Annotated in this window: 48 protein-coding genes (2 of these 48 running past the window's edge); 6 read left to right on the top strand and 42 right to left on the bottom strand. The window is 39.9% G+C overall.

Translation table 11 applies throughout. The features are described from left to right. From MWU56_RS01200 to MWU56_RS01150, 11 genes are all read right to left on the bottom strand, one after another. A protein-coding gene (locus tag MWU56_RS01200; RefSeq protein ID WP_247041410.1) for a 2-hydroxyacid dehydrogenase crosses the window boundary here: on the bottom strand, positions 1–427 show its start. Its footprint begins 581 nt before the window's first position; only the first 427 of its 1,008 coding nucleotides appear in the window; its start codon is at positions 425–427; the stop codon falls past the left edge of the window. A 21-nt stretch (positions 428–448) separates the two neighbouring features. Next, positions 449–892 carry a hypothetical protein gene (locus MWU56_RS01195; RefSeq protein ID WP_247041408.1) on the bottom strand — a complete coding sequence of 148 codons (444 nt, stop codon included), beginning with the start codon at positions 890–892 and terminating at the stop codon, positions 449–451. A 51-nt stretch (positions 893–943) separates the two neighbouring features. Further along, positions 944–1,384 carry an Hsp20/alpha crystallin family protein gene (locus MWU56_RS01190; protein ID WP_247041405.1) on the bottom strand — a complete coding sequence of 147 codons (441 nt, stop codon included), beginning with the start codon at positions 1,382–1,384 and terminating at the stop codon, positions 944–946. A gap of 77 nt (positions 1,385–1,461) precedes the next feature. After that, entirely contained in the window at positions 1,462–1,866 is a 405-nt protein-coding gene (locus MWU56_RS01185) for a hypothetical protein (protein ID WP_247041403.1), read from the bottom strand. Positions 1,867–1,953: 87 nt separating this feature from the next. After that, positions 1,954–2,382, bottom strand: coding sequence for a hypothetical protein (locus MWU56_RS01180; protein ID WP_247041401.1), 429 nt, complete (start codon positions 2,380–2,382; stop codon positions 1,954–1,956). A gap of 13 nt (positions 2,383–2,395) precedes the next feature. Then, positions 2,396–3,247, bottom strand: a complete 852-nt coding sequence (locus tag MWU56_RS01175) for a universal stress protein (RefSeq protein WP_247041399.1) — start codon at positions 3,245–3,247, stop codon at positions 2,396–2,398. 55 nt (positions 3,248–3,302) lie between these two features. Then, positions 3,303–4,121 carry a universal stress protein gene (locus tag MWU56_RS01170; protein WP_247041397.1) on the bottom strand — a complete coding sequence of 273 codons (819 nt, stop codon included), beginning with the start codon at positions 4,119–4,121 and terminating at the stop codon, positions 3,303–3,305. A gap of 9 nt (positions 4,122–4,130) precedes the next feature. Further along, on the bottom strand, positions 4,131–4,973 hold the full coding sequence (locus tag MWU56_RS01165) for a universal stress protein (protein WP_247041396.1): 843 nt from the start codon (positions 4,971–4,973) through the stop codon (positions 4,131–4,133). Positions 4,974–5,123: 150 nt separating this feature from the next. Continuing rightward, positions 5,124–5,957 (bottom strand): universal stress protein, encoded by an 834-nt coding sequence (locus tag MWU56_RS01160; RefSeq protein ID WP_247041394.1) that lies wholly within the window; start codon positions 5,955–5,957, stop codon positions 5,124–5,126. A gap of 87 nt (positions 5,958–6,044) precedes the next feature. Further along, a complete protein-coding gene (locus MWU56_RS01155; RefSeq protein ID WP_247041386.1) occupies positions 6,045–7,094 on the bottom strand; it encodes a response regulator in 1,050 nt (349 codons plus the stop codon). Beyond that, complete coding sequence (locus MWU56_RS01150) at positions 7,072–8,601, bottom strand: PAS domain-containing sensor histidine kinase (RefSeq protein ID WP_247041384.1); 1,530 nt, start codon at positions 8,599–8,601, stop codon at positions 7,072–7,074. Before MWU56_RS01150 ends, MWU56_RS01155 begins: the two co-directional genes overlap by 23 nt. 84 nt (positions 8,602–8,685) lie before the next feature. Between MWU56_RS01150 and MWU56_RS01145 the strand changes: the two genes are divergently transcribed. Continuing rightward, positions 8,686–9,093: a hypothetical protein gene (locus tag MWU56_RS01145; RefSeq protein WP_247041380.1), complete on the top strand. Its 408-nt coding sequence runs from the start codon at positions 8,686–8,688 to the stop codon at positions 9,091–9,093. On the opposite strand, the gene MWU56_RS01140 is transcribed toward MWU56_RS01145, so the two are convergent. The 3 genes from MWU56_RS01140 to MWU56_RS01130 form a co-directional block, all read right to left on the bottom strand. After that, positions 9,094–9,915: a universal stress protein gene (locus MWU56_RS01140; protein ID WP_247041378.1), complete on the bottom strand. Its 822-nt coding sequence runs from the start codon at positions 9,913–9,915 to the stop codon at positions 9,094–9,096. A 160-nt stretch (positions 9,916–10,075) separates the two neighbouring features. Beyond that, a complete protein-coding gene (locus MWU56_RS01135; RefSeq protein WP_247041376.1) occupies positions 10,076–10,366 on the bottom strand; it encodes a chaperone modulator CbpM in 291 nt (96 codons plus the stop codon). Between the two features lie 6 nt (positions 10,367–10,372). Beyond that, a complete protein-coding gene (locus MWU56_RS01130; protein ID WP_247041374.1) occupies positions 10,373–11,281 on the bottom strand; it encodes a DnaJ C-terminal domain-containing protein in 909 nt (302 codons plus the stop codon). 200 nt (positions 11,282–11,481) lie between these two features. On the opposite strand from MWU56_RS01130, the gene upp reads away from it, so the two are divergent. Beyond that, entirely contained in the window at positions 11,482–12,135 is a 654-nt protein-coding gene (gene upp, locus MWU56_RS01125) for a uracil phosphoribosyltransferase (RefSeq protein ID WP_247041372.1), read from the top strand. A 10-nt stretch (positions 12,136–12,145) separates the two neighbouring features. On the opposite strand, the gene MWU56_RS01120 is transcribed toward upp, so the two are convergent. The 13 genes from MWU56_RS01120 to MWU56_RS01060 form a co-directional block, all read right to left on the bottom strand. Then, positions 12,146–13,516: an MBL fold metallo-hydrolase RNA specificity domain-containing protein gene (locus tag MWU56_RS01120; RefSeq protein WP_247043671.1), complete on the bottom strand. Its 1,371-nt coding sequence runs from the start codon at positions 13,514–13,516 to the stop codon at positions 12,146–12,148. A gap of 7 nt (positions 13,517–13,523) precedes the next feature. Next, a complete protein-coding gene (locus MWU56_RS01115; protein ID WP_247041370.1) occupies positions 13,524–14,366 on the bottom strand; it encodes an ATP cone domain-containing protein in 843 nt (280 codons plus the stop codon). Positions 14,367–14,490: 124 nt separating this feature from the next. Continuing rightward, positions 14,491–15,924 carry an SLC13 family permease gene (locus MWU56_RS01110; RefSeq protein WP_247041368.1) on the bottom strand — a complete coding sequence of 478 codons (1,434 nt, stop codon included), beginning with the start codon at positions 15,922–15,924 and terminating at the stop codon, positions 14,491–14,493. An 85-nt stretch (positions 15,925–16,009) separates the two neighbouring features. Beyond that, the gene (locus MWU56_RS01105; RefSeq protein WP_247041362.1) at positions 16,010–18,664 is read right to left on the bottom strand and encodes a hypothetical protein; all 2,655 of its coding nucleotides are present in this window, start codon (positions 18,662–18,664) and stop codon (positions 16,010–16,012) included. Positions 18,665–18,685: 21 nt separating this feature from the next. Then, the gene (locus MWU56_RS01100; protein WP_247041361.1) at positions 18,686–19,531 is read right to left on the bottom strand and encodes an ROK family protein; all 846 of its coding nucleotides are present in this window, start codon (positions 19,529–19,531) and stop codon (positions 18,686–18,688) included. Beyond that, a complete protein-coding gene (locus MWU56_RS01095; protein ID WP_247041360.1) occupies positions 19,531–20,787 on the bottom strand; it encodes an MFS transporter in 1,257 nt (418 codons plus the stop codon). The genes MWU56_RS01100 and MWU56_RS01095 overlap by 1 nt, the downstream gene beginning before the upstream one ends. 57 nt (positions 20,788–20,844) lie before the next feature. After that, positions 20,845–21,732, bottom strand: coding sequence for a PIG-L deacetylase family protein (locus tag MWU56_RS01090; protein WP_247041358.1), 888 nt, complete (start codon positions 21,730–21,732; stop codon positions 20,845–20,847). Between the two features lie 192 nt (positions 21,733–21,924). Further along, positions 21,925–23,304: a RagB/SusD family nutrient uptake outer membrane protein gene (locus MWU56_RS01085; protein ID WP_247041356.1), complete on the bottom strand. Its 1,380-nt coding sequence runs from the start codon at positions 23,302–23,304 to the stop codon at positions 21,925–21,927. Between the two features lie 17 nt (positions 23,305–23,321). Continuing rightward, the gene (locus tag MWU56_RS01080; protein ID WP_247041355.1) at positions 23,322–26,846 is read right to left on the bottom strand and encodes a TonB-dependent receptor; all 3,525 of its coding nucleotides are present in this window, start codon (positions 26,844–26,846) and stop codon (positions 23,322–23,324) included. 61 nt (positions 26,847–26,907) lie between these two features. Then, positions 26,908–28,086 (bottom strand): FecR family protein, encoded by a 1,179-nt coding sequence (locus MWU56_RS01075; RefSeq protein WP_247041354.1) that lies wholly within the window; start codon positions 28,084–28,086, stop codon positions 26,908–26,910. 146 nt (positions 28,087–28,232) lie between these two features. After that, on the bottom strand, positions 28,233–28,787 hold the full coding sequence (locus tag MWU56_RS01070) for an RNA polymerase sigma factor (RefSeq protein ID WP_247041353.1): 555 nt from the start codon (positions 28,785–28,787) through the stop codon (positions 28,233–28,235). 388 nt (positions 28,788–29,175) lie between these two features. Next, positions 29,176–31,716: an ABC transporter permease gene (locus MWU56_RS01065; protein WP_247041352.1), complete on the bottom strand. Its 2,541-nt coding sequence runs from the start codon at positions 31,714–31,716 to the stop codon at positions 29,176–29,178. Between the two features lie 2 nt (positions 31,717–31,718). Continuing rightward, positions 31,719–32,396, bottom strand: coding sequence for an ABC transporter ATP-binding protein (locus tag MWU56_RS01060; RefSeq protein ID WP_247041350.1), 678 nt, complete (start codon positions 32,394–32,396; stop codon positions 31,719–31,721). A 43-nt stretch (positions 32,397–32,439) separates the two neighbouring features. Between MWU56_RS01060 and MWU56_RS01055 the strand changes: the two genes are divergently transcribed. The 3 genes from MWU56_RS01055 to MWU56_RS01045 all read left to right on the top strand — a co-directional run bounded on the left by MWU56_RS01055 (position 32,440) and on the right by MWU56_RS01045 (position 33,891). Continuing rightward, entirely contained in the window at positions 32,440–33,141 is a 702-nt protein-coding gene (locus MWU56_RS01055; RefSeq protein ID WP_247041348.1) for an arylesterase, read from the top strand. A 247-nt stretch (positions 33,142–33,388) separates the two neighbouring features. Beyond that, positions 33,389–33,577, top strand: coding sequence for a hypothetical protein (locus tag MWU56_RS01050; RefSeq protein WP_247041346.1), 189 nt, complete (start codon positions 33,389–33,391; stop codon positions 33,575–33,577). A 32-nt stretch (positions 33,578–33,609) separates the two neighbouring features. Continuing rightward, on the top strand, positions 33,610–33,891 hold the full coding sequence (locus MWU56_RS01045) for a hypothetical protein (protein WP_247041345.1): 282 nt from the start codon (positions 33,610–33,612) through the stop codon (positions 33,889–33,891). A gap of 273 nt (positions 33,892–34,164) precedes the next feature. Here the strand turns inward: MWU56_RS01045 and MWU56_RS01040 are convergent, their stop codons facing one another. From MWU56_RS01040 to MWU56_RS00995, 10 genes are all read right to left on the bottom strand, one after another. Continuing rightward, on the bottom strand, positions 34,165–35,409 hold the full coding sequence (locus tag MWU56_RS01040) for an MFS transporter (protein WP_247041344.1): 1,245 nt from the start codon (positions 35,407–35,409) through the stop codon (positions 34,165–34,167). A gap of 188 nt (positions 35,410–35,597) precedes the next feature. Next, positions 35,598–37,922, bottom strand: a complete 2,325-nt coding sequence (locus tag MWU56_RS01035; protein ID WP_247041343.1) for a carbohydrate binding family 9 domain-containing protein — start codon at positions 37,920–37,922, stop codon at positions 35,598–35,600. After that, positions 37,919–40,354 (bottom strand): phosphoenolpyruvate synthase, encoded by a 2,436-nt coding sequence (ppsA, locus tag MWU56_RS01030; RefSeq protein ID WP_247041342.1) that lies wholly within the window; start codon positions 40,352–40,354, stop codon positions 37,919–37,921. The genes MWU56_RS01035 and ppsA overlap by 4 nt, the downstream gene beginning before the upstream one ends. 132 nt (positions 40,355–40,486) lie before the next feature. Continuing rightward, positions 40,487–41,641, bottom strand: a complete 1,155-nt coding sequence (locus MWU56_RS01025; RefSeq protein WP_247041341.1) for an alpha-hydroxy-acid oxidizing protein — start codon at positions 41,639–41,641, stop codon at positions 40,487–40,489. Positions 41,642–41,651: 10 nt separating this feature from the next. Next, positions 41,652–42,506, bottom strand: a complete 855-nt coding sequence (locus MWU56_RS01020; RefSeq protein WP_247041340.1) for a fumarylacetoacetate hydrolase family protein — start codon at positions 42,504–42,506, stop codon at positions 41,652–41,654. A gap of 49 nt (positions 42,507–42,555) precedes the next feature. Continuing rightward, complete coding sequence (locus MWU56_RS01015) at positions 42,556–43,329, bottom strand: SDR family NAD(P)-dependent oxidoreductase (protein ID WP_247041339.1); 774 nt, start codon at positions 43,327–43,329, stop codon at positions 42,556–42,558. A gap of 53 nt (positions 43,330–43,382) precedes the next feature. Continuing rightward, positions 43,383–45,128 (bottom strand): c-type cytochrome, encoded by a 1,746-nt coding sequence (locus tag MWU56_RS01010; RefSeq protein ID WP_247041338.1) that lies wholly within the window; start codon positions 45,126–45,128, stop codon positions 43,383–43,385. A 545-nt stretch (positions 45,129–45,673) separates the two neighbouring features. Next, positions 45,674–47,248, bottom strand: a complete 1,575-nt coding sequence (locus tag MWU56_RS01005; protein ID WP_247041337.1) for a RagB/SusD family nutrient uptake outer membrane protein — start codon at positions 47,246–47,248, stop codon at positions 45,674–45,676. Between the two features lie 12 nt (positions 47,249–47,260). Further along, entirely contained in the window at positions 47,261–50,638 is a 3,378-nt protein-coding gene (locus MWU56_RS01000) for a TonB-dependent receptor (RefSeq protein WP_247041336.1), read from the bottom strand. Positions 50,639–50,817: 179 nt separating this feature from the next. Then, entirely contained in the window at positions 50,818–51,948 is a 1,131-nt protein-coding gene (locus tag MWU56_RS00995) for a FecR family protein (RefSeq protein ID WP_247041335.1), read from the bottom strand. A gap of 165 nt (positions 51,949–52,113) precedes the next feature. Between MWU56_RS00995 and MWU56_RS00990 the strand changes: the two genes are divergently transcribed. Continuing rightward, positions 52,114–52,671, top strand: a complete 558-nt coding sequence (locus MWU56_RS00990) for an RNA polymerase sigma factor (protein ID WP_247041334.1) — start codon at positions 52,114–52,116, stop codon at positions 52,669–52,671. Positions 52,672–52,928: 257 nt separating this feature from the next. On the opposite strand, the gene budA is transcribed toward MWU56_RS00990, so the two are convergent. The 5 genes from budA to MWU56_RS00965 all read right to left on the bottom strand — a co-directional run. Beyond that, positions 52,929–53,762, bottom strand: coding sequence for an acetolactate decarboxylase (budA, locus tag MWU56_RS00985; protein WP_247041332.1), 834 nt, complete (start codon positions 53,760–53,762; stop codon positions 52,929–52,931). A 148-nt stretch (positions 53,763–53,910) separates the two neighbouring features. Then, on the bottom strand, positions 53,911–55,077 hold the full coding sequence (locus MWU56_RS00980; protein WP_247041329.1) for a PKD domain-containing protein: 1,167 nt from the start codon (positions 55,075–55,077) through the stop codon (positions 53,911–53,913). 163 nt (positions 55,078–55,240) lie between these two features. After that, complete coding sequence (locus tag MWU56_RS00975; RefSeq protein ID WP_247041327.1) at positions 55,241–56,176, bottom strand: SMP-30/gluconolactonase/LRE family protein; 936 nt, start codon at positions 56,174–56,176, stop codon at positions 55,241–55,243. Between the two features lie 184 nt (positions 56,177–56,360). After that, positions 56,361–57,503 carry a lactonase family protein gene (locus MWU56_RS00970; protein ID WP_247041325.1) on the bottom strand — a complete coding sequence of 381 codons (1,143 nt, stop codon included), beginning with the start codon at positions 57,501–57,503 and terminating at the stop codon, positions 56,361–56,363. A gap of 160 nt (positions 57,504–57,663) precedes the next feature. Next, a protein-coding gene (locus MWU56_RS00965) for a ThuA domain-containing protein (protein WP_247041323.1) crosses the window boundary here: on the bottom strand, positions 57,664–57,671 show its final stretch. The gene runs 772 nt beyond the window's last position; the window shows 8 of its 780 coding nt (coding positions 773–780); its start codon lies beyond the right edge, outside the window; it ends in the stop codon at positions 57,664–57,666.

Below are 57,671 nucleotides of genomic sequence, written 5' to 3'. Positions count from 1 at the left end.
CTTTCATATCAAAGCCCACCAAATCATCCAATAAAAAATTATATTGGTTGACTTGGGTGTTGGCTTTAATCAATTTACGGTTTAGGGCCAAAATTAACTCCACTGTATGTTCTGCAATAGCGTTGGGAGAGTATTCGGGCGCATAGGCCACTTTTAGGCCAATACGCTTGGCCGACTTAACACTTACGTTGTTGTAACCGGTAGATCTAAGGGTTATATATTTTACGCCTAATTCCCAGAGTATCTCCAATACAACTAAGGACGCATCGTCATTTGAAAAAATAGAAATAGCATCGTATCCAGCGGCCATTACGGCTGTTGTAGCATTAAGGGTATCCGGCACAAATTTTATATTATGTTTGTTGCCGTTCATTTTTTTTAAGTTTCTTATCTCAAAATCCTTGGCACTATATACGAGTACTTTCATATTTTTTATTTCTCAATAATCTTAGTTCAATAATCTCTTCTGCTTTTTGCGTTTTATCACATTGGATACGATATTAAATATCATGGTTTTGGCTTCCTTATACTTTACAAAGTAGTCGGATACTTCCATGGCCAAATCGTTGTGTGTGTCCAAATATGCTGCTTCCATTTTATCTTGGTTAACATCATCCAGCATTATTTGTAGCTGATTCTCGTGCAATTGGACTTTTTTCGAAAGGTTTACCAAGTCTTTTTCTGAATTGTTCAACGATTCCACCACAGGTTGAACGGTTTTGAACATATCAGAATCTATAATATCCAATGTATAGTCCTTGACCATATTGTTGAGAAACTTTTGTTCATCTTTGGCGAATTGTAGTTCTGAGAACCATTGTTTGGATTCTTCGTGCAACTCATCTGCACTGAACCACTCTCTAAATTTTCTTTTGTTTGCTTTTGTTTCCATTGCTAAACTACTTTTAGCGGCAGATGAGCAAACATCTGCCGCAAATTTCAATTATAATACCTTGATAACTTTTTTTAGGTCTTTCTTAGCTTCTTCCATTTTCAGAACATTTAACTTAAGAATACCGTTTTCATAAACTGCCTTGACCTCTTTTGATTGGTCCACAGTAGCAGGCAACTGCAAGGTTCGTGTAAATGCGTTGTAGTTGAATTCCCTTCGTGTGAAATTTTCATCTTCTTTGGTTTCTTTGTTACTTTTTTTGGCAGAAACCTCCAAGACATCATCTTTTATAGTGATTTCGAAATCTTTTTTCTCAAACCCGGGTGCGGCAAATTCAATTTCAAAATCATCTTTGTGTTCTTTAACGTTCATAGAAGGGTGGGTTTTTTCTAAATTGAAAAAATCTTCATCAACAAACGCTTCTCGATTGAAAAAATCAATCAGGTTCTCATTCCAAGGAAATCGTTTTCCATCTAATTTTACGAGTGACATAACTACTAAATTTATTAATTAATGAATATGATTCAACTGAACATAGACTGTATTAATTAATAATAAACACAGCCGAGTCAGTACAATGGCTTCTTCATTTTTAGCACAGAGCCTGCGTAATTGTAGACATCCTTTTTAAGGCCTATGTAAGTCTGTATATAGTCTGTAATATTATTCTTGAGGCCTTGGTGCTTTTCGTAGTAATGATTATCGCAATCATCTTGTACGCATTCAAAAATTCCTGCAAGCCCATTTTCATGGGTTTTAATGGATTGCAATAATGCTGTTCTATTCCTTTTTGAAGCATCAAAGTGTTGTTTGAATACTTCCAAGCGTTCAAACAAATGAGGTGTTCTTGGCTCAAAAACATAAGAGTTCAACAACCTTTGGATAAAGATCATTTCATCCCCTATAAACTGCAAATAGGATTTCCAATTTTGCAGATTATCATGCATTACCTCTATTTGTTTTTCCCTTACCATCACTAGGCTTCTTTGTTCCGAATTGTAAACGAATGTAAGGTTTGGTCGGCTGTAAAAAAATGACCTAAATCACTTTGTCCATCTTTATTACGTGGCATCAGGATAACGGTCGTCTATTCCAAAGGACTGTTTTGCCAATGCCTTAAACTGATTTTGCGTCATACTGTCTACTGTCTTGGTCGTTAATACTTTGGCTGCCAATCCAGGATGGTTCTCTTCTAGGGTTTTTACAAACTTTTCTGGTGTTTCGGCCGGCCCAAAAATGGCTATTTGGTCCGCATTGGAAATTTTATCGGCAATCTTTTCAAAATAATTCTTTAATTGGTGTTTTTCCCTTTCAAGATACTTACTGTCATGGACCACTTCTTGCGGACCCCATTTGGTTTTTGACCTCGACCCACCTTTGGGATTAAAAAAATCCAGTTCCGAAGAAATGTTGAAAATACTCTCTTTTCCGTTTTCCAGTACTACTCCATTAGCCTCCTGTTTATCCAGCCAAATTCCCACTTGTATCATAATGCTTCTTTTTTTAGTTATCGTTCATTTCCAAAATTGGTACTTGGGGATCAAATCCAATCTTTTTTACAAAAGGATTGGTAAGGACACTTTCTAAAAACAAGTGTTTTCTATTTAAAAAAGCGACCATATCACAGTCATTGTTCCCTATAAAATTGTTGATTCCCATACTTATCTTGTCCGATTGCAAAAAATGCATCTCATAATCTGTCCCTTGTAATATTTCTTGCAACAATTCTTTATTTTCCTTTTCTTTTCTTCCCAGTTGTTCTTCTTTGTCCTTATCAATATGAACTACATTGATCTTTGCATCGTGTATTTTGGATAACTCTATCAAATCGCCAATTTCTTTCTTTTTAAAGGGCGTTTTATAGTCTGTGGGAAATACTATTTCCCTTAATGTTTCAAACCTATAATTGTTGGGCACTGCAATAACCGGGCATTCTTTTATCTGCTCCATTATATTTACAGTATTGGAGCCAAATATCCGTGCCGTGGAGCCAGTTATTCCTTTGGTTCCCATTACAATCATATCAATATCCTTCTTATCTATTACAACCTCAACAGCTTGAATAAAATTATTGAGGGTTGTAATGGTGTGGAATTTATGCTTGTCGTTTTGTGAGTATAGTTCCAACATTTTCATCAACCGTTGCATCTCTTCTTCGGATTCTTTTTTCGCGGCTTCATAATAGGGTTCTTCGGTTTCGGGAACCCTCATACTATCCAGAGTATATCCTGAGATGTGAAAGGCATTGAGTACATAAAACTCACATCGAACGTTCTTGTACAGTTCCATTGCATATCTAATTGCGTTCAATGCATTTTTTGAATAGTCCGTTGGCAATAAAACTCTCTTATCCATGGTTATTTTCTGTTATGTAAAATCTACAGTGTTTCAACATGTTGTACTATGATATTCATAAATTATGGGTATGGGGTAAAATCAAAAATGGCACCTTTAGTTTAGTATTCAATTCTTTTATTATTCCCTTACCAATAAATTCTAAGAAAAAGTGATGTGGATAATAAACCATGACAAGTATGTCTATGCTCCAGAGATCTACAAATTCTAAAATGGTGTTCACTTTGCCGTCAAATATGGGCAACTCCACTTCTTTGGAACTGTTATCGGAAATTGCCTCAAGAAAATTGGCCTTGTTTTGTTGCACGGAAACCTCATCCTTGTTTTCATCTATGTTCATTGGCACGATAACGCTATCCATTAAACTACTGAAGAACTTGATTGTTTTGATATTATCCTCTCCAATAGGATTGGAATAATTTGAAGTGAATGCAATTTTATCCACACGTTTAAAATCGATTTCCAATGGAACAACCAATACCGGACAGTTAGTTATTTCCCTTACCAACTGCATCGCATTGTTGCCGAACAATATATTTTTAACCTCTTCTTTCGCCTTATTTCCTATAACGGTGAGGTCTACGTTGTTCTCTTTAGCATAGTGCGACACTCCTTTGGACATATCCGAGCATAAAGAAATCTTTTTAAAAGTGTGAGCTTTGTTCTCTCCTGTATCTCTTATTAACCTATGAACCAAAGCATCCAACCCTTGGGCTGACTCCAGTTTGGCCAAATTTATATCCGTATTGGTGGTGGTACTGCATACATTCACAATATGGAACGCGCATTGTTTGTTCTTAAACAACCTTGCTGCATAGTATAATGCATTGTAGGAGTTATTCGAAAAATCGGTAGGTACTAAAATCTGTAACATGTTATTTACTTATTTGTTATATGGAAGGACCAAAAAAGGAACTTTGGCGTGAAGACCAATGTTTTTGATTATGGGCTCCACAAAAAGTCGCTCAATAAACGAATGTTTGTTCTTTACCATGGCCAATAGTTCCACTGGGTTCTCTTTTTGAAATCCATTGATGGCACTAATCAACTCTTGGTCGGGCAAGTCGTAAAACTGGTAATTTTGCTCCAGTAACATTCCTTCCAAATCGGTTTTTTGAGCAGCCTGTTCACTATCAAGCCCATCGGAAGAGGTAACATGCATAATATGGAGTTTGGAACGCCATAGTTTGCAATATTCTAGTAAAAAGTCAACATTGGCTTTTTTATAATCCACTTCGTAATCCGTTGGAAACAAAACATTGAATGGTGGCTTGTATTCATAATCCGAGGGAACCGCCAGAACCGGTATTCCCGTTTTTTGTATCACATGTATGGTGTTGGAGCCAAAAAGGATTTCCTTTGCACCTGTTGCTCCTTGGGTCCCCATAACCACCAAATCGATGTTTTCCTTTTGGGAAATAGAAGCAATCTCATCCTCTAAAGAATTGAACGCAGCATGTATAACAAAGTCATGTGTTGGCACATTGAACTTTGTCTTAATTTTAGTTCGAATTTTATCCAAAGCTTCCTCTGCCTTATACTTTTCGGTGTCCGGCAAACCCAATTGTCCTGGACTACCCAAAGCATAGTCTGCTCTATAAACTGGTGGGGTATAGGCATGTACCAAATAAAATATACAGGTAGATTTTTCGAATAATTTTACTGCATAAGAAATGGCACTAAAGGCATTTTCGGAGAAATCTGTTGGCAATACAACTTTAATCATGGCTTAATTATTTAACATGCATATTAATAACAAAGCTATTTACTAGATTGGTCCTATACTATGATTTACATCACCTATCCTAAAAATTGAAAGAAAACGAACCTTGCTCCATCAATTCTTAAATTGAAATTAAACTTTTTTATAAAAAGGTTATTCGTGAATTACGTAGAAGGGTATCTTGGTATGAAAGCTAAGTTGCTCCACAATCGAATCGAACAGTATCTGTTGAATAAAATTCAGGTTTTTGGCTACCATAATCATCATGTCAATTTCTCTGCTCTCCACAAAACATTGAATTGCCGATTTTACTTTTTGGTTTGTTATCGTGTGAAAACTATGCGTCTCTGGAAATGTTTCTTCCATAAAATCCAAAAGGTGTTCCTTATTCTTCTCTTGTTCTTCGTTTAGGACATCACCAACTTTTAAAGCGTTCATAATCCTAAAATGTGCTTTGCCCAGACGTATCATTTCTTCCATGGGACGCAAAATCTCTAAAGAGTAAAAAATATTAAAGTCCGTGGGAAAAGCAATTTCCCGAGGCTTGGACAATTCAGCTTGGGCAGGTACTACAAGTGTGTTACATTGTACCTTGGTTATGACATCTCCTGCATTACTACCGAGTACTTTTTCCTTAATTCCCGAGGCTCCTTTGGTTCCCATAACAATAAGGTCGATATTTTTTTCCTCCAAATGCTTTTTAATGGTGGGAATAAAAAAACCATACTCATGCAAAGCAAAAAAAGAGTGGTTCGTCTCGGCATTGCTTCTTCTAATATTTTTTACGAGATCGGTTAATTTTGTCTTTGTGCTTACAATGGACTCACTGTCTAGTTGAAAGGTACTCTCGTCTTTTTGTGTGTCCAATAAGGTCCCTACATACAGCAAATAAAAGTTACATTCCTTAAAGGCAAATAGTGTTTGAGCGTACTTTAAGGCCTGTATCGAATTTTCGGAAAAATCTGTTGGGAGCAGAATATTCTTCATTTGTCATAAATTAATGGCACAAGTTTGTCATTCGTTTAAAAAAACGGAATGATATATATCATTTGTGTCATTTATGACCCATTATTTTTAATTGACAAGCTCCAATTCCTCCCTATTGAGTACTCGGATATTTCTGTTTTCAATGGCAATAAGGCCTTCGTTTTTAAAGTCGGAAAGAGTTCTTATTAGGCTTTCAGTGGCAATTCCGGCCACCCCTGCCAAATCACTCCGTGCAATTTTTAAGGGTCCCTGCTTGTCCCTGTTAATTGCTTTGCAGAACATTACAAGTGTTTGTGCAGTTTTTTTTCGTACCGAGCTATAGGCCATTTGAAGCAATTGTTTTTTTAGGTTTGCCAAATCACCGGTAATGACATCCATTAGCTCCAACGAAACCCTTTTGTTATCCTCTAAAATCGCTTTCACCTTTTCTTTGGATATTCCAGCCAACTCCACATTTTCAATCGCTATTGCATATTCTTGATGTTGTAAATGCTCTGTCAAGGAAGTGAACCCCAAAAAATCATCTTCTGAGTATATAGTTGTGATCAATTCTTTTCCTTGCTCGTCCAAAGCACAGCTTTTTATAACTCCTTTAAGAACAAGGTAAACCATATTGGAATGATCACCTATTGAATAAATGGTTTCATCTTTTTTAAAGGAAAGCAATTGCCCATGATCGTCAAAAAAGTTCTTAAGTTCGTTAAGGGATTTAATTTCGTTACCGTGCTGTTTATTATTTGGTTGTTCAGCAAGAATAGCCTTCATTTGCTCGGCTTTTTCCAAACGACATTCAATGGCCGACAATAGTTCTTCTTCTTCAAAGGGCTTTGTCAAATAGTCATCGGCACCTAGGTTCATTCCCCTTCTAACATCTTGTCTTTCTGTTTTAGCGGAGACAAATATAAATGGTATATCCCTAGTGGTCTCTTTTGATGATAGTTCTTCCAACACGCCATACCCATCCATTTCAGGCATCATTATATCACAGAGTACCAAATCCGGGTGCTCTTCTCTTGCTATTTCCACTGCCACTTTTCCGTTGGATGCTGTAGTCACATTATAACCGGACAATTCTAACAGTTCGGCTACATTTTCGCGCAACGAGGTATCATCCTCAACCAGTAAAATTTTTTTCATTTTGCTTTTTGTTTATTGGTATGTGCAATGTGAAGGTGGAACCACTCCCATATTTACTTTTAAAAGTAATATTGGCGTCTAGATTGTGCATATGTTGCCTTACAGTATTCAACCCTATTCCTGTACCTTGAACCGTAAGTACATTGCTGGCCCTGAAATATCTGTCAAAAACAAACGGTTGATCCTCGGAGGGTATTCCAAAACCTTCGTCTACAACCTGGATATTAAGTTGTTCTCGTTCTTGAGACACCTTCAATTCGATATCGGTATCCTCGGGGGAGTATTTTATGGCATTGTGCACAAGATTCGACAAAGCCAACCCTAATATTTTTTCATCAAACTCAACCACAACCCCATCAATGTTATTGGGGTAACGAATGCGCTGTCCTTCTTTTAAGAGCGTATTGGAATCATACACCACTTCATTTATCAATTTACTAAGAGGAAATGTTGTAATTGTGTAGCTTACCTTTCCCAACTCCAACCGTTCTATGGATAAAAAATCGGTAAGTATGTTGTCCAAATGCTTCACCTTGGATTTAATTGTCACGATATGTTTATCCCGCTTTTCTTGCTGGTCCGACTCGGTGTATTTGCCCAAGAGCGAGGTGGACGTGAGTATACTGGTCAAGGGAGTTTTGAACTCGTGGGAAACCAGTGAAAGAAACTTTGTTTTTAGTTCATTAAGCTTTTTCTCTGCCTTTAAGGCCTCCTGTAATTGTTGGGTACGTTCCGCTACCGTGTCCTCCAACTGTTTTGTATAATTTTTCCTTTCCGTAATGTCCAAAACAATGGCCACACAAACTTGTCGTTTCCCAATAAATGAAAGCTGTAAATGAACCTCGACAGGATATGTGGTTCCATCTTTGCGTTTGTGGAGAGATTCAAAAATTACTTTTTGTTTCCGTTTGGACAACAAGGGGGAAAGCAATCGCTTCATGGTTTCCAATCCAACGTCTGGTTTAATGTCCAATACGGACATCTTGTTCAGCTCTTCCATGGTGTACCCCAAATTGAGTTGGGCTCCACGGTTTACATTAATAAAAACAAAAGAGGATGTATCGAATACAAAAATTTCGTTCAGCGATTCGTCAAAAATCTGAAACCAATAATCTATGGTCTGTTCGGCTTTCTTTCTTTCGGTTATATCCATTACGAGTGCCAGCACGTACTTTTTCCGATGTAGTTCAAATGGGCTGAGACTTATCTCAAGGGGAAACTCCTCGCCATCCTTTCGCAGGCCTACCAAATCTAAACCTTGCCCCATCTGACGTGCCTTCCCTTTGGACATAAAGTGAGCGACCTTCGTCTCGTGATTGCTCCTGGCGTGCTTGGGAATCAAGATATCCAACGACTTGCCAGGAAGTTCCCCAGCTTCGTAAGCAAACATTATATTGGCAGCATTGTTACTGGCAGTAATCTGCCTTTGCTCATCAACAATAATAATACCCTCGGAGATAACCTCCGATAACATGCCCAGTACGTTACTTTTCTCTAATAGTTCCAAAACGATAATAAATTTACTGATTTAGATCATGTTGAAAAATTATTTACTTGAGTATATTTATTTTTAATCATAAAATTTAATAAAATGCTGGAATCCAAGAAAAAACTCAGAAATGAACTTTATCAAAATTTGGGGAAATTATTCTACGCTGTAGCCATGGCGGACCACAGTATACATATAAAGGAGATGGAAAAACTTAATGAGGTTGTACGCAATCATTGGTTAGATGTAGATAAGGTTGAAGACGAATATGGGAACGATGCCGCTTTTCAGATAATTTCTGTGTTTGATTGGCTCTTGGAGTACGAAAAAGACAATGATGCAATTTATGAAGAATTCGAGAAATTCTACTACAATCATAAAACACTGTTCACCACAGCAATCAAAAATTTGACTATGAGCACATCCAGAGCCATAGCTGCTTCATTTTACGGCAACAATAAATCGGAACTTATTTTACTGGGGCGCTTGCAATTGCTCTTCATCAAATAATTAGAGCTTAATGGTCATAACAGGGAGTTTAGCGTGATTGGTTACATTTTCGGCCAAACTTCCAACAACAAAATGAGCCAGACCCTTTCTACCGTGTGTTGGAATTACCAATAAATCCGCATCTTTCTCATAACAATAGTTAAAGATTCCACGTTCTACACTATGGTAATTGTAAAATTTAACATTGATTTTCTTGCCCAGTTCTTTTTGAAAGTTTTCCATTCTTTTTTTTACATCATCATAACCCATAAAATGTGCGCCGGAAGTATTTATGTAGGCAACTTCCAATGTAGCTGAGAATAATTTTGCAAACGCTTCGGCCTTCTCATATACCGGGATACTCGCTTTGTCTAAATCCGAGGCCAATACCATTGTTTTTATCGTAAAGTCTTTATGTGGTTTTTTTATCACAATAACGGGCAGATTAGATGTGCGCACCACCTTTTCGGTATTGGAGCCCACAAACAGTTCCGTTATACCACTGGTACCATGGGAGCCCATCACAACTAGATCACAATTCTGTTCTTGGGCTACGTTGTTCACCTCGCTAAAGTCTTTATAATTTTGAATAACGGCTTCCACCGAAACCTCTTTGAGGTACTCCTTCTCGATGGTTTCTTTAATTTTTTCTTTGGTCAGATTTAAATAATATTTGGCCTCTGCCTCCTCTGCAATTTCGGAATTGGCCAAAACTGAATCGGATATACCAATCATATGAAGCAAAACTATACTGGCATTATGTTTCTTTGCTATGTTCGCGGCAACTTCCAGAGCATATTCCGAATGTTTTGAAAAATCGACAGGAACCAATATTTTTTTCATGACTTACTTTGTTAAGATAAAGTGGTTCTCTTCCTTAAGACGAGATAAATGTTTTAAAAACATCTATTTCTTAAACCATATCTATTTGTTACATTTTCTTAAAATTACAGTTTGGGACAATCAATTCCCATGATTTTGGTCATGTTATCCATTGGCTACATCATTCCAAGGTGTTCAATTTTCTTTTTAATGACGCTACTTCTTGCTGCAGACTTTCCACTTGTCCCAAAAGGTGGTGTATGGCCTGTATTCCTTCTGGATTAATATCTAGCTCATTGTACAAACGCACCATTTTTTCTAAAAGAGGAAGGTCTTCCATGTACAGCATTCCTTCATTTTCTTTATGCTCCAACTGCAAAATTTCATATTCGTACAAGGAATATACAAAGGACTCCCCCACCCCATGGTGCTCACAAAACGTTTTTATGGATATATATTTTTCTTTTTTCATGTCTTTTTACTCTAGGTTGGTTTTTTCCAACGATTGGAACAGTGATTTTTGTTCTTGTGTTAGGTTCTTTGGTATTTTAACTACATAGGTAAGGTAGAGGTCTCCAAATTGACCTTCCTTTTTATATTTGGGAAATCCTTTCCCTTTAAGTTTTACTTTGGTTCCACTATCTGTTCCCTGGGCAACTTTTAGTTTCACTTTCCCTGTTAAGGTTTCTACCTGTATCTCTCCTCCTAGCACGGCTTTTACCAAAGGTATTTGCACCGTTTTATACAAATTTGCCCCATCCCGTTTAAAGGCGGTGTTGTTATCAATTGAAAAAGTAATGTACAGATCACCAGCGGGTCCGCCTTGCGTACCAGGCCCTCCGTGACCTTTTATCTTAATGGTCTGCCCATCTTCGATACCTGCTGGAATGGTCAATCGAATATTTTTACCGTTTACTGTAAGGGTCTGTTTTTGTGTCGTGTACACATCCATTAAGGATAATTGAAGCTGCGCATTGTAATCCTGCCCTCTGAACCGAACCTTTTGCCGAGCCGAACTAAACCCTGATCCACCACCGAACATAGACTCAAAAAAATCAGAGAAATCTTGTGCCGATTCTCCGGAACTACCGTACGTGTATCCAGAATAATCACCTTGTCTGCCTTGCGCTCGTGATTTCTTCGCTTTCTCAAATTCCTCAGCATGCTGCCAATCCTTCCCGTATTCGTCGTATTTTTTTCTCTTCTCTGGGTCCGACAACACCTCGTTTGCTTCATTTACTTGCTTAAAGCTTTTCTCGGCTTGCTTGTCGTTTGGGTTTAAATCTGGATGATACTTTCTGGCAAGCTTACGATACGCCTTTTTGATTTGGTCGGTAGTCGCTTTTTTATCAATCCCCAATACTTTGTAATAATCAATAAAATCCATAGGTCGATATAGAAATCTGAATTTATAAAACCTTATATCATTCGAATTTAATTCGAGTGAATCACACCATCAAATTTGGCAAAAAAACTTCTTTTTTTACAATGATTTTTATCAGTACCCTAGGAAAAAAATTACAGATTAGTTTTTCATTTTTATATCTTATCAACAACAATTACCTTTAAAAAACAATTCCCAGGACTATGATCGTTCATCAGTTTGACCAGACCAATTCAGTGCTCAACACTTTTATAGCTGAACTTCGTGATGTGGATATCCAAAAGGATTCTATGCGTTTTAGGCGAAACATTGAGCGTATTGGAGAGGTGCTTGCCTACGAATTGAGCAAGTCATTGGATTACCATGAAAAAGAAATTACAACCCCGTTGGGAACCAAAAAATCCTTTTTATGCTCGGACAATTTAGTGCTTTGCTCCGTTCTTAGGGCTGGGCTTCCTCTCCATCATGGTATTTTAAGTTATTTTGATGGAGCTGAAAACGCTTTTATTTCAGCTTACAGACATCATCCCAATAATGATGATACCTTTGAAGTAATAGTAAAATACTTGGCCGCACCCGCTCTTGATGGTAAAATATTGGTATTAACGGACCCTATGTTGGCAACTGGTAAAACCTTGGAAAATGTCCTCGATTCCCTTAAAGGTTATGGTACCCCTAAACAAATCCATATTATCTCCGTAATCGGTTCCAAATCCGGAGTGGCCAAAATCCAAAAAGTATTTCCAAAAGATACGCAGCTATGGATTGCCTCTGTTGATGACGACCTTAACAGCAAGGGATACATATTACCTGGATTGGGTGATGCTGGAGACTTAAGTTATGGGGAAAAATTATAACCTCTCCTTCCTATAGTAAAATTTCGACAACTTCGTTCATGCTGGGCACATGACATTTCCACCCATATTTATCTTGAATTGTAAAACGATAGGTTTCCATGGCGGCTTTTTCCCCATGAACCAAAAATACTTTTTCAGGGATGTTTTTTATAGCACCCATCCAAGTCAATAATTCTGCTTGATCCGCATGGGCAGATAAACTTTCCAAATGATTGATCGTTGCATTAATTGGAACATGTTTTCCATAAATTTTTAGTTCCGAAGTACCTTCTAGCAGCTTTCTGCCCCGGGTTTCCTCTGCTTGGAAGCCTACAAGTAAAATAGTGGTAGTATCCATTTCCCCGAGTTGTTTTATGTAGGTGAGCACCCGCCCCCCTGTAACCATACCACTCCCGGCAATTACAATTTTTGGCCGTGGATCATCAATAGTTTCCCATGTTTCAGCGTATGAACTCACTATGGTTATATGATTGCACATATTTCTGTACTCCTCTGGGGTAAGTTTATGCCAATCCGGAAAGTCTTTAAATACCTCCAGCACATTATTTCCCATGGGACTATCAACGAAAATGGGAATATTGGGAATCCTGTTTTTTTTGTAGAGTTTCCACAATTGATACATTAACGATTGTAAGCGTTCTACGGCAAAGGAAGGGATAATCAAGACTCCTTTTTTGTATAGGGTTTCATTTACGAGTTTGGTCAAAATTTGTCCTACATCTTCTTCAGGGTGAAGCCTATCACCATACGTACTCTCCACAAACAAATAATCTGCCCACTCTGGCTGTTTTGGAGGATCGAGCAGTTCATCTTCTTGTCGGCCCACATCTCCGGAAAAAACTAACCGTTTGCCATAAAGGTTAATTTCAATATACGTAGATCCTATTATATGTCCATTGTACATAAAAGTTGCGCTACAATGGTCTGATAAGGACACAGTATCGCCTTCTTCCACATGCTGAAAGAACTTTAATGTAAAAACAACATCTTGCTTGGTATACAATGGCAAGGCCGGATTATGTTTACTATAGGACTCTTTATTAGCTTTTTCTGCTTCCTCTTCCTGTATTTTTGCGCTATCCTCTAGTATTATTCTTGCAATTTCCAGTGTGGGTGGTGTTCCCAATATAGTGCCTCTAAATCCTTGTCTCACCAAAAGGGGCAAATATCCGCAATGGTCCAAATGTCCGTGTGTAAGCAACACATAATCTATTTGGGAAACGTCTACTGGTAAACGTTCCCAGTTCTGCTCTCTTAATTCCTTTATGCCTTGGAACAATCCACAATCCACCAAAATTTTGATTTCTTCGGTATGCAGATAAAACTTTGACCCTGTTACGGTGCCAGCTCCACCTAAAAAATGAACTTGAAGTTTTTTCATCATCGTTTTATGAGTTGCACAGTGATTTCATTTCTTTTAGAATTCTTTGTTTCCTACTATTGGAAACCCCTAGATGATCCAACAAAAAACTATTTTTCTCCAATTGTCTACAAAGAACTACATCCCGCTCCAATAAAAACTGTTTTTCTCTGCCAGATAATAACGTGGATACGGTGATGGGGTAAAGCCTCAATCTATCGATCCTTTCCTTGAGACCATCTCCATGAGGATAATCCCAACTTAAGAGATAGAGCCCAACACATTTTCCATATTCCAAAGCATCTTGGGTAAACCGGGTGTTGGTAACCAACCAACCTCTGGTGCTTTCAAAGGATGTTTTCTTCTGTACATCCAGTGGACCTTTGACATCATGGTATCTAGAGTTGATATACAAAGGAATCTTTACATTACATTTTAGACCATCATCCCCATGAAATTTACACTCAATGACATTCAAAATTTCATTTTTTATGGCCAAAACATCTATTTCATGGGAAACACATGTGCCCTGCAACACTTCTCCTACTTTGGTTTGGTATCCTGAGTAATGTAAAATACCACTTATAAATTTCTCAAAAGGAAAACCTGTGGGACCAAGTTCATAAATCGCTTTTTTTAGTTTGTATTTGGATGCGTAGATCGATTTTTTCTTTTTTAACAGCGCATAGGCACGGTTATATATTTCTCTTGTTGAGATGCCAGGGTATAGTTCATCCTGTACTTGATCTACAATACCCTGAACTATTTTTTCAGTCGCCCCACTTTGTTGAAGCGATTTTTTTAATTTATCAATGGAAAATTTGGCCTGTTCACCCGACGATTTGGTAATATGGACTTCGTTACTTAGCATATGACTAAAATACATATCCTTTGAGAACAGCAATATGACTTTCCTCAACTTTGGTGAATATCCAATTAAGCTATAAACTTTATTCCATTATAGATGTTCTACAAAAAAGTAGCACCAGGTATGATTAAAGCCCCCATAGATACGGTAAGATAAAGAATACTGCTAAAGCCATTATAATTATGGAAAGTAGATTCATTAAAAAACCAGTACGCACCATATCGGGAATACGTAAATATCCAGACCCAAAAACCACTGCATTTGGCGGTGTGGCAACCGGGAGCATAAATGCGCATGAGGCCGCTGATGTACAAGCTACCATCAACAAATATGGGTTTATGCCCAGTGTTAGGGCCAATGGCGCCAAAACGGGGAGCAACATGGCTGTAGTAGCCAGATTGGATGTGACCTCTGTTAAAAAATTTACACAGGTAATAATCAACAAGAGCAATACAAACAAGGGCAAACCATCGAAAAAAGCCATTTGACCACCTAAATAATTGGCTAAGCCGGTTTCTTGAAAACCCTTGGCTATGGCCATACCTCCACCAAACAACAGAATGATTCCCCATGGAATTTGCACGGCTTCCTTCCAGTTGATCAGAGGCTCGCCCGACCTGTTTGCTGGAATTATGAAAAGAAGAATGGCCGCACCAATGGCAATTATCGTATCATCGATATTTGGAACTATTTTTTGCAATAGAAAAGACCTAGTTATCCAGCAAAATGCAGTGAGTACAAAAACAAATAAAACCAATTTTTCTTCTTTACCCAATGGTCCAAGTTCTGCCAATAGTCTATTTATTTCTTTTTTACCACCTGGAAAACGGGATTGTTTCAAAGGGTAAGCTATTCTTGTTAAGTACAACCATGCCAACACCAAAAGTACAGATGATACAGGTAATCCGAATTTCATCCATTGCCAGAAACTAATGTCCACCCCATATGTTTTTTGAACAAATCCGGCCAACACCAAATTCGGGGGTGTACCAATCAATGTAGCAATACCACCTATCGATGCTGCGTAGGCAATGGCCAACATTAATAATTTACTGAAAACCTTGTTCTCATCTTCTGGCGTTTCTGGATTATCTTTTAACTGTTTCACAATTGATATGGCCATTGGTAGTACCATAACTGTGGTTGCGGTATTGGAAATCCACATGGAAAGAAAGGCTGTTGCCACCATAAAACCAAGGACAATGGTATACATGTTGGTACCTATGGTTTTAATGATCTGCAATGCGATTCGTTTATGAAGGTTCCATTTTTCTATAGCTACGGCCAGAATGAACCCTCCTAAATAGAGAAAAACATACTTATGCCCATAACTTGCGGTAGTATCTCCTAACTCCACGGCATCCAATAGCGGGAACAGTAGGATTGGAAGCAGTGCGGTTACCGCAATGGGAAGTACCTCAAATACCCACCAAATACCAATCCAGGCAGTAGCTGCCAATACATTCTTACCTTGTTCCGAAAGTGCTTCGTCCCCAAAAAAGAAATGAATTAAAACGAAAAGAAGCGGTCCTAATACAAAACCAAATTTCTTGTAAGACATAGGTGTTCAATTATTAAATTATGTGCAAATAAAAAGGGATGATGACCCTAAGGCTACACCATCCCCTTAAGAAGATTACTTAGATTTAGTCTATATTTTCCTTATCCATCCAGTAGATTAAATAAGGAATATTGTATGCGTGTGTCCAACCAAACACACGAAGTCCTTGATTTGTTTGCCAATTGGTAAATCTCTTCTTACTCATAGGTAGATTAGAAATTTCCAAAAGGTCTTTACTATAGGCTTCTGCGGACTCATATTCGTCCGGTGTCTTTGGCAATACACCAACTTTGAGCTTCTCTGCTCTTGTCAATGCTTCATCCAAGTACGATTTTTCACCACTGATCTCATAACCGAGAAGCAAGGGGTAAATGGTGGCCAAATAAGACTCCATTTCATGATTCAACGGTGGTACATCTCGTACCCATCGTGCATGTCTCAACAAAGCTTTTCTAACATTTTCGTCACCAGTAATCTGTTGGTATTTATAGAGTCCTTGTGCTACATAGGTCTGTGAATAACCATATCTGTCCAACAATAAATTACCTCCTTGTCGTTCCTGGAGTTCCAACATCTGCCTTACCCTATCGTCCAATTCAACCTTATATTTCTCCAATTTAGTGGCATCATACAGCTCAACCAAGTTAAGAACGGATAGATATAATCTTCTACCTCTTAAATCATGATCTCCCCAGATACGGTTGATATAAGTATCGCCAGTCATTTTGGCTACTTCCAATGCTCTATGATCACCGGATATATAGTAATCCGCTATCCATCCTTGAACCCAAACATGGGCACTTAAAAGCGAATACCAATGTTGGTTGGCATGCCTTCTTCCTATTCCTAAATAAGGAGTGGATTCCGGTTCGTCCTCATAGTTCCAAAAATCGATTGCATCATTAATCTCACCATAATAGGTTCGTTTTTTGGGCCAATGTATATTATCCACATCCATAGTGTGCCTGCTCATAGCTTGAGCCATTTTGTAATATTTAGGATTGCCCGTACGCATAAAGTTGGTCCACAACATAAAATCCACAGTGGGCTCGTTGTTGGTCCATTGTACCCATCTACCATCGAAGAAGTAACTTTTGCCGTCTCCATAATTGAACATTCCATACCATGGTTCGTTCTTTTGGTTGTATGCCCACCATTGGTATCTGTACTGTAAGGCATTTTCAAATTCTGGATGTTCTTCTGAAGCAGGTGCCATATTTCCATATACTTTGGAGTTGGCATACCATTCTGGTGTGGCATGTGCCACTGGGCTTTCTATAACATATTCCATTTTGTCTCCTACATCCTCCGTAGTATCATTATCATGGAAGTAATAAATAAATTCCGTGGTTTTAGTAATACCTTGAGCAAAATTGCCAAGCATTCCCCCATCGGGTTCGGTATTGTGTCTTGCAAAGCTCATTGGGCCGTTTTCTTTTGGCCAGATACTTCCTAAGAGCATATTGTTAGCAGGGTCAACTTTGATTCCTTTAGGATATTCTTTCATAAAGTTCTTGATACCTACACCAACTCCTCGTTTTCCATCCGTTACATTGATCCAACCTTTAGCTCTTTTGGATTTTGCCAAACCATCTTCTCCTCTGGATACGGTAGCTTCAAAGTTTAATTTATCCTCTGAACCATCAGTGTCATTATCTTTCTCAAAGGAGTTCAAATATAAGCTTCTAAGACTGGTAGCGTTTCTATACCCTGGTCCTTTCTGTAATAATTGAACGGGTGCTTCATTTTCCACGGTCACTTCTTCCATCACCGTATTCGCTTCATCATTTTTCCATGACCCATCGTATAAGGGCATTGAGACACTTACATTATCATCTAAATGATATTTAAGTTGAAGTCCTATTCCTGCAATTTGATCGTTAGGTTGTGTCCAACCCATGTCATCCTCTGTGTTTTCAGAAAGAATCTTCTTATTCTGTGTTGCGATATTGGCATGCTGTCCTTCTTGAGGTTTATGCTTATCCGGAACACCTGTATAGGTCATCGTGTGCAATACTTTTATATAGCTCTTACCTGCATATGCGTGCAACCAAATGGTAAATGGTGATAAATTATTGTCCTCCCTACTATAGGTGTATGTGCCTTCTATCCTAAAAATAGTGTGCATTGGACCTGATCCTTTTTCCCTGAAAACCTCGTTGATAATTGCTTTTGAAGCATCTATACCTGCATCATCAAGAAGGTCGAAAAAAGAACCTCTATTCTTTTCCGGTGAGGATGCTATAAGTTCTTCTTCCGTAAACTCCCCATCCATATTGGAGTCTAAAAATACTTCATCCAAAAAGCCATTTCCTTTTTTATGGATCGTAAAAGATATCGGTCCAGTAGTAACATCTATCCCACCGGCTGGTCGCATATTGTTTGTTGAAACGATTTTCTCTTCCGGCAGCATCGGTACAACACCTTCTCCATATTCCAAAATATAATCTTGTGTTTCTTCTGCAAAGAAGAAGACCCATACCCATTTAACACTATCATCAATTGGGGCCCAATTGCTTACTTCGGTGGTTTGGGTCGGAATTTCCGTACCGTCGGATGTCAGCAAACGTAGATGGTCCACTGAGCTCAATTCTCCTTTTGGAAAAGGTATTCCCAAAGTTATGGGAGCTCCCTTTTTATTGTTTTCAACGGTAATACTTACCTTTTTTCCGATAGCACTGGGCTGAGAGCAGGATTTTAGCAGAAAGCATGCCAACAGTACTGTTATTATTATTCTCATTTGTATAGTAAGGTTATTGTTTTACAGACATAGTGCAGCTGCACCCAAAATAGGCGAATCCACAAGGTCTGATGTTTCTATTTTAAAATTTTCCAATTGTTTTTGATAGGCAAATGAACCCAGAACCTTTTCCAAGGAAGGTTTAAAAAATGGATATGCGTTGCTTATTGAACCGCCAAGTATTATTGCCTCTGGAGCAAATAAATATAGAATACTCTTGATGGCTTCTCCTAAGTGCTCCCCATAATCATTAAAAGCAGCTAATGCATCGGCGTTATTTTCCAAAGCTTTGTTATACATCGATTTTGCCGATTCACCATAATTATCTTCAAAAAAGAAGCTACCTGTATATTGCTCTAGAATACCGTTTTTATAGGGAAGCATACCAACTTCTCCTGCACCACACAAAACACCGTTATATAACTTATTCTCAATTATAATACCCATTCCCAGGCCTGTGCCCAAGGAAAGGGCCACGCAATTTTTGTGGTTTATAGCCTTACCAAAGTGTTTTTCCCCCAATGCAAAACAATTGGCATCATTGTTTAAATAAACTGGAACGTTGAATTGTTTTTGTAAAAGTTGTTTTAATGGTACTTCTTTCCACGAAGGAATGTTCTGTACGTCGTACACGATACCAGAATCTGCATCTACAACAGCAGGAACACCAACACCTATCGCTTCGACACCATCGGTCATAACCTCTGCAATCGTTTCAAATAATGTTGAAAGGGAAGCTTCTTCAGAATCATCCTTGATAACGTTTGAAAAACCGGTCTGCACCACTTCGTTGCCCAAGACCCTTCCTGTTTTGATTTTGGTGCCTCCTATATCAACCCCCAAAACTGTTCTTGTTCCTTTTTTCACTAATCTTTCTTTAAGCTGATAGTTTTATTGTTTACCAATGGTTTTGCCCAGAAGCCTATCGAGAGGATAAAGCCGAGTGGAATGATCAAAAAGAACATTCCAGTCTGCAACGATAATACTTCTCCCAAACCTCCCACAATAAACGGGATTACAGCACCTCCTGCAATACCGGTACAAAGAATGCCCGATAATGAACCGTGGTGTTCCCTGACGGAGTTCAACGCCAAGGAAAAGATAATAGAATACATTACAGAAATGAAAAAACCTACCATCGGGAAACCTATCAAAGCCATATTTGCCGAGCCGGTAAGGGCCAAAACAAGACAAATAATGGTTATGGATGTTGCGATAATCAACAATTTTCTACTATCCATAAATTTTAACAGCAATAGACCCAGCAAACAGCCAACAGTCAACATAGCCCAAAAGTAGGACACTGTGTTAGCCCCAACGGTCTGTGGATCAAGTCCGTGATACTGACTTAAGAACTGAGAAATCCAGTTTCCCACACCTTGTTCCGTACCCACATAGCAAAATATTCCCAAAAAGTAGAGGATTGTCCATTTGTTTTTTAATAGATCCCAATAAGAACTAGTATCTCCCGCTTTTTCATCCTCGGTTTTTTCAAATTTTGGATATTTAGTGAAAAACACGTAGAAAAACAGCACTAAAGAAATTAATGCAAAAACAATATAGAGCGATGCCCAAGGTAAATCTTGTGGCACCCATCCACGCAGCATATCTGCAATTGTATCTCCATTATTTTCCTTACTTACCAAATACTTGTACAAATAAGGACTTAAGAACGAGGCAGCTCCAAAAACCAATTGAGCCAATACCGAATTAAATGCAAAATGTTCTTCACCGCCTGCAATTCGAAGCATTGGATTTATAATAACTTGAAGCACAGCCATACAACAACCCAGAACAAACAGGGTTATACTAAAAACACCATACTGTGGCAACAATGCAAAACCCAAAGAAGCAAGCGCCATGACCAAAAAGGAAACTGAAAGCAAAGTCCTTTCACTATACTTTTCGGATAAAAATCCTGCCGGTATGGACATAATGCCATATGCTATAAAAAAAGTAAATGGCAATAGGCCGGTTAATGTAAGGCTAAGATCAAAGCTATCCTTAACATCCACGATTATTGAGTTCAGTATATTGGTAATGAAGGATATTACAAAGAATACGATCATCACCAACCCAATAATATGGATATATCTTTTGGTAGTGGGCTTGCTGTTCTCCATTGTAAGTTGGTTGGTTATTTTTAAATTAAATACTATTTGGGTCTTTTATGGTTTTTGCTACTTGGAACCTAACATTGGGAACATTTCCTTTATTTCCTCATCGGTAGGCTGCTTTCCATACTCGCATATTTCAAAGTACTCTACATGTTTTACTTTGGAAACATCTACGTTTGGATACCATTTTTTCAAAGCTTCCAAAGTGCTTGCATTCGCAGTTCTGTTCATCCACTTATCTTTTAACCATGCCAGTCTTTCTTTTTCTCCTGTTGGAATTGTAGAAAGATCCACACCGTTAGTCCAAGGTAACCACTCGAACATTTGTGAACCGTGGGCGGCCAAACCTTCAACCTTAATATCTATTACATCATCCACTATAACAGCTATGTCTTTTTCAAATGGGTAAGGTTTCTGAAAACGATCACTCATGTACAAAAACACTGGGTTCTTTTTTAATGGTGGTGTATCTGGTGCTACATTCGGTACAATATTCATATAAGCAGCATCTTGAACCACAGATCCAGCATTACGGTGATCAGGGTGATAATCGTTAGGTCTCAGTCCCAATACTATGTCTGCATTCCAATCTCTAATTCTTCGGATTACCTCTAATCGAACATTTAAAGTTGGAAACAATTCACCATCATGGTTGTCCAGAACTTCATATTCTATAAGACCCAATGCCTTTCCGGCATCTACAGCTTCTTGTCTACGTATTTTTGCTAACGCTCCACCACCTTTTTCATGATGTCCTGCATCTCCATTGGTCAATGCAAGAAATTTCACATTGTGTCCCATTTGTGCGAACAATGCGGCAGTACCTCCAAATTTGGTGTCACAATCATCAGGATGCGCCCCGATGGCCAAAATGTTCAAGACTTTTTTCTGTTGGGCTTGAATTGTTGTAAATGCAAAGCATAAACAAACAGCCAAAATCAATTTTCTCATTTTACTATTTGATATTTAATTTATTAAAAAATTACTGTTTCCATTCTTGTTGCATCCTTTGAAGCAACTATATCTGTATCGATCACATCCTATTTCTCAGTAATTACCAATCCATAGGTATAAGTAGGTAATTCATGGTTTGGGCGCTATAATCAAACTAACTCAATGGTTGAAATTAAAATCGTTGATGTTTTAGTTCTGATCAAAGTTAGGGTTGATGTCCATCTCTCTTTGTGGGATATAGAAATATTCCCTAGTACCGGTCACAACATCCTCACCATCAACAACTAAATCAGTAGCATTGAAACGCTTAAGGTCTGCCCAACGATGGTTTTCAAAAGCGAGCTCAACCCTTCTTTCCTGAAGTAATTTTTCCTCAAAAGTACCAGGTGTGGATGCATCAATATCAGCTAATCCAGCTCTGTTTCTAACCTCGTTTATCAAATCATAGCTTTCCGATGTTTCGCCTAAGGCCTCTGCCAACATAAGCAGAACATCGGCATAGCGGAATACAACAAAATTGATATCAGAGTCATTTTCGATTGCCATTTCATACTGATATTTTCTCACATGATTCTGCTCCACTACTTCACCCTCAAGGTTTACGTAAGTCTCCGCCATGGAAACATCATACCTTAAATCACCAGCTTCATAAGCTTCCTGCATAGATGCCGTAGGGCGGTTTCTACCAAAACCAGAACCTGTTTGCAAATCGGTACTTGGTGAAAAATCGTTGGTAAAGGTACTTCCTTGACCTATTCCTCCACTTATAAACTGAATTTCGAAAATGGATTCTGCATTGTTCTCATTGGGAACGCCCCACAAATCTGCATAATCAGGCAACAAATCGTAACCATAATCTGATATGATTCTTCTAAGTACGGTTTCTGCCGCAGAATTATCACCTAAGGTCAATAGCACCTTGGCCAATAAGGTAGCTGCCGCTCCTTTTGTGGCCTTACCCACTTGACTTCCAGAATATGAAATTGGTAGACCTGCTTCAGCAGTGGTCAGATCTGTGACCAATTGTTCAAGCACGGTAGTCTCATTAACCTGAGTTAGTTCATCTCCAGCTACAAAAGGTGTCAATTGCAAAGGAATATTTCCAAAACCAATGGCTAAATGATAGTATACCAATGATCTAATGAACAATGTTTCCCCAGTAATTCGGTCCTTATCCGTTGCATCCAATTCTATGGATTCAATACGATCCAAAATCACATTGCAATTTGCAATTACACTGTAGGATTCACTCCAAGCGGCTGTTACCTGTTCGTTCAATGCATCTTCGGTAAATGCATTTATTTCGGTATACTGTCTTGCCAATCCAGTGGCATCCGGTCCCTGGTCTGTGTTATCACTCCTCATTTCAAACATGGTCCAATAACCACGGCCGTAAACCCCAGATCCCTGAAGTCCAGCATAACTGGCATTAACGGCAGCTTCGAAATCGTCTGAAGTATTGTAAAAATCAGCCTCATTTCTGTTAGAAATTGGAGAAAGATCAGTAAAGTCTTCACTACACCCGGTAAATAGCGCCGTGCATAGCATCATATATATAATTCGTTTCATATTTTTCCGTTTTTAGGTTAGAACTTTAGGTTTACCCCCAAGGTAAAAGACTTTGCCAATGGAAATGCTCCATAATCTTCACCAGGTGTCAAACTATTCGTAGTAATGCTACTAACCTCAGGATTATAACCAAGATAATCGGTAATAGTAAAGAGGTTTGTTCCAGTAACATAGAACCTAAGTTTTTGGATTTTGCTTCCAAAAAACTTATCCGTCGGCAAGGTGTAACCCAATGTTACATTTCTCAAACGCACGTAAGACCCATCTTCCACTTGAAAAGAGGAAGGTCTGTTATTGTTTCCATGGTTTCCAGATTCCCTGTCCGCTCTCGGAATAGAACCGTTTCCAGGTTCTGATGCCGATACCCAACGATCATTAAAAACAGCGTATGAATTAAAATTAGCTTCACCGTTTTTCATGTGTCTGGATGTAAGGTTAAGAATTTCATTCCCTTCAACACCTTGGATCAAGAAACTGAAATCGATGTTCTTATAAGTCAACCTGTTGTTGATACCCCAGTTAAAATCGGGGAAATAACTACCAGTAACCGTTCTATCGTCAGGAGTTATCTCTCCATCTCCATCTACATCCTTAAATCTAAAATCACCTGGTGCTGGGTCTGGTGCCTGTGTGTCAAAAGGAGCTGCATCAATTTCAGCTTGAGATTGATAAACTCCATCTACCACATAACCATAGTAACTACCAATCGGGTCACCAACTCTTGTTACGTGCCTAATCCCTGCACTACCTGTTGAGTATATCGGCTCATTGCTCTCGTTCAACGAAAGCACTTCGTTTTTGTTGGTAGAGAAGTTGATATCCGTATTCCACGTAAAATCTTCCCCAACAAAATTCTTGGTGCTCAAGCCAATTTCAAAACCTGTGTTTTGCACTTCACCAAGGTTTCTTAGTGTGGTTTCGAATCCAGAAACTGAGGAAATAGCTACGTTAAGCAATAAATCCCGTGTTTTGGTATCGTAATAATCTGCCAAAAGGAAAATTCTGTTATTGAACAATCCTAGCTCAATACCTGCATCAATCTGTTCAGATTTTTCCCAAGTAAGATCTGGATTTGGAATTGTACTTTGTACAAGACCATTGATTTGATTTCCACCAAGATTGTAGTTCTGTGGCGCCAATAAACCTACAGCACCATAATTTGGAATCTCAAAGTTTCCTGTTTGACCCCAACTTACACGTAACTTAAGTTCAGAAATTGTTTCTGAATCAGCCAAAAATTCTTCTTCGTTAAGTCTCCAACCCGCTGAAAAAGAAGGGAAGTATCCCGTTTGGTTGTTTTTCCCAAATCGAGAAGACTTATCTGAACGAAATGTTCCTGTAAACAAATATTTATCTTTATAACTATAGTTTACCCTAAATAAAGAAGATAACAAAGACCATTGTTCTTGTACAGAAGTACCTCCAAATACCTGTCCACCACTAATGGTTGGCACAAGGTCATCCGGATAATTATTGGCCAATACTTGTTTAATGTATACGTTATCTTTTTGGGCTGTATAACCTATAACTGCATCTATATAATGGTCACCAAATTCCTTTGTCCAATTAAGCGTGTTTTCCCAAAGCCAGTTGGTCTCTGTAGAAGAAGAAGCTTGTCCATAAGGATTTCCGTCAGCGGAATTACGGTACAATAATGTACTGGACCTATAGAAATCTTGATTATATAGGTTGATATAAACTCCACCAAAAGTCTTAAAACTCAACTCAGGTGAAATATCGTACGTTAAACCAAGATTTCCCCTGGTTTGGAATTGAAATATTTTATCGTCCACTGCTTCTATTATAGCCAATGGGTTACTGGCCGTAGTGGTACCCCCACCTAAGTAGGATTGGTTGTTCAATTGGTTGATTGTTCCATCGGGATTGTACGGACTTACCGTTGGCGAATGAACAATACCAGAGTAAACGATTCCTGGAGGTGTTCCAAAATATGGTGAATTTGCTGGAACCCTCTGGTTCTCAGTTACCGTGGGAGCCAATCTTAAATCCAAATTCAACTTCTCTGTCAATTGGGTATTTAAGTTCAACAAGACAGAATACCGCTCAAACTTTGCTTTGTCTATAATACCTGTTTGTGAAAAATAACCTGTTGATGCATAAAAACTGGTTTTGTTTCTCACTGGTGAGGCATAAGAAAAGTTATAGCTCTGCACTACTCCAGTTTTAAACATAACATCTTGCCAATCTGTATCGGTACCATCCCAATTTACGAACGATTCCGGCAATTCATAATTGACATTACCTCTGTCTCCAGGGCCCATTGGGTCATTAACGCTAGCACCTGGAACAGCCTGAAGGTATGCATTGTTCCTCGCATCGGTCGTAAAATCAATCAATTCACGAGAATTCATCAAATCCAACTTATTTGCAACAGATTGCATGCTTACATAGGAATCAAAAGAAAAGACACCTTCATCACTATTAGATCCTTTTTTGGTAGTAATCAACAGTACGCCGTTTCCTCCTCTAGATCCATAGATTGCTGCGGCACTGGCATCCTTCAATACTTGAATAGATTCAATGTCATTAGGGTTCAATGTCGCTAATGGGTTGATTGTCGGTGGTTGAAAAGATGCCCTCTGACTTGCTACCCCACCCAACGTATTGGATGAAGTTAAGTTACGGGAAATTGGGATTCCATCCACTACAAACAATGGGTCGTTACCCGCAGATATAGACCCCGAACCTCTTACTCGAATATTTGGAGCAGCTCCTGGTTCACCAGAAACTTCTTGCACCTGCACACCGGTAACTCGTCCGATAAGTGCGCTTTCGGGTGTTAAAGCTGGTACTTCGGTAATGGTTTCCGGAGTAATGGAAACGACCGAGCCAGTAACCTTTTTCTTTGCAAGGCTACCGTATCCTACCACAATTACCTCTTCCAAAGCAGCTGCATCTTGTTCCATGTTAACGGTTATAGATGATTGCCCGGCCACATTGACCTCTTTGGCCTTGTAACCAATATAGGTTACTTGGATAACCGTTACGCCTGCAGGCATGGTTATCACAAAATTTCCATCAAAATCGGTGGTAGCACCTGTACTGGTCCCTTTGGCAATTATCGTTGCTCCAGCAAGTGGTATTCCTGCTTCATCCAAAACAACCCCGGTTAAATTGGATTGTGGGTTCTCTGCATTGATTTTCTTTGTTGGAACCAAGTTAGGAAGGGTTTCACCCTTCTTTTTAATTACAATTTGTCTTGAAATAATCTCAAATGATAGATCTGTACCTCTAAAAACTTCCGTTAGGAAATCTTCAATACACAGGTCTCCTTTTTTTACAGTAACTCTTTGGTCAATATTGACCTCGGTTGCCTCATAAAAAAATTTGTATCCTGTTGATTCTGTGATAGTTGCAAATAAATCACCTAATCTGGTGTTTTCAAAGCTCCTTGCAACTTTGTCATATTGTGCGCAAGATGCAGCATTCACCTGACCAAGCATAAAGAGCAAGAAAAATCCATAAAGTAATCGATGGCCTAGCTTTGGTACTACGCCACATCTAGTTTCAGTTTTTTTCATAATTGAATTCGTCTAGTTAGTAATTGTTTTTTGGTATTCATGGTTTTTTATATCATAGGCATTATTTTTTATTAGGTTTTTTAATTGTTATCGTATTTCCGTCTATATCGTAACTAAAATGTGTGTGAGCCTGAATAGTGTTGAGGACATGGCCCATGGATTCTTCATCGAACATTCCAGTAAACCTTCTATCAGCCAATGCCTCATATTTGTTATTTATCTTTATATCATAATGGCGTTGTAATCTTTTTATAATTTGGCCCATAGATTCATTTTCAAAAGCCAAAATACCCTTGGTCCATGATATGTATGGAGATATATTCACATCCTCCACAATAAAATCATTTTTATCTCCCAATAATTTTGAAGCTTTTTGTGAAGGCTTCAACATTTTTAAGCTTTCCGAATTTACCATACCTGGATTGCCAACCCCTACAGAACCTTCTACCAATACCACTTCACTTGTACCATCTTCCTTATAGGCAGAAACATTAAAAACAGTTCCAAAAACTTGAGTGTACATTGATTCCGTTTTAACTATAAAAGGTTGCTTTGGATTTTTGGCCACTTCAAAAAATGCTTCTCCTTCCAGTTGCACCTCCCTAATATCCATTCCAGCAAAACTCGAGGGGTAAGTAAGACTCGACCCAGAGTTTAGCATTACAACAGACCCATCATGCAGGGTTATGGATAAATTTTTACCGTAGGGCACACGTATTGTATTACTCCTTATATTTTCTTTTTCTACTTGTGTGTCTTTCTGGGTTAAAACTCCTTTAACAAGAGAAACAACCGTACTCCCATTCTGACTTTGGACTGTAGCATCTGATTCCGGGTCCAGTATTAAAGTCTCACCATTGTCCAATTGTAGTGTAATTTGATTTGTGTATTTCTCCGAATCAATAGCTATTTCCTTATCCTGACTCAATAAAAAGAAGAGAGATGATCCGAGAATAATCATGATTACAGCGGCATATTTCCAAATTTGGTCGCCAGCGTACAACAATTTTACTTTTGGAGTTTCCTTTACCTTAATAGTATGCAAAAAATTTTCAAAGGCCTCTTCGGTCTCCCAAGATTTATTTTCGTAGTTGACCAAAAAATCAGCTTGGACCAATTTTTTGAAGACTTCTCTATTATGATCCTTTCTAACCCATTCGTATAAAATAGCCAATTCTTCCTGTGATGCTTCTTGGTTTATATACCGGGAAATTATTCTTCTGATATCAATTTTGGTCATTTGAAAAATGTTGTAACTTTAAAAAAGACGCAGTATTTTTCAAAAACCCTTACTTGACTCGATTTTTTTAACATTTAAAATGTGGAAAATGCTTTTTTCACTTCAAAATACTGAAGCTATTTACTATGGAAATTTGTGTGAAGAAGTTAAAAGAAAATGGTCAATTGCGCTCTAAGACGTTTCATGGCCTTAGCCATATGTACCTCTACGGTTTTTATTGAAATGTGAAGTTGTTCAGAAATTTCCCGGTATTTAAGCCCCTCCTTTTTACTCATTAAAAAGACTTTTTTACACTGCTCGGGAAGATTCTCTATTTCTTCTTCGACTTTTTTCAACCTTTCTTCGAAGAAAGAGGGATCCATTTCGATCATTTCTGAATACGCCTGTTGTTTTAGGCTTTCCAATAGTTGAGTTTCCTTTTTCTTTTTTCTCTGGGAATCGATGAATAGATTATAGGCGATTCTGAAGATGTATCTTTTTAATTTATTATCACCAATATTTAATTTACTTCGCTTATCCCAAATTTTTATAAAAGTTTGCTGGGCAATATCTTCTGCAGCTTTGGTATTTCCACAGATTGCAGCCATGTAATTGCATAGCTCTTTATGGTACAACTTAAATATGTGTTTATAGGCTTCTTTGCAACCGTCCTTTAACCGGCCAATAAGGTAAGCTTCATCTTTAAAGTTATTTTGGTCCATTTCTCTACCTTTCTTTTAAGTATATGGTATACCGCCAACCACATACTTTTTCATTTTTCAACCAAGTGGGTCGTTCTAAAACTCTATAAAAGAACCACCCTGTCCATATAAAAAAGTGCCATATGAAAAACCCCAAAAATAGAGTGATTTTTCAAAAGGAAAGTTATTTAGATTCCTCGATCTAATAAAAAACCAATAAAATTACTACCAAAAAACGTTATCAAATTATAAAAATTTCTTTAACCAATCTGTTTTTATATGTTTTTTTTAATTTTTTCAAAAATAAAGAATAACAAACAGGTTTAACTTAAATGTATTTTAAGGCAGTTATCATTTATATTGAAACATTTTTTAAATTCTCTTTGCTGACAAATTGTAGAGATTAAAGTCACTCCTTTTCTTTCTTTAAAACAGAGAGCGGAGAGTTTCTGACTATCCCCAAACTATTACCAACACCAAGGGCAAACACCAAAAATGTGATAGCCGGAAGAATAATGACAAAAGGAACCCAAGACAGCGTAAAAGTCGTATCAAACAACATAAAAGCGAGTAATGTACTACCAAGGACCGCAAGCAACACTCCCATAAAAGCACCTAAAAACCCGAGAACGGCGTATTCAATAGCAATCATTTTTAATATTTGTATCCCTTTGGCCCCCAAAGTCCTGAGCAACGCCCCTTGTTTTACCCGTTGATGCTTACTGCTATATATAGCCCCCATTAATACGGCTACACCAACAAATATGCTAAAAAAAGCCATGAAGTTTATAACCCAACCTATCTTACCCAGTATATCTTCCAGAAGACTTAAAATGCGTTTTAGGTCCAATATTGAAATATTCGGAAATTCTCTAACCAATTGTTGTTGCAGCTTTGCAGAACCTGAATCGTCTTTTGTCCGTGTTGTCATCACCCCAAATTGAGGAGCGTTTTCTAGTATTCCCGTTGGAAAAACCACAGAAAAATTAGGTTGCAACCTACTCCAATCCACCTCGCGAATACTTTGGACCCTGGTATCCATTATTCTGCCTTGCACATTAAATGAAACCGGGTCACCAATTGTGACTTTGGCCCTTTCGGCAAAATCGTTGCTAACTGAAATCGGGATTTCGGTATCCGAATTAACTTTGCCTATCCAATTCCCTTCAATTAAGCGTTCCGATTCAATAAGCCTATCCCGGTAAGTCACTCTAAATTCATGATTCAATATCCATCTGCTCACTTGGGAAGTGGTATCTTTTCTGATAGCCTCAACCTGCTCACCATTCAAGTTTTCCACCCGCATGGTTACAATTGGTATTTTGTCAATAATCGATAATCCTGAATTTTCAATTGTAGTGGAAACCGCTTCGACCTGTTGGCTTTGGATATCCATAAGAATCATGTTGGCACTATTGGCACTATCCTCAATAGCCGCTTTTTCCAATAGCATGTCTTTGGTAAAATATAATGTGCTTATCAAAAAGGTTCCTATACCAATAGAGAGAACCAATACCAAGGTCTGGTTTTGCGGTCTAAACAAATTTTTGAGACTCTGGCGAGCAATAAAACCCCACGAATTAGGAAAATATTTTTTAAGCATCGCAATAAAAAATTGGGCGACCGCGGTAAGAATTAAAAAAACAGCCAACAATCCACCAACAAAAGATAAGGAACGTACCAAGTCCCCCAAAAGCCAATATGAAAAACAAAAGATAAAAAGTATGATCCCCAAGCCAACCGCTGTGGTTGCCATTTTGGATCTAGATTTAGTTTCATCTACTACGCGCAAAGCTTGTAGAGGAGAAACATATAATGTTTTCATTAACGGGTAAAGGGCAAATAATGTGGACATGGCCAGTCCTAAGGATAGACCTAATAAAACACTTTGAAATGATAGTCCAATAGCAACATCCACAGGTAATAAATCTCCTAATAGAATAGGAAATAGTTGTTGTAAAAAATAACTCAACCCAGTACCCAATAATCCTCCTACAATACCCATACAGGCAATTTGTACAAAGAAAATTAGATAGCTCTGGCGTTTTGAAGCACCCAAACACTTGAGTACCGCTATGGACCTTAACTTCATTTGAACATAAATCCTCATTCCACTGGCAATACCTACGCAACCCAAGAGCAAGGCAATAAATCCAACTAAATTGAGGAATTTACCAAAGTTTTCGTACCGTCTTCCCATCCGGCGCGCCTCGGACAAATGGGTGTCCAAGTCTGCATCCTCTGCATCAAGGATAGGTTCTACTTTTTCGCTCAAAACTGCCATGTCCTCACTATCATCAGCTTGGAAATAGTATTTATAGTCAATACGGCTTCCTGTTTGAACTAGCCCTGTAGAATCAATATATTGATATGGCACAAGTACTGGAGGCGCAATGGCTCCAAATACCGAAGTGCTGCCTGGAACAGTTTTCAACGCTCCGGCTATAGGCAGTGTTATGGCTCCAAGTTTTATGCTATCACCTACATTAAGGTTAAATTGAATCATTGTTGTGGCATCTACCAAGGCAAGACCTTTCTTATATCCCTCTACGGCAGAAGAAGGCTCGGTTTCGATTTCACCGTAAAAAGGAAAACCGCCATCCACCCCTCGAACTTCAACAAATTTTGTTTGTCCATTGCCCGGAAATGCCGCCATGGACAAAAAGTTGATTTCACGAGCATCCGCACCTCCCAACGAATCAATAATACCTTTTACCTTGCTATTGATGGGCTTATCGCTTTCAATAACATAGTCGGCACCTAAAAGTGCTTTGGATTGCGATGCTATATTTTCTTTTAATAACCCACTAAATGAATGCACACTAACAACCGCTGCCACGCCTAAGGTGATGGAAAACACAAATAATAAAAGTTTACCATAACTAGCCTTACCATCTCGCCATGCCATCTTAAGCAACCATGAAAATCCTGCTCCGTTTTCTTTTCCCATAATCAACCTACTGTTTCCTCAATCTTACCAGACCTCAATCTTATGCTTTTATCAGTTTTTTGGGCCAACTCCAGATCATGAGTCACAATAACAAGTGCGGTGCCTTGTTCGTTGTTTATTTCAAAAAGTAATTCCTCAATTTTGGTACCAGTGTCGTCGTCCAAATTTCCAGTAGGCTCATCGGCAAAGAGTATCGAGGGCTTATTGGCAAATGCACGAGCCAATGCAACCCGTTGCTGTTCTCCTCCAGACAACTGGGACGGATAATGTCCTACGCGATTCTGAAGACCGACCTTTGCCAACAACTCCATGCCCTGTGCGGATGCATTTTTAATTCCGCGGAGCTCCAAGGGCACAATAACATTTTCCAAAGCAGTCAATGTGGGCAACAATTGAAAATCTTGAAAAACAAAACCTACATTTTGATTTCTCAACTGTGCTCTACCATCTTCATCCAAATCAAATAAATTTTGGCCACAGAGCCAAATCTCGCCCTCATTGGTAGTATCAAGTCCGGCACAAAGTCCCAACAAGGTAGTTTTACCACTGCCCGATGGGCCTACAATAGCAAAACTCTCTCCTTTATCCACTTCAAAAGAAACATTATTGAGCACTTTAAGGTCGTGGTCCCCGCTGCGATAAGTTTTAGAGAGCTGTTGAACTTTTAATATCTTTGACATAGATTACTTTTGGTTAAAAAATCTTCAAAATACTAAAATGGACATGTCCACGAAAACCCCAAGCCTTTCTAAGCCGTTAATGTTTTGTTATTTTTTAATGACCCTTCTCGTGGGCTGCGGAGAAAAGACAAATAAGAAAGAAAATCCTGAAGCTTCTTCCGAAGAACAATCGGAAGTTGTGAAACCAAATGAATCGAATAAAAAAATACTTTTTTTTGGCGATAGTCTAACCGCGGGGTATGGCCTTGAGGTAAACCAGGCTTTCCCATCAATAATCCAACAAAAAATAGATTCCTTGGGATTGGATTATACCGTAATCAATGCAGGGTTGAGCGGAGAAACTACCGCGAGTGGAAAAAACAGGTTAGAGTGGGTACTGGAAGATGGAATCGATATTGTGATTATTGAGCTAGGTGCCAATGATGGGTTAAGGGGCGTACCTTTAACGGAAACAGCAGCCAACTTGCAAAGTATGGTAGATACTGTTCAGGGTAAATTACCTGAGGCAAAAATTATCCTTGCAGGTATGAAGATCCCCCCGAACATGGGGTCTGAATATACAACTACATTTGAAAATATATTTCCAGATTTAGCAGCTGCGGAGAATATTTATTTGATTCCATTTTTATTGGAGAATGTAGCAGGAATTCCGGATCTTAATCAAAGTGATGGTATCCACCCAACGATAAAGGGTCAAGAATTAGTCGCTGATAATGTATGGGAGGTTCTAAGGCCAATTCTTTAAAATCACTTTGGGAACATCATGATATAACCATTATCTATTTTTAAGAAAACAACAGCCCTTGTCCATAAAACTAGTTGTTACAAAGCTGTTAGGACGTAAATTGGAGATGCTACCTTTACTCGGACTCAAAATTTAAGACTTTTTGCTTAGAAACAAATATCTAAGAAAAATGAAAAAACGTGTTTACAGTAAAGAATTTAAAGAACAAGCGGTACGTTTAAGTCATCAGCAATAAAATATAAAAGAATTGGCAGATGAACTTGGCATTAACGTTCAACTATTGTATAAATGGCGTAAATGGTCCAACCCCAATCCAATGGCGGTCGAAAAAGTAAAAGTACTGGAAGAATCAATTGAGGTCAAAAAACTAGGTAAGGCCCTTAAAGAAAAAGAATTGGAGCTTGAGATCTTAAAAAAGGCCGTTCACATCTTTTAGTTCATTATCGTTTATCTTATATCAAGGTATTCATGAATGCTCTGCATTTCCAAGAGCGATGGGAATTCTACCAGTTTATAGCAGGGTACCGACATTTATATTCCATCGAAAGGATGTGTAGGGTTTTAAAGGTGAGCCGTAGTAGTTATTGCTGGTGGTTCAGTCATAGGCCGTCCAAACGAGCTGTGGAGTATAGTTTGTTTACAGATTTGATCAAGAAAGAATTTGATGCAAGTTATGCTACTTATGGATCTACCCATATTACAGAGCAGTTAAAACGCAAACATTATAAAATTCTAAGGCGCAGGGTCTAAATCAAGAATCTTTGAGCGGATTGAAGTGTGTTACAATAAAAAAAGGATGCATTTTTCATTTGGGTACAAAACTCCTTATGAAGTCGAAAAGGAATTTAATCACAAAATAAATCATGCGGCATAGGTCTTAAAAATATTGTCCGACTTTTCGTGGCAAGTCCATTATTGAAAGATCTTTTAGGACATAGGTGTTAAACCAATTGAATTGGTCCAAAAAAAAAATCTCATTTGGTGGAAATTCACCAAATGAGATCTATCTATTTGTTGTTCAAGTTAAATCGCAGCGCTTTTCTGCTGTTGCTTTATTTTTTTCACCCACACAAAGAGGATAATAAATAATATAATTAATATGGCAGGAAATATGGTTAAATTTTGTAGGGTGGCCTGACCCGCAACCAATTCTAATTCATCTCCAGTCAATCCTGTAGCTTCTGCCGTTGCCCTATTTGAATCGATCCAAGCTCCTATTATAGGTTGAAAAAATGATCCAGCTACCATTCCAACTGCACCGATTACCGACAAACCTATGGCTCCACTGTTCGGAATCTTTTCTGCTATAAATCCAAGCATGTTTGGCCAAAAATAAGCAATCCCCAAAGCATAAACGATGGCTGCTACATAGGCCATACTTCCAGTTTGAGTACTGAATAAATATATTCCTAGAAGTGTTAAAACACTAGCAGCAAGAAAAACACCAGTTTGATCCAGTTTTTTAACAACGGTGCCACCAAAATACCTTACAACTGCCATTAAACCGGTTATAAGGGCTAAAATCAACATCGGTTCCGCACCACTTCTTGAAAGTATTAGTCCAACCCATTGTTGAGGTCCAAATTCTGAAACCGCAGTCAATGACATACATACCAACATAAAGATGAACAATGGTGTTCCCATTGCTTTAAAGTTACTGGACAATGATGCCTCTTCCTGTGTTCTTGCTTTAGGCCAAACTTTTCCATAAAACAAATATGCATAGATTAGTGTGGGCACCATCAAAATCCACATCTGAGATTGCCATCCAAAACCACCATCGGTCATGAATTTAGAAATCAAGGCTCCAATAACAATTCCGCCGGGGAACCACATATGAAAACGGTTCATCATCTTAATAATCGCATTCCCTTCATATGAATCTGCAATCATAGGGTTACAGGCAGCTTCCGTGCACCCATTTCCGAATCCAATCAACAAGGTCGAAATCATTAATCCAGCGTAACTTCCGGAATATATTGTCATAATAATTCCAATCGTGTGCGCAAAAAAAGCAAACTGCATAATTAATTTGCCACCGATTTTATTATAGATCAACCCACCAATTATCATGGAAATGGGAAAGCCCAAAAACCACATGGAATTTATATACCCCAATTCTTCACCGGTAAGACTCAATTCCTCTCCCAATTGAGGTAGAATGCCTGCTCTTATACTAAATGAGAAAGCATTGGTGATTACTGCAAAACAACTCGCATAAAATAATAGTAATCTTGTTTTTTTTACTTCAATACTTGGTTCTTCCATGTGTTTTTGTTTATGTATGGTTAATTATGTGTCATTTTGTTCTAATGAATCCATAGCCTTTAAAAATAACTATATTTATTTTTGCGACTCCCTTTTAATTGAATCATTATTCATTATGTCAGTTAATTTGGATTCTTTTTTATAAAATCATTTTTACCGTAATATATTTTACTGGTTTCCATCTTTTATTAAAGATTGAACATATAATTGATTTTGAGCAATATGGCCCTGTTCCTGTTTAACTCAAGAAATGGCGATATGGAATAGTTGTCCGTGTACACCAGGAAAATATCGGACATTGTCCTGTACCTCCACTGCAATCGACTGTTCACGTTAAAATTGTCGGCCTGGGTGTTGTACTGTAAAATTGTGGTCCAAAAAACCTTTGTGTTGAAGCTTACATCCGACTTTGCCGTAATCAGTGTGATGTCCGCTTCCCCATATGGCTCTGGTAGCTTTAGGTAATTCTGCTCCCATGCCAACGAAAACTGGCCCCAAGGCTGCTTTCGGTACCGAAGTTCCAACATGAACTTGTTGAGTGAACCATTGAAGTAGCTCCCTAGCTCATTTTCCGATTTTACCGAAAACGCCTTCCTATTGTCCGATTCATAATTCATTTCTATCCTGGAATAATCATAGGTGCCCACCGGCAACGGCTCACCGTCCGTAAATTCAGCGGCAAAAGATAGGTGGGTCTGTTGGTTCTTGGGCCTGAACTCCAGTCTACTCGTGTTCTGGAACCTGATTTCGTACTCCCCCCTGGTCTCCCTATCACCAAGTACCCCTTCTTGGTAGAAATGTAAATCGTTCCTAAGGTTGATCCTGTGCGAAACAATGGGGCTATCGCCTTCTGGCCTTATGATGTGACCTACCCTAGTGTGAAGGTGTTCCCAGCCCAGGTGCACGTCACGGTCATTCTCCGCATCATAGTGGTCAAGGTTCGGCACAAAGCCTATATCCGTATAGTAATCATCCGAGATTTTCCAATAGTTGACCCTTAATTCCCATTGTCTTCCTGCGTGCTCCAGACCCAGGTTGCCAAAAGCCCCAATACCTGTGCCGTATTTTTCCGAGATATGCATCGCGGCCCGGGCACTCCATGTCCCTACAGGGTTCATTAAATTGAACTCCATGCCCGCATTCCTGCCATAATCATTTTTTATCGAGCCGTCCGCTTTGGAATAGGCCTGTCTATTTGTGGCGTACCCCCTAATTCCAGATCGCGCAAAGACCCTATGGTTGAATACAGCTATGGAATAGTTTTGTCCCAGTTCCTCCCCTTCCGCCTTGGTCTGCATGTGCAATAGACCTATTCTGAAGTTTGGATTCAAATTCCCGCCTAACCTGGCCCCAAAGTTGATCGGGACAGGCATATTGTCTTCATCCAGACCGATACGCCTGGTAAAGATCGGCCTTGTGGGGTTGTAACCAAACTCGGCGAACAGATCGTTGTTCTCTAAAAAGAACGCCCTACGTTCAGGGAAATTCAAATCAAAACGGGTAAGGTTTGTCTGTTGTTCATCGACCCCCACCTGCGAAAAATCGGGGTTCAAAGTCAGATCCAGGTTCAATGAGGAGGTAATTGCGATTTTAGCGTCCCCACCTGCCTGAAAATTAGTTTCATTGACCACCTCTGGCTGTTCCTTGTCCGTGAAGGTGTTCACGGCCGTATAGGGGGTTACCGAAATGTTCGTCCCCGTCTTGGCCGGGCTCTGGTCCCACACAAGGTTTCCGGTGTAGCCCAGGTCATAGAGCTCAAAATTGACCGGCAATGGGGTCCAGCTATGGTACTGGTTCCTCGCAATGTCATTGCGGAAAAAATTGATACCCCATTCCCTTACATCACTCTCAAAGCGCAACGTTTTAAAGGGAATGGCCATTTCAACTACATAATGGTCATCGTATCTGCTGACCTCGGAATACCATCGGTTGTCCCAACTGAAGTTCATGTCGTTCCTTCTCTTGGCTTCCGCTCCCAATAGCTCCTCTGCCTGCACGTTAAAAGGGCTCACGCCGAACAAAAACCCATTGGATTGACTGTTGACAGGATCAATGACCACTCCAATGGCATCCCCCCTAAAGAAATCGGTGTCGCGCTTAAGGGTTTGGACCACATATTGCTCCACATCGTGGCAAATGATCCCGATATATAAGTTCTTGTCATCGTAGGTCATCCGTACAACGGTCCTTGCATCCGCCCTGGTATTGTCCGTTGGGAACTGCATCCAAAAATCCGATATACTCTCTGCTTCTCCCCACGAGGCTTCTTCCATAACCCCGTCAATCTCAATCGGGCCTGTTGCCCTTGCTATCTGCAAGCGGTAGTTTTCCAGCTCCTCGGATTTATTCTGCCCATAGAGCCCATCATCCATGAACAACGCCAGTAACAAGAGATATACATGGTTACTGGTCCTACCGAACAGATCGTTCCATAGGGACAGTTGCAGGTTCCATCCCGGGATCGGGACCGATTTTTCAAAAAATAACCTGATATGCTCCATGCTTTCTTTCATAACCTATCCTCTATTTCTTTTACGACCTTCAAGGTCTTCAACATCGAATCCGGGGTGACCGAGATCGTATCTATCCCTTCCTCGATCAGGAACTTTGAAAAATCCGGGAAGTCCGAGGGACCCTGGCCACAAATCCCAACTTTGGTGCTGTGCTTCTTGGCCGTCGCGATCAACATCTTGATCATCTCCTTGACCGCTGGGTTGCGCTCATCGTACAAATGTGCCACCAGACTGGAATCACGGTCCAGTCCCAGGACCAACTGGGTCAAGTCATTGGACCCAATGGAAAATCCATCGACCATAGGGGCAAACCGATCTGCCAAGATCACATTGGACGGCAATTCCGCCATGATGTAGACCTCCAGTCCCCGTTCTCCGCGCTTGAGTCCGTTCTCCTCCATGATCTCCAAGACCTTGGCCAACTCTTCAGGTGTCCTGCAAAAAGGAACCATGACGGTTATGTTCTCCAGCCCGAACTGGTCCCTGACCATTTTAAGGGCCTTGCACTCCAATACAAAGGCCTCTTTGAATGTTTCGGAATAATACCTTGAGGCCCCGCGCCACCCGATCATAGGGTTCTCTTCGTTCGGCTCAAAATAACTGCCCCCCAAGAGGTTGTAATATTCATTGGTCTTAAAATCTGACAACCTGGTTATGACCCTGTTGGGGTAAAAAGCGGCACCTATCTTGGCTATTCCCTGTGCAAGTTTGTTTATAAAAAAGGCTTCTTCGGATTCGTAGCCCTTCATAAGTTCCGCAATCGACGCGGAGAGCGGGGCATCGTTGAGCTCTTTGTGCTGCAACAGCGCCAATGGGTGCACCTTTATGTAATTGTTGATGATGAACTCCTCCCGTGCTAGGCCGACACCTCCATTGGGTATCTTCCTGTATTGAAAGGCCAGCTCCGGCGACCCGATGTTCATCAGGACAGGGGTCTTGGTGCTGGGAAACTCGGAATAGGCCGTTTCGTGGAGTTTATAGTTGATCTTTCCCTGGTACACTTTTCCAACGTTCCCTTCCGCGCAAGATACGGTGATGTGCTGGCCGTTCTTCAGCAAGCTCGTTGCATTGGATGCGCCCACGATGGCCGGCACACCGATCTCACGGGCCACGATCGCGGCATGACAGGTCCTACCTCCTTTCTCCGTGATGATGGCCGAGGCCTTTTTCATCAATGGTTCCCAGTCGGGGTCGGTCATTTCGGTGACCAGTACATTGCCTTCCTTGAAATCCGTTTCGTCCGAACTACCGTCTCTTCCGTCCAAGGTAAAGATCCGGTGTACTTTTCCCGTACCGATCTTGTCCCCTACGGCGACACCTTCCATAATGAGCCTGTCCCGTAGACCGGCCTCGTCCTCGATCTCATATTCCTTGATACTGTCTGTCTGTTCCTGGGAGTGGATCGTCTCCGGCCGTGCCTGAACTATAAAAAGCTCGTTGGTGAGCCCGTCAACGGCCCACTCGATGTCCATGGGGCACCATGACCCCCGGCGGGAACTATAGTGTGCCTCGATCTTTTGGACCCATTGGGCCAATTGCATCACCTGGGCATCCGGTAAGCAAAAAGTATTCTGGATGCTCTGCTCCACAGGTACCTGGCGAACGGTCTCGAATGGCTTGTTGCCATAGATCATCTTATGGGTCTTCTTGCCCAGTTTCTTGTCGATAATGGCATCGAAACCTTTTTCCATCGTCGGCTTGAACACAATGAACTCGTCAGGGGATATCTCGCCACCTACCACAAGTTCGCCCAGCCCATACGCCCCGTTGATCAATATTACATCCTTGAAGCCGCTCTCCGTGTCCAATGAAAAGGCTACCCCCGATGCTCCAAGATCGGAACGTACCATCTTCTGGACACAGACCGACAGTTTGATCACAAAATGGTCAAAGCCACGGGAAGATCGATAAGATATGGCACGGTCCGTATACAGGGAGGCAAAACAGCTCCTAATTGCGGTCAACAGCATTTCCCCGCCACGGATGTTCAGATATGTTGATTGTTGCCCGGCAAAGGAAGCATCGGGCAGGTCTTCGGCAGTGGCAGAGGATCGCACGGCTATATCCGTGGCCTCTTGCCCATAGTCGGCAGATAGTGTATAGTAGGATTCCAAGATCGATTTTTCAACGGAAACGGGGAACTTACCGTTGGATATCAATTTCCGGATATTGGACCCCGCTTTCCTGAGCTGGATGATATCCGTGGTGTCCAACCCTTCCAGGGCCTTGTTTATCTTTTCCCTTAAATTGTTCTCGGCAATAAAAGCATCATAGGCATCCACCGTTACTGCGAAACCGTCCGGAACCTTGATGTTCTGGACTGTCAGGTTCTGGATCATTTCTCCAAGGGAGGCGTTCTTGCCCCCGACCCGTGGAAGGTCGCCCATCCCGATCTCACTCAATCTTTGGATATACTTTTTATTGTTTTTCATGGCAAGCAATACTTGTTTAATAGTTTACGAAATCGTTATAGTTGTTTGTTCGGTATTTTCTTATGGTGGCCATGTTCATTTTTGGACGGATGGCTGAAGCCTTGGTCCTTCAATTATTTGGCCAGATCTTTTCTATATTTCTTTTATCAAATGGTCGGGGAAATCCTTTATGTTCTCACAACAGATCTGCTCCATTACTTGTTGCAGTTCCGTTTTTAGCAGTGAAATGGTATGGTTGCCCCCTTGGGACCCCAAAGCTGCGACACCGTACATGAAAGATCGTCCCAAAAAGGCGAACTCTGCGCCCGATGCCATCGTCCTTGCGATATCTGGGCCCGATCGGATACCACTGTCCATCATCACCTTTATCTGGTCGCCATATTCCTTGGCTATACGCACCAGTGGCCTTATGGTCGATTCACCGGCATCTAACTGCCTTCCCCCGTGGTTGGACACAATGATTCCGTCCAGACCCAAACGAACTGCTTTTTCGGCATCCGCTTCGTTGGCGACGCCCTTCAATACCAATTTGCCCTTCCACATATCGCGTATGGGCTTTATTTTTTCCTCATTCAGCCTACCTGAAAAAGTCTGGTCCATGAACTTTCCCAGTTGTTTTAGGTCCAGCCCTTTGGGCATGTAAGGCTTTAGTGTCGCAAAATTTGGCTGTCCGTGGACAAGTGTCTTCAGTGCCCATTCTGGTCGGCCCAATATCTGAAGGATGTTCTTGACCGACATTGTCGGGGGCATGGCCAGACCGTTCCTTATGTCCCTGGGGCGAAACCCGAAGGTGGGCACATCGCAGAGGATAACCAACACGGGGCAGCCCGCCGCATCGGCCCTTTGGATGATATCGTCCCTCAACCTGTCCTCGGTGGGATGGTAGAGCTGGAACCAGGCACGGCCCTCGGTTAGCTCGGAGGCGCGTTCGATGCTGGTGGTGGTCACAGTGCTCAGTATAAAGGGAATGTTGTGCTCAAAGGCCGCCTTGGCCAAAATCTCTGGGGAATTGGGCCACATCAGTCCCTGGAGGCCCACAGGGGCGATGCCGAAAGGGGCGTCATAGGTGTGCCCGAAGAGTTCGGTTTTCATCTCCGAACGGGTATGCTTGCTCAAATAGTAGGGCAAAAGCTCCACATCCCTGATATCGGAGGTGTTCTTGTGGAGGTTCACATCCTCGTTGCAGCCCCCGTCCAGATACTCGAAGGCAAACTTTGGAATTTTTTTCCTTGCCCTTTCCCTTAGGTCGTCGACCGAAGGGTACTTTTTGTTTATGCTCAAATCCACTTTTTTGCTTTTAATGGTACGCCTTTACTTCTTGTTTGGAGGTGCCCAGTCCTTCGATTCCCAACTCCACCACGTCCCCGGGCTTCAAATATCGAGGTGGGTCAAAACCTAGTCCCACACCGGCCGGGGTCCCCGTTGAAATGATATCACCGGGCAACAGGGTCATGAATTGGCTGATATAACTTACCACCTCCTGCACGTTGAATATGAAATCCGACGTGTTGCTCTGCTGTAGGGTCTCACCATTGAGCTTTAGCCACAGGTCAAGTGCATTGGGATCCTTTATTTCATCTGCGGTGGCGATGAAGGGACCTATGGGGGCAAAGGTATCACAGCCCTTTCCCTTGCACCATTGCCCTTGTTTTTCTATCTGGAAGGCCCGCTCGCTGTAATCGTTGTGGAGCACATAGCCCGCTACGTGGTCCAATGCCTCGTCCAACGGTACGTACGATGCTTTTTTTCCTATCACGATGGCAAGCTCCACTTCCCAATCCGTTTTTTCGCTCCCCTTGGGGATCACCACATCATCATTTGGGCCGACAATAGCAGAGGTCGCCTTGAAGAACAGTACTGGCTCCTTGGGAACTTCCATCCCGCTTTCAGAGGCGTGCTTGGCATAGTTGAGCCCCACACAGATGATCTTTGAGGGACGTACCAAGGGAGGGCCGAGACGCTCGTTTTGTGGAACGATAGGGCTCTCGTCCCTGTTCCGCTCCAACCAGTGCCCCAGTCGTGTTGTTCCGTCGGTCCCAAAAAAATGCTCATCATAATCCTCGCCGAAAGCAGCTATGTCTATCCTTGTCCCATCTTCTAACTGGATTCCGGGCTTCTCTTCCCCTTGCTTGCCAAATCGTATTAATTTCATCTTCTATCTATATTAAAATTCCATGTTTATCTTTCTTAAAAACGTTGCCTCAACCGTTCAGCTTTATAAAACCACCGTCTATAGGAAAATCGGTGCCCGTGATGAACGAGGCCTCGTCAGAGGAGAGGTAAAGTGCAAGGTCCGCAACCTCCTCCGGCCTGCCCATTCGCCCAATGGGCTGTGTCCTGGACAGCTTCTCGTACATTTCCTCCTCCTTGCCCGGATAGTTCTTCTTGATGAAACCATCAACAAAGGGCGTGTGCACACGGCCCGGGGATATACTGTTGCAGCGGATCCCGTCTTCCAGGTAATCCCTGGCCACGGAATAGGTCATCGTCAATACCGCGCCCTTGGTCATCGAATAGGCAAAACGGTCCTGGATGCCAACGGTGGAGGCGATAGAGGCCATGTTGATGATCGAGCCTCCTTTGGCCTTCATGTGCCCCACACAGGAGCGCATGCAGTTATATACTCCCTTTACGTTCACCTCGTACAGTCGGTCCATATCCGAAGCCTGTGTCTGCTCGAGGTTGCCCACATGGGCTATCCCGGCATTGTTCACCAAAATATCGATCGGGCCCTGCTCCGCTATGCGGCCAAAGACCTCCCCGACCATATCGCCGTTGGAAACATCGCACTGGTGGGATTCCGAACGCCCGCCATTGGTGCGTATCATCTCGGCCGTCTCCTCCCCGTTCGGGGCGTTGTGTTCCAAGATGTGCACCATCGCTCCTTGGCCCGCAAGGGCCCTGCATATGGCCCGGCCTATGCCACTGCCACCGCCGGTGACTATCGCCGTTTTGTTCTCTAAACTGAATTTCATTACTTATACCGTATTTGTTGATTTTTGTTCATTAGAATCCACGGGGAACAATATTAATTGGATTCCTCCTCTTCCTTTAAAGCTGACCGGACCTGGGACACTTCACGCTGATGGATGCCATCTACGCCTTCATTCAGGTTCATCCGTATGTAGGTCAGTACCTTGGCAATGTCCTCATCGCTCATAAAATCCATTTTTGGCATCAGGTCATTATATGTCTTTCCATTTACTGTAATAGGTCCTTCTAGACCTTCCAATACCGCTTTTATCAACTTATGTTTATCACCGGTCACCCAATCCGACCCCGCCAAAGGAGGATAACGGTTCCCATCTCCTTTACCTTCTGCTTGGTGACAAACAATACAATAAGTATTGTAAATTCGCTGACCCTCATCTGCAAAACGATAGGAAAGATTGTCATTGATTTCATGGGGTTCCCTGATATGCGTCAATGCTTTACGTTCTTCCATCTTGCTTAACTGACTTTCATTAAAGTCATCTTTATCCCCTCTATACATAATTCGCCAGATTTTCCCTTTTCTGCTATCACTGACATACAATGAACCATCAGGCCCCATGGCCAGACCCATCGGCTTATACGCTGCACGCCCCATACCATCGTTATATGATTCTCCTATAAACCCATCAGCAAAAATTTCAAAGGATTTTGAAAATTCTCCATTTATATATGGCACAAAGCATACAACAAAGCCTGCGGTAGGATAAGGGGCTCGGCGACCACCACCATGAAAAGCAATAAACGCTCCATTTTTATAGCGATCGGGAAATTGATCTCCATTATAAAAGAAAAGATCGTTTGGTGCCCAATGACCAGGAAAACCGATTATAGGATCTACTACATCGCTGGCCTTTAGCTCTAAATCGACATCTCTGTATTCAGGAGACACCATTCTTTTATTTTGTGTATGATCATAGTAGTAATAGGGCCAGCCTCCATTGGCCCCTTCTTTGATTTCAAAAAATTCTTCAGCTGGCAACACGGCACTTTCCCATTCTGAATAAAGGGACGGCCATATCCTGTGCAAATCGTCCCTACCGTGTTGTATTGCATAGAGCGTATTGGTTTCGTGATTCCAATCCATCCCAATACCATCTCTAAGTCCTGTGGCATATCTAACCCCATCTTTTTGGGTCATATTGATTTTATTGGCGTCAAACTTCCAAATACCTGCATGTTCTGCCATTTCAGGACAAGGGTAAAGACCTGGGCTAAGAGGGGTCCTATCTTCTTCTTGACAATTATCGGTTAATGAACCGAAATTGACATACATGTTTCCATCATCATCAAAAGCCAGTGTTTTAGCTATATGTGAAGTATAAATTTCATATTTGAGAACAACTTCCATTTTGCTTTCTGGCACCAATGTACTTGGTGTTAATTTCTGCCTGTAAACAGCATCTTGGGTACTATAAAAGATATATCCATTGTAAATCCTCATACTTGTTGGGCCATAGCCTTCTTCTACCGGATAATCACCAAAGTAGTCAATTTGATCTCCCCTACCGTCTCTATTTACATCTCTGATAGCTACATTTCCTGAATCTTGCTTTGCGTTGGTAAGCTTTACGTAAATATCCCCATTATCATTCACGGCCATATGCCGGGCATTACCTATACTATCCACAACAACCATAGCTTCAAACTTGTCCGGCAAGAAAAGTCCCCCGTTGTCGATATCACTTTTGGGTAGATCGGGTTTTTGGTTACAGCTTGTTAGGAAAGCAATTATTATGGATATCCTAAATAGGTTAGTGGAATATACTTTTGATGGAAGCATTTCTAATATTTTATTTTCTTGGTTATTGTTTGCTGGTAAAATATTTTAAGTGGTAGTTTCCGCATTAGGATTTGCAGTAAGTAAAAGTAAAGATCAACTAACGCTTTAACCATTTTTTTAGTAAAAGAAACTCATATCTATTATAGATACTTCTCTTTTTTCTCTACCCCTTAATCATTTATTAAAAAAATATGGACGAAAAATAAAAATAGTATTGGTCCAGATGCATTTTTTTTACAAAGATCATAATAGTTTATTTTATGTTTTTAATAGGTTTTCTGAGGTTAGGTTTACCTGCTTCGAATTTATCCATACCACATCCTAGTAGAAGTTATATGATATGTTTTCGTAAATGTTTATGAAATAGAAAACAGGTTGACTTAATCAGTGTGTACAATTTGTTATTCTGTAATTCAGAACTCATAAAATTGCTGCGATATCTTATCGCTTTTCACCTATATCATCGGGTATATTTACCTTGACAACATTAAATCAACCTGTTTCTACAACTAAACTAAAACTACAATAGATTGCTTAGATCTATATTATAATCCAAAATTGGTATCAAGTTCTCCTTGAGGTATTGGGAAAAAATAATGGCTTGCATTAACCGGCTGCGTTCCATATTTCGCTTGGAACTCAGGATTTAAAGTTTCTGCAAGTATTCCCCATCTTTTAAGATCGTTGAACCTAGAGCCTTCACCCATTAGTTCCAATTCTCTTTCTTTTTTCAAAAGTTCAAATACTTCAGTATCAGAATAATCTGCAGCTGTATATTCGAACATTCCGAAACGTCTACGAACCATATTGATATATTCAACACAACCTGGTGCATTGCTCTGATTGAGTTCTATTTCTGCTCTCATTAGCAATACATCTGCATACCTCATTATCCTAATGTTGTTTCCTGATGCGGCACCACCAGCACCCGGACCTGTTTCTGCAGGTTTGGTTTCTCTGTTATTTTTCTTCTTCCAGAAATATTGTAAACCTTCAAAATCATACGGACGGTTTGGATCTTCGGCGCAATAATCGCACCAGTCGTCATCTCCTGCTACACCACCGTAAAAGGTTTCCGCCCCTCTTGGATCAATAAACTCAGTACCTGACTCATCATCATATATAAATACTTCTGCTTTCTCTGGTTGGAATTTCCAGTTTGGCCACCCATTCCAACTATGCAACTGTTGCATCATGTTGTTCATGAATGGAGCCGAACCACCTTCTACGTTGGTGAACATATTTGTTGCACCACCTTGCCCAGCATAAACAGCTTGGAACTCAAAGACACTTTCAATGTTGTTCTCGTTGGTCTCACCAAAATTGTACAGATAATCATCCGCTGGCAATAGGTCGTAATGACCTTCCAACTTTGACAATTCTGTTTTCGCCTCTGGATACCTTTCGTTGTACAAGTACAATTTACCAAGTAGACCAGTTGCCGACCCTTTAGTAGCGCGACCTAGTTCGACATCTGGAATATCCTCAACATCCTTTAAAAGTGATTGCGCTATCTTTAAATCGTCCTCAGCCACGGCCCATACCTCACTAGCAGGACTTAATGGAGCATCGATATTCTCGGATTGATCAAAACTCAAACGAAGTGGTACATCTCCCCACAAATAAGCCAAATTAAAATAGGCCCAACCTCTTAAAAAATAAGCTTCTCCTCGTGATCTAACAACAAGATCGTTGGATTCGTTTTCCGCCAAATAGGCATCTGCTGAATCTATAACCAAGTTAGATCTGAGAATCATCATATAATACATTCTCCACAAGTTTTCAACCGTCCGGTTAAATTGATTGTGCTGATACGCTCTCATTTGAATAATCGGAACTTCATGGTAACTACCTAATGCTCCGGCAGTAGCCTCTGTTTCGTTACCTAATACGTCCCAAATTTCTGGCCATTGATAACTTCCAATCCAGTGCTGAAAAAATGCTCCATAAGCTGCATTGGTACCCTGAACAATTTGATCTGGAGTATTGAAATAAGTCTCCAATGTAAATTGTTCGGGATTGCTCAATTCTAAAACTTCCTCATCACATGAGGTCATAGTTAAAAAGAAAAGGGCAAATACTCCTATTATTTTAAACTTGGTGTTTGTTATTGTTTTCATATATATATTTTTTTATAGACCTATTTGAATTCCTAAAACAACCGTTCTTGCAGAAGGAGGAGTAAATTCGTTAACCCCTCTTACAAGGTTCTCGCCACCAATTTCAGGGTCGAATCCATCATATTTAGTCAATGTAAGCAGATTTTCACCACTTGCATACAGTCTAAGCTTGGACATTCCGAATTTTTCCATAAGTTCATCAGAAAAGGAATAACCTAGGGATAATAGTTTTAACCTAAAGAATCCAGCATCTTGTACCATTAATGTAGAGGGTCTTGTGTTTGCAACGGCATCACCACTAAGAGCTCTAGGCTGTGTCCCATTTCCTGGTTGTGCCTCGCTTATCCATCTATCCAATACATTGGTCTCTTGATTCAAGATTCTTACACCTCCACGGTTCCATTTATAACCTTCGTCATAAATATCCACGTTAGCAACTCCTTGCCAGAACATATTGAAATCCAACTGTCCAAAATTTAGACTGGCGTTGAATCCAAAAAGATGCTTAGGAATTGGATTTCCAATCATGGTACGGTCATCACCATCTATTCTTCCATCACCGTTCAAATCCCTGAATTTAACATCACCTGCACTGGTAGAAGCTTCTTGAAAATAATCGTATCCACTTGCTACCGCATCGGCATTTGCCCCATCTATCTCAGCTTGAGTCATATAAAGACCATCAGCTTCGTAACCGTAAAAATATCCTATTGGCTTGCCTTTTTCGGTTCTTGAAACTCCTGAAAGGAATGGTTGTCCAAGCCCCAAACCGGTAACTACGTTTTCCTGAAAGGTATAGTTTGCACTAATATCGTAACTTATCTTGCTACCTATATCCCCACGCTTACCAATTAAGAACTCAAATCCTTTGTTGCTTACAGAAGCAGCATTGACAATTGCATTTCCATCAATGGTTCCTCCATCCTGTCCAGACCCATATCCTAAGGACAATGGACTAGGCACTGCAAAAAGTATGTCATCCGTCTGCTTTTTAAAATACTCAACTGTACCGGTAAGGGTGTTGTTAAATAGGCCGAAATCTACACCTACGGTCAATGATTCAGTGGTTTCCCATTTAATTTCTGGAGAAGCGTTCTGAACCACTGAGGCGCCTTGTTGTAATTCTTGGGTTGTGCCAAATGGGTAACCCACACCTTGAGTAAATACTGAAGATAGGTAACGGTACTGCCCTATGGCATCGTTACCAGATTTACCCCAACCAGCTCTCAATTTCAACTGATTGATAACCTCACTGTCTCTTAAAAAAGATTCTTCATCCAGTTTCCAAGCAACAGACAAGGATGGGAATTTACCCCACCGGTTCGTTGGTGAAAAGTTAGGTGAAGCATCGGCACGCATGTTAACGGTCAAAAGATATTTACTTTTAAAGCCATAGTTAAATCTTCCAAAATACGAAAGTCTAGAATCTATAAAAAGATCTTGGGTAGGCTGCATTGGGCTACCTGCCACACTGAGTAATTTTATTTCGTTTGTTGCAAATCCTGTAGCACCAATCCCTATTCCTCCTCCTTGGATTCCATCTTGCCATGTGTTACCCAACAAGGCTGATATATTGTGATCACCGAACTGGTTTGTGTAATTAATGTACGATTCCACAATTGGAGAATAGAGATACGAACTGCTTTCCAACATAGTATTCACGTTATGACTGGAAGCAGACACGTATTCATCTTGCCATTGAAAAAATCGCCCGAAATTACCTTTTAACCCAGCTTGAACTGTATAACTAAAACCTTCAAAAGGTTTGATTTGCATATTTAGCTGAGCTTGGTAAGACAATGTGTTGGTTTCAGGATTTACCTTGTTTGGAATAGTTAGAGGATTGGAAACATCCGAAGCATCCCCGATTCTATCAACATCGGTAAAACCTCCGATTTGAGTTTCATCATAAATCTCTTTGTAAGGCATGTAACCCAACATGTTTCTGTAACTAGGACTAGCCCCTTTAATCGTTTTATAGCTTAAGGCAACATTGGCATTTAGGTCCAACCATGGCTTAATTGCAAAGCTGTTTTTGGTTCTCAAGTACGTTGCTTTTGAAGAAGAACCGATTATGATATTCTCATCACTACGATGGCTCAATCCAAAATAGTACGTTGCTTTTTCGGTTCCTCCCGAAAAACTTGCATTGACCTCTGAACTGTGACCAGTTTGAAAAATAAGATCTTGCCAATCATTTCTATCTACCCTTACAGCATCGGTTAATAATTTAGGTGGAATGGTCTGACCTGCATTGTTTAGTGCATCATGCACATAATCAATATATTGGTTTGCATTCATTACATCCCTTCTATTGGTGGTCGATTTTAAACCGCTCCAAAAGTTCACATTTACTTTCATCGCACCCTCACGACCGCTTTTGGTAGTTACCAATATTACACCATTGGCTCCACGAGACCCATAAATAGCAGTTGAAGATGCATCCTTTAACACCTCAATGTTTTCAATGTCGTTGGGGTTCACTGTAGATAAATCACCTCCTAGGAAACCATCGATAACTACTAGGGGATCCGTATTATTAAACGTAGTGATACCACGTACACGAATTTTATCTCCAGAAACGTCCAAACCCGGTGCGCGCCCTTGTATAAGGCCGGCCACACTGGTTGCCTGACGGTCACCTAAATCTTCTGATGAAATTGAGGCGACAGCTCCGGTTAAATCACTTTTTTGTACAGAACCATAACCAACAATCACAATTTCATCCATCGCCACTGCACTTTCTGCCAACATAATTGACAAAGTGGTTTGTCCATTAAGAGGAATATCTTGAGTAGCATAACCAATGTAGGAAGCTACCAAAACCGCATTCTCATCAGATACATCAATGGAAAAGTTACCATCGAAATCTGTTTGAACACCGTTTGTAGTTCCTCTTTCAAGCACACTGGCTCCCGCCAAAGGAACTCCATCTGGATCGGTTATCGTACCCGAAACGCTCAACTGAACCATCTCGTTTACAGTGGGAACAGGGTTTATGGCCGGCTTTTTTGAAGAATTCTCATTTTTACCTTTCCATAAAACAACTTGAGTTCCCTTAACCTTATAATTAGTATTTGTGTTAGAAAATAAATGATTTAGTACTATTTCTATATTTTCCTTATCCACATGAAGGGATAGTTTCCGTTGAAGGTTTACGTGCTCTGTGTTGTAAATAAAATTAAATCTTGTATTTGATTCAATATTATCTATGATTTCTTCAATGGATACGTTATCAACATTCAAGGAAATCTTAGCTTTTTGAGCATAGCTATTATTGGCATGTAATCCAAGAAATGCCGTAAACAATAACAGAATGGTCAATTTCATTTTTAAGTCAAATTTCAACAAAGTTGCTCCCAACTCTGAGTCGTTGAAGATTTTTTTCATAATTTTAAAATGTTTGTTAGGTGGTTAGCAAATTAATTTGCCTTTCCGCTCTTTATAGCCGGGAAATGTTAGCGCATTTTCCGGTTTTGTTTTTAAACAAAGCGTTGGGCAGTAGCATGGTTGTCAAATCATAGGCGGAATAGTTTGTGTTAGTTATATTTATGTTAGAGTTTGATACTTTAATTTATTATTACCTGATTATCATTTATGGAGAATTCAATATTGTGTATGTCATTGAAGTATCCGAGCACTTCTTTGATCTCAACATTATCAAAACGGGCATTGAACACTTCTTCTCCAAGTTCGGAATTTGTATTTTCAATTTCTATGTTATAGTGGCGTTCGAGTTTTTTAAGAATAACATTGAAAGTCAATTCCCTAAAAATTAAACTACCTTGTCTCCAAGAGGTATACTGACTTGTGTCCACTTCTTCGACCAGCACATCTTTTGAATTCGGGTCAAAAGACCCTTTTTGTCCTGGAGTCAATTCAACAACTTCTTGAGACACGTTCTTTCCAGACATATTAACGGCACCTTCTACCAAAACCACATCAACATATTCATCCTCGGCATAAGCTGACACATTGAATTCCGTACCAAGTACCTTTACATTCAATTGATCCACATTGACCATAAATGGCCTGGATGTATTCTTAACAACATCGAAATAAGCATTTCCCGTAAGGAATACTTGTCTTGGACCATCATCTAAAAAGCTAACCGGATATTTTAAAGAACTTCCAGCATTTAAGTGGACCAATGTGCCATCTGACAATTCCAATCGGAATTTTTTTCCATGAGGCACCATTAATGTGTTAAAAACCAAGTTGTCTTCCTCATTCGCTTTCGAATAAGTAATCAAATCTTGTTTTTGGGTATAAACAATATCTCCATCCTCATCCCTAAATTCATCTTCATCTTTAACATCTATAGCTTGTAAGGTTCCGTTATCCAGCTCCAAAGTGATAGAACTATTTTCAGGGATAAGCACATTTTTGGCTTGTGGAGTAAAAAAGCCTAGTTGATAGAACAATGCCAATCCAATCAATATTGTAATTGCAGCAGCGTACTTGAACCAATTTGAGTAAAGTCTCTTGACCGGTTTTTCGGTACGGTCTATTTTATCACTTACTTTACTATAAGCTTCATCCAAATTGTTTTTTATAATCGCCAAGTTTAAATCGTGATAATCCCGAACATAGGACTCAAGAATTCTTTGGTTACTTGGATCCTCCAACCACCTCCGTAGTTCTAGAATTTCCTTCTCAGATATTGTACCTAATAGAAGCTTAGTTATATTTTTTTTCATTATACTAGTACCAGATTCTTTCTAGTTCTTAATAAGTTTTAAATTGCACCATATTACGCAATACATAATTAATACCATCAAAAACAATTAAACCCTTAAAAAAAACTAAATATAATTTTCAATTTCACAGAAAACTCAACTAACTAAGCAAATTTTAAACCAAAAATGAATGAAATTGAGGCGGTAGTTGCCATGAAAAAGGGCGACCAAATGGCTTTTAAATATTTATTCAACTTATTCTACGATCGTCTTGTAGCTTTTATCACAACATACACACATGACAAAATAGAATCTGAAGATATTGTTCAGCAGGCCTTTATTAGTCTGTGGGAAAACAAATCGAAGTTGGATGAAACAAAATCCCCTAAATCATATTTATATGCCATTGTTTATAATAAATACATAAACTCGATTAAAAAAAGCAAGAAGCAAGAAGAGCTTTTAAGCCAAATTTGGGAGCGCGCTCTTGCCAACAGAATTGAAGAGGACACAGACGCCCTGCAATTGCGTGTTCAGAAAATGAAGAAGGTAATCGATGAATTACCTCCAAAATGCAAGGAAATCATTATAATGAACAAAATACAGGGAGTAAAGTACAAGGATATTGCCGATCAGCTGGGTATTTCCGTAAAAACGGTAGAGTCGCAAATGCGAATTGCATTCACAAAAATACGAGAAGCTTTTAAAGAGGACAATCAACTTTTGTTTTTGCTCTTCAAATAAACTAGTATAAAAACTAACCATTTTGGCTGTTGTTGCTATAATGGCTTTTTTTAAGCGTACAGATAATCCTTTTAGCTAGTACTCTTATATTCCCAAAGCCAGTTATAAGGATATTAGTTGTTCTATAGCAAACTCCCTCCACAATAAAATTCGTAAAAGCATGGTCCACAACAGACCTAACGAATAAGGATATCATTGTCAGTTATAGCTTTAAGGCTTCTTGTAGTGCTTATCGCTAACACAATAGCGTTTTATTATTAGTCTTTTTTGTATTGAAACTCATTATCAAAACCAACGTTTTCAAAATCCTCAGTATTTGGTAAATCAAATTGGTATTTATCGAGCTGGTCTATTTCCAAGGTAAGGTTCTCTGCTTCAAACTCCATGACATGCCCGGCAAACTGCTCATCGTCGGAAACAAAATGGAGGTGATATCCTGCTACATTGATGTTACCAATAAATGTTGGACAATAGAAACCCACCATAGTTCCTTTAAAGTTTTCTCTTTCAAAGATTGGACGTTCTGGTATTAGCACATCCAACCCCTCTTCAAAAGGAGGTTCTTGCTTGTGGAGACCACCACATTTCATTTTTGAAAACTCTCCATGTATCTTAAATGCATAGAAAAAGTTTTTAGTAGGCAGTTTTTCATTGATAAATGCACGAAGCTCCTCATAGTTTTGCACTTTGGGTATGTCATAAGAGTAATCCTTGTTGAAAAAAGCTGCGTTGGCATACACTACTTTGGTGTCATCTTCCGGCTTATGTACTTTCCCGTCCTCAGAAGCTTGATAAAGTACTCCGTCAAGCATAATGAGTTCCCCATCCAAAAGGTTGTAGGAACCCAATCCAATGTCTCCCTTAGTTTTAAGTTCCTTTGCGCTTAAATCACCTTCAAATATTTTATTTACAAAGGCCCACCATATGGAATATTGGTAAAAGACATTTTCGGTTTTTGTCAAAGTCTCCTTCTTCTCCTCCACTTCATTGCTCTCAACTTTTTTTTCTTCTTTGCAATTTATGAACAGGAACATGATAGCCAAAATTAATAGCAACCTTGATCCAGGACTAGGTTTATTTGCAATTTTCATGTTTAGTTGTGTTACTGTAAGTTGAACTTAAGTTTTATAAATATTAAATTAATATAGCCTAACATACCATTCTCAATCCTTAATTATAGGGCAACTGGCTGTCTGCTATTTTCAAAACAGTTCATGACATTTTAAAACTGCCATGGAATTATCTTGTCATCACTTCCCAATACCGGGTACGCTTAGAACTTCCTTCGGGGCCATCCACAGTTAAAGTGATAACTTTTCTAACTCCTTTTTTTGCAAAAGTATGTATTGGGTTCTGTTCGTTGGAACTCTCGCCATCTCCAAAATCCCAGGTCCATTTGTTTATTTCTCCAATAGACTCATCCTTAAATGCCACTACACCTCTTTCTTGATCTATAACATCAAATGTCCATTCTGCTTTGATTGGATCTAAAAATTTATCTTCTAAAGGCATTAATTTAAAGGCACATAAATATGAAGCATTGCTGACCATTCTAACCGTATGGGCCAGATTTACATGTCCATCTCTTTCACCTCCATCAAAATCCAATATGGACCATGATAGGCCAATGACCTTGTTTTCCCAAAGTTTTGACTCAATAGCTCTTTGAGGGCCATCATGTGGGGCATAATCATAAGGAGTGATCCATCCTTCCAAGCTCAATGTTCCACTCTCCCCGTGTTTAAAGTCATAATCATAAGCATAGTTAGCCCGTGGAAACTCGGAAATCCAAGGCTGGTTTCCCCATACCAATACCCAAGCATTGTTGACGGGTGGGGTGTAGATATGATAATTTTGGGCATGTACCCCGCTAAAATTTAAATGGTTTTCAATATACGACGCTGTCTGAGGCTCCCACCCCAACTCTGCTTGATCGTACATAGGGCTTTTAATGAAAGGACCGCCTGATAGATCACCATCCACAACGAGTTCAAATATATCATTTAGGTACCCCTCAGGGTTGAATCGTTCAAAATCCCAAAAATCATCGTAAGCCTCATACTTAAAATAAATTCGGCTCATACCATTTACCCAGCCAATGGTCACTTTTACATCAAGGTCTTCTGATGGTATATCCGTCCCCATACCATCTTCGGTATCGTTTAACAAATCGGTACCATAGGTGTAATTTTCTGGAACTATTTCCCAATCACTCATATCCCCATCAATTCTTGGCATTTGATCTCTAGGAAATTGAAATATTTGAAATATCCTCCCATCCCTTGAAGTCTGATAGGTTGGTGTGGATTGACCCATTGATTCTGATATGGTTCCGAGGATACAACAAAAGAATAATATCCATGTTCCTCGGGCTTTCTTACAGTTTAAGTTTTTATAATTTTTCATGCTTTTGCGCTATCGTTTCCTTTACAATATTCAGAATGTCAACATCCAACTTTTTATCATTAAAAACATTATAACTTGCGTAATGCCATTTCTATTTTTTTATAAAAAAATTATAGTTGATATACTTACAAGTAAAAAGATGGAAAGAATTTTAATTCAATTTTTATTTATTAATATCCACCTCATAAATTTTGCCTGCCATCATATCCGGTACAAGTAATCGACCTTTATCTTCCTCCAAATAAAAGTCTGCGGCGGATTGCAAACCATCGATCAATACGGTAGATTCTTCTGTTGTTCCATCTATTTTCCAAACTGTGCCTGCTGCCCAACTACTTACATAATAATTGCCCTCACTATCCTGCTCTACAGCATCAGCTCCTCTAAACAGTCCTTTCAGCGGCGTTAACTCTCCGTCCTTTTTAACCAAAAAATTACCAAGGAAAAATGAGCCTACCATAATGTCTCCGTTATTGTCAACGCCCACACCATTTGGATTCAACATTAAGGGTGAAGTATTTTGAGCTATCGAAACCTGACCATCCAGATCAATATGATAAATACGTCCTAATTGAGGTACCAATTTTGCATTTTCACTGTCCAGCGGCCATAGTTCGTTGTTTTCGTCACGCATATATTGAGTGGCCCCCATATCTGTCACGTAGATACCATTGTTGTCAGCATCCACCGCAACATCATTTAAATACAGAACTTCCTCGGGAAAATCCTCTTTTTCAATAAAAACACTTGCATTGCCATCCTTGTCCACTTTCCAAATACGGGATAAATCCGAAAGATATAAATGACCTTTAACATGGACAATTCCTTTGGGCTCATCAAATCCTTGGGCAAAAGATCGTGTTCCATTGGCGGAAATTTCCACAATTTCACCATCTCCTTCTTCACCACCATTCATTACTGTTACAAAGTAATTACCTCCAAATCCTTTGGTTATACTTTCTGGTTTTACACCTACCTCAACCGGAAATTGAATTTCAGCTTGCGAAGCACAGCCCACTACTAAAAAAAGGGCAATTGGTGTCACATAGACAATAATTTGATTTAGGCTAAATTTCGTCAAGTTTACTATTCTTTTCATTGTTGATTGGTTTTTAGTGTTTAATTCCAAATTGAGCTATTCATTATTCCCTACATAAAATATGTATCAGGGTTTTGCTTTATTTTTTTATACAGCTATTCTTTACTCCTTTCACAACCTATTGGATAATGTATATTGAACTGCCATAATTAATATTAGACATCCATATTCTTTACAGTCATGTTCAAATAACCGCAATATCCGCGGCACATGGAGCGTGTTGTGAATCTGTAAGTTCCAATGCACCGGTTTTTTGATCTATACGGAAACATTCAACTTGGTTAGCGTCTTGACTTGCCACCAACAAGAATTTACCACTTGGGTCCATGGAAAGGTTCCGAGCATTGGAGCTGTTTGCCAATGAACATCGGCTCGAGAAGGTCAATTTACCATCGCTTTCACCTACATTAAAAATAGCTATACTTTGGTGTACCCTACATATATAATAATAAAATGCACCATTGGGTGAAAGACATCCTTCGGCCCCCCAATATTCCGATCTTCCATAATTTTCCGGATGGTCACGTGCCACAAAATCCTTCGGATAACAGCTAACCTTCTGTACTGGAACAAGTCCTTTATCATCATCTACATCGCATACTTCCACAGTTCCATCTAGTTCGCAATTAACGTACGCTACCCGCAAGGAAGGATGAAATTTGATACCACGTGGTCCTGACCCGGATGTTAACTTAATGTTGCCATGCGGCTCCAGTTCTCCTGTTTTTGTATCAAGAATATACTGATGAACCTGATCTGTGCCTAAATCTGTGGCATAAACCAAATCTGTTTTGGGATCCCCAATAATACCATGTGGGTGAGGCATTGATTGGCGTACCGGGTCGGGTCCCGTACCCGAATGGTCCGGTTTTGCGGTCACCTTACCAATTATTCCCGTATCAGGGTCGAATGGAAGTACTGAAATACCACCTTCCCAATATCTTGTTACCAGCAAAAAGCATCCTGTACGGTCAAATGTTGCACATGTGTTGCCCCTACCACCTGTGGACTGGGTTGATATCGCTACCAGATCACCGTCAGGTTGGATTTTGTATGCTGTTATGAAACCAACACCTTCATCTACCCCAGTATGGTGGGAAAGCTCGTGTGTAGCTATAAGAAATTGCCCATTGGGATGAACTTCTAACCATGTAGGGGAATCTTGCTTTATTACCTTACCGTTTGGGGTAATGGAGCCATCTGAACTGTTAAATAAGAATGATAAAATTCCTTCTCCAGGTTGTTTTGACCCCACCCAAGGAAGTTGTCCAGGCTCATAACCGGTATAACTGCCAACAAAAAGGTGTTTTTCCGTTGTTTCGCTCATTTTTGGTATATCGATTTTGTGTTACTTCAAATAAATTATCTTCTGATTACTTCAACTGAGCTACTGCCAAGTTGCAAACAACCATATGGTTGACCCAACTTAACAGTCGCTCGAAGTAATATACATGTTCTTTAATCGAGGGGTTCTGTTGTAGACCCTATTAACTTT

This window comes from Allomuricauda sp. F6463D, from assembly GCF_023015965.1.
Lineage (GTDB): Bacteria > Bacteroidota > Bacteroidia > Flavobacteriales > Flavobacteriaceae > Flagellimonas.
The sequence above is the reverse complement of the archived record's forward strand: the minus strand, read 5'-3'. Positions and strand labels throughout refer to the sequence as shown.

Bases quoted from the DNA above. Each gene is read 5' to 3' on its own strand.
- MWU56_RS01175 (WP_247041399.1), bottom strand. From the start codon at position 3,247: ATGGATAAGAGAGTTTTATTGCCAACGGACTATTCAAAAAATGCATTG.
- MWU56_RS01135 (WP_247041376.1), bottom strand. From the start codon at position 10,366: ATGAAAAAAGAAAAATATATATCCATAAAAACGTTTTGTGAGCACCAT.
- MWU56_RS01105 (WP_247041362.1), bottom strand. From the start codon at position 18,664: ATGAGAATAATAATAACAGTACTGTTGGCATGCTTTCTGCTAAAATCC.
- MWU56_RS01070 (WP_247041353.1), bottom strand. From the start codon at position 28,787: ATGGACCAAAATAACTTTAAAGATGAAGCTTACCTTATTGGCCGGTTA.
- MWU56_RS01110 (WP_247041368.1), bottom strand. From the start codon at position 15,924: ATGTCTTACAAGAAATTTGGTTTTGTATTAGGACCGCTTCTTTTCGTT.
- budA (WP_247041332.1), bottom strand. From the start codon at position 53,762: ATGAAAATTGCAAATAAACCTAGTCCTGGATCAAGGTTGCTATTAATT.
- MWU56_RS01075 (WP_247041354.1), bottom strand. From the start codon at position 28,086: ATGACCAAAATTGATATCAGAAGAATAATTTCCCGGTATATAAACCAA.
- MWU56_RS01170 (WP_247041397.1), bottom strand. From the start codon at position 4,121: ATGTTACAGATTTTAGTACCTACCGATTTTTCGAATAACTCCTACAAT.
- MWU56_RS01165 (WP_247041396.1), bottom strand. From the start codon at position 4,973: ATGATTAAAGTTGTATTGCCAACAGATTTCTCCGAAAATGCCTTTAGT.
- MWU56_RS01195 (WP_247041408.1), bottom strand. From the start codon at position 892: ATGGAAACAAAAGCAAACAAAAGAAAATTTAGAGAGTGGTTCAGTGCA.
- MWU56_RS01080 (WP_247041355.1), bottom strand. From the start codon at position 26,846: ATGAAAAAAACTGAAACTAGATGTGGCGTAGTACCAAAGCTAGGCCAT.
- MWU56_RS01115 (WP_247041370.1), bottom strand. From the start codon at position 14,366: ATGCTAAGTAACGAAGTCCATATTACCAAATCGTCGGGTGAACAGGCC.
- MWU56_RS00990 (WP_247041334.1), top strand. From the start codon at position 52,114: ATGAATGAAATTGAGGCGGTAGTTGCCATGAAAAAGGGCGACCAAATG.
- MWU56_RS01130 (WP_247041374.1), bottom strand. From the start codon at position 11,281: ATGGATTTTATTGATTATTACAAAGTATTGGGGATTGATAAAAAAGCG.
- MWU56_RS01085 (WP_247041356.1), bottom strand. From the start codon at position 23,304: ATGAAACGAATTATATATATGATGCTATGCACGGCGCTATTTACCGGG.
- ppsA (WP_247041342.1), bottom strand. From the start codon at position 40,354: ATGAAAAACAATAAAAAGTATATCCAAAGATTGAGTGAGATCGGGATG.
- MWU56_RS00980 (WP_247041329.1), bottom strand. From the start codon at position 55,077: ATGAAAAATTATAAAAACTTAAACTGTAAGAAAGCCCGAGGAACATGG.
- MWU56_RS01145 (WP_247041380.1), top strand. From the start codon at position 8,686: ATGCTGGAATCCAAGAAAAAACTCAGAAATGAACTTTATCAAAATTTG.
- MWU56_RS01020 (WP_247041340.1), bottom strand. From the start codon at position 42,506: ATGAAATTAATACGATTTGGCAAGCAAGGGGAAGAGAAGCCCGGAATC.
- MWU56_RS01090 (WP_247041358.1), bottom strand. From the start codon at position 21,732: ATGAGAAAATTGATTTTGGCTGTTTGTTTATGCTTTGCATTTACAACA.
- MWU56_RS01185 (WP_247041403.1), bottom strand. From the start codon at position 1,866: ATGGTAAGGGAAAAACAAATAGAGGTAATGCATGATAATCTGCAAAAT.
- MWU56_RS01155 (WP_247041386.1), bottom strand. From the start codon at position 7,094: ATGAAAAAAATTTTACTGGTTGAGGATGATACCTCGTTGCGCGAAAAT.
- MWU56_RS01015 (WP_247041339.1), bottom strand. From the start codon at position 43,329: ATGAAATTCAGTTTAGAGAACAAAACGGCGATAGTCACCGGCGGTGGC.
- MWU56_RS01010 (WP_247041338.1), bottom strand. From the start codon at position 45,128: ATGCTTCCATCAAAAGTATATTCCACTAACCTATTTAGGATATCCATA.
- MWU56_RS01000 (WP_247041336.1), bottom strand. From the start codon at position 50,638: ATGAAAAAAATCTTCAACGACTCAGAGTTGGGAGCAACTTTGTTGAAA.
- MWU56_RS01095 (WP_247041360.1), bottom strand. From the start codon at position 20,787: ATGGAGAACAGCAAGCCCACTACCAAAAGATATATCCATATTATTGGG.
- MWU56_RS01120 (WP_247043671.1), bottom strand. From the start codon at position 13,516: ATGAAAAAACTTCAAGTTCATTTTTTAGGTGGAGCTGGCACCGTAACA.
- MWU56_RS00970 (WP_247041325.1), bottom strand. From the start codon at position 57,503: ATGAGCGAAACAACGGAAAAACACCTTTTTGTTGGCAGTTATACCGGT.
- MWU56_RS01180 (WP_247041401.1), bottom strand. From the start codon at position 2,382: ATGATACAAGTGGGAATTTGGCTGGATAAACAGGAGGCTAATGGAGTA.
- MWU56_RS01190 (WP_247041405.1), bottom strand. From the start codon at position 1,384: ATGTCACTCGTAAAATTAGATGGAAAACGATTTCCTTGGAATGAGAAC.
- MWU56_RS01005 (WP_247041337.1), bottom strand. From the start codon at position 47,248: ATGAAAACAATAACAAACACCAAGTTTAAAATAATAGGAGTATTTGCC.
- upp (WP_247041372.1), top strand. From the start codon at position 11,482: ATGATCGTTCATCAGTTTGACCAGACCAATTCAGTGCTCAACACTTTT.
- MWU56_RS01040 (WP_247041344.1), bottom strand. From the start codon at position 35,409: ATGGAAGAACCAAGTATTGAAGTAAAAAAAACAAGATTACTATTATTT.
- MWU56_RS00975 (WP_247041327.1), bottom strand. From the start codon at position 56,176: ATGAAAAGAATAGTAAACTTGACGAAATTTAGCCTAAATCAAATTATT.
- MWU56_RS01055 (WP_247041348.1), top strand. From the start codon at position 32,440: ATGTCCACGAAAACCCCAAGCCTTTCTAAGCCGTTAATGTTTTGTTAT.
- MWU56_RS01140 (WP_247041378.1), bottom strand. From the start codon at position 9,915: ATGAAAAAAATATTGGTTCCTGTCGATTTTTCAAAACATTCGGAATAT.
- MWU56_RS01065 (WP_247041352.1), bottom strand. From the start codon at position 31,716: ATGGGAAAAGAAAACGGAGCAGGATTTTCATGGTTGCTTAAGATGGCA.
- MWU56_RS01035 (WP_247041343.1), bottom strand. From the start codon at position 37,922: ATGAAAGAAAGCATGGAGCATATCAGGTTATTTTTTGAAAAATCGGTC.
- MWU56_RS01160 (WP_247041394.1), bottom strand. From the start codon at position 5,957: ATGAAGAATATTCTGCTCCCAACAGATTTTTCCGAAAATTCGATACAG.
- MWU56_RS01045 (WP_247041345.1), top strand. From the start codon at position 33,610: ATGAATGCTCTGCATTTCCAAGAGCGATGGGAATTCTACCAGTTTATA.
- MWU56_RS00995 (WP_247041335.1), bottom strand. From the start codon at position 51,948: ATGAAAAAAAATATAACTAAGCTTCTATTAGGTACAATATCTGAGAAG.
- MWU56_RS01060 (WP_247041350.1), bottom strand. From the start codon at position 32,396: ATGTCAAAGATATTAAAAGTTCAACAGCTCTCTAAAACTTATCGCAGC.